Below are 57,671 nucleotides of genomic sequence, written 5' to 3'. Positions count from 1 at the left end.
ACACGGTTATTTGGATCCGCCGCCAACGCGATAGCAATTAACGACACTAGCAATACCATGCAGCGACCCACCCAGACCAATTCTTTCTGGCTGGCAGTTTTACGGAAAAACGCTTTATACAAATCTTCTGTTATTGCACTGGAACACACCAACAACTGGCAACTCAGTGAACTCATTACTGCAGCCAAAATCGCGGATAAAACCACACCAGCCACCCATGGGTTAAACAATAATTTAGCCAGTTCAATAAATATCCGTTCCCCATTGTGCGATACATTACCTGCTAGCTCGGGGTGATCTTCAAAATAGGCGATACCAAAAAAACCGATAGCAACAGTCCCTGCCAGACACAGGATCATCCAAGTCATACTAATGCGCCTCGCGCTACGAATAGTATGATGTGTATCTGCCGCCATAAAACGTGCCAAAATATGAGGTTGACCAAAGTAGCCCAATCCCCAGCCCAGTAAAGAGATAATCGCGACCAGATTCAGACCGTTAAACATATCAATATTAGCTGGATTTTTAGCTTCTATCACCATGACTGATGCGTCAATACCACCGACAGACAGGATCACAATAACGGGTGTCAGGAGTAGAGCAAAAATAATCAAAGTGGCCTGTACAGTATCTGTCCAGCTTACCGCTAAAAAACCACCAATAAGCGTATAGGCGATGGTAGCTGCTGCCCCGACCCACAGCGCACTTTGATAACTCATGTCGAAGATGCTTTCAAACAACCGAGCGCCAGCAACAATCCCAGACGCACAATAGATAGTAAAAAAGATCAATATCACTACCGCTGATATTATCCGTAATACCTTACTTTTATCGGCAAATCGACTGGTGAAATAATCAGGCAATGTTAACGCATTATTGTTTGCTTCAGTATGGACACGTAAACGCCCTGCTACCAGCCTCCAGTTGAGATAGGCACCGATAATCAATCCAATAGCGATCCAACTTTCCGAAATACCGTGCATAAAAATGGCACCGGGTAAACCCATGAGTAACCAACCACTCATATCCGAAGCGCCAGCAGACAAGGCAGTGACGACACTACCCAAGCTGCGGCCACCTAAAATGTAGTCATCAAAATTATTCGTCGCCCTGTAAGCCATTAATCCAATGAGAATCATCCCAAAAATATAAATCGAAAAAGTCACCAGCATCGGTGTATTTGTTGTCATGCAACGTCTCCATAAGTGCGTCTTATCTATTACATCTCGCTTATCAGGCCTCTTGCGAAAGCTGAAAGCTGCCCGCGGCGTGGCGCTTGTCACCTTCATGCATGTACATTCGAGGAGTCAAGCACCGAGCGCCTTGACGTCATATCGTTTCACAAGAGGTCTATTGTGGCGTTATGTTGATTTTTCTTTGTGCTTAGCCGTATAACGGCGTTTGGCGGCACATGAAATTATTATGAAACTAATTTGTATCCTTTTATTAACATAGTGTTAATAAAGGGCCGTTTTAATTAGACTACTTGCAAAACCGTCGTTCTCACACCACGCAACAGGTTATACAGGAGGTTTATTAAAGAATTGCATAAAACTTGGTCTAGATGACATATATCCCTCCGTGAGAGCTCTAACCTTCCATCGTAAGATGAATAACACAAGAGAGAAATCAGCTATAAACCTTATAGTTAAAAATTATGACGAGTGTGATTATAGTAGCAAAATGATATGAATATTGGCTTGATATGTCAAAAATCTGACTGATCTCACAGTTCACCATTTTCTTATGTTGCCAGTTGCATAAAGTGGCAACATGCTGGATATTCGCGCCATAACAAACTATTATCCCCCCGATTTAAAGAATAACACAGAGGAGCTGAATGGCATGGGTAGTACAACAATGGGCGTGAGATTGGATGAAATCACTCATGACCGGATAAAAACAGCAGCACAAGACATTGATCGAACACCACACTGGTTAATCAAGCAGGCCATTTTAAACTATCTAGCTTGCTTGGAAGAAAACACAGTAGTGCCCGAAATAGAAACACCAGATGATCACCATGCTGCCGAAGTGCATGATGTTATGCCACAAGAACCAATATCTGCCCATCAACCCTTTTTAAATTTCGCCGAGCATGTGCTGCCACAGTCAGCGATACGTGCTGCTATCACCGCCGCCTATCGTCGCCCAGAAAGCGAAGTCATTCCAACGTTACTGAAACAAGCACGCTTGCCCGCCGATCTCGCGCAAGCGACTCATAAGCTGGCTTACGCTATCACCGAAAAATTGCGTAATAAAAAAGGGGTAAACGGTCGTTCAGGAATAGTACAAAGCTTATTGCAAGAATTTTCGTTATCTTCCCAAGAAGGCGTCGCTTTGATGTGTTTAGCCGAAGCACTATTACGCATTCCTGATAAACAGACCCGTGATGTCTTGATCCGCGATAAAATCGGCCAGGGAAATTGGCGTTCTCATCTTGGTCATAGTCCTTCCTTGTTTGTTAATGCGGCAACCTGGGGTCTATTACTTACCGGTCGCCTGGTTTCCATTGATAATGAAACCAAGCTTGCCAGCTCACTGAGCCGTATAATCAGTAAAAGTGGTGAACCACTGATCCGCAAAGCAGTAGACATGGCAATGCGTCTCATGGGCGAACAATTTGTTACCGGAGAAACCATCACCGAGGCGCTCGCTAATGCGAGAAAACGGGAAGATAAAGGTTTCCGTTATTCTTACGATATGTTGGGTGAAGCCGCATTGACAGAAGAAGATGCCCAGGCGTATCTCGTTTCTTATCAACAGGCGATTCATGCCATAGGTAAGGCCTCTCATGGTCGTGGTATTTACGAAGGACCAGGGATATCGATTAAGCTTTCTGCACTACACCCACGTTACTGCCGTGCTCAATATGAACGTGTGATAGATGAACTTTATCCCCGGTTGCTGTCATTAACATTGCAAGCCATGCAGTACGATATTGGTATTAATATTGACGCGGAAGAAGCCGAACGTTTAGAAATTTCCCTCGATTTGCTGGAAAAGCTGTGTTTCGAACCGCAATTAGTGGGTTGGAATGGTATTGGCTTTGTGATCCAGGCTTATCAAAAGCGCTGTCCATTTGCCATTGATGCGATTATTGATATGGCACAACGGAGCAATCGCCGTTTAATGATCCGTCTCGTTAAAGGTGCATATTGGGATAGCGAAATTAAACGCGCCCAGATTGACGGTCAGGAAGGTTATCCGGTCTATACCCGTAAGGTCTACACCGATGTTGCTTATCTGGCCTGTGCCCGTAAGTTACTGTCTGTACCGAATCTGATTTATCCACAATTTGCTACCCATAACGCTCACACGCTAGCGGCTGTTTATCACCTGGCTGGGCAAAATTACTATCCTGGTCAATATGAGTTCCAGTGTTTGCACGGTATGGGCGAACCACTGTATGAACAAGTGGTTGGCCAAGTTGCCGAAGGTAAACTCAACCGCCCTGTCGAGTCTATGCCCCAGTGGGAACTCATGAAACCTTGCTAGCCTACCTGGTACGCCGCTTGTTGGAAAATGGTGCTAACACTTCTTTCGTCAATCGAATCGCTGATACCACATTAGCGTTGGACGATCTGGTTGCTGATCCTGTTAAAGCGGTGGAAGCAATGGCAGCATCAGAAGGACGATTGGGTTTACCACATCCACAAATTCCTCTACCACAAGATCTGTATGGTCAGGAGCGTCTCAATTCCAGGGGACTGGATCTGTCAAATGAACAACGCTTGGCTTCTCTGTCTACGGCCTTGAGTGCTAAGTTAGACAGTGATGACCCGCTGTGGCATTCACAGCCGATGATTGCTGCTGAATTTGATCAAGATCTTACTCAGCATCCTAAAAAACCCATTATCAATCCAGCAGAACCAAGCGACGTGGTTGGCTATGTACGTGAAGCGACTCAAGGGGAAGTTAGTCGAGCGTTAGATGCCGCCGCCGCCGCTGATTCGATCTGGTTTACAACACCTGCCTCCGAACGTGCTGTTATTCTGTCGCGAGCCGCAGAATTGATGGAAGACCAAATACAGAGTTTGATCGGTATTTTGGTACGTGAAGCCGGTAAAACCTTTGATAATGCTATCGCCGAAGTACGCGAAGCCGTCGATTTTCTGCGTTATTATGCTGCAATGGTACGTGATGATTTTTCCAATGAGAGCCATTGTCCTCTCGGATCTGTGGTCTGTATCAGCCCGTGGAATTTCCCGCTTGCCATTTTCACTGGACAGGTTGCTGCAGCCCTCGCTGCGGGTAATGCGGTGTTGGCAAAGCCTGCGGAACCGACCCCGCTAGTCGCGGCACAAGCCGTGGCGATTTTACTACAGGCCGGTATTCCTCAAAATGCCTTGCAGTTATTACCGGGTAAAGGTGAAAAGGTTGGCACGTGGCTGGTGAATGATCCACGCGTGCGCGGTGTGATGTTCACGGGTTCAACAAAAATTGCGAGTTTGCTGCAGCGTAATATTGCTGGCCGTTTGGATCCACAGGGTCGACCCACTCCGTTAATTGCCGAAACCGGTGGTCTGAATGCCATGATCGTCGATTCTTCGGCGCTAACAGAACAGGTGATCACCGATGTCGTTTCTTCTGCGTTCGACAGTGCCGGCCAGCGTTGCTCTGCTTTGCGTATTCTGTGCATTCAAGAAGATGTTGCCGAACATACCTTGCGGATGTTGCGTGGGGCAATGGCTGAATGCCGTATGGGCAATCCGGAACGTTTATCCACGGACATCGGCCCCGTCATTACTCGTGTCGCCAAAGAAGACATTGAAAGCCATATTCAGGCGATGCGTATCAAAGGGCGCAAAGTGTATCAGGCTGCACGACCCAATGCCTGTGATGAAAGAGAATGGCAGCGTGGTACCTTTATCAGGCCCACTTTAATAGAACTGGAAAATTTTGAAGAGTTGCAAAAAGAAGTTTTCGGTCCTGTATTGCATGTTGTCCGCTTCCAACGACAGGATCTTGATGCACTGGTCGATAAAATCAATGCTACAGGTTATGGTTTAACTTTAGGTATTCATACCAGAATAGATGAAACAGTTTCACGAGTCACTGAGCGTGCCAAAGTAGGTAATATCTATGTTAATCGCAATATTGTAGGTGCGGTAGTTGGGGTGCAACCTTTTGGTGGTGAAGGGTTATCTGGCACTGGGCCGAAAGCAGGTGGGCCGCTTTACTTATATCGCTTATTATCGCAGCGTCCGAAAGAGGCTTTAGTGACAACATTAGCACGCCAGGACGATCAGCAAGTACAAGACGTCAGCGGTCGTGAACCCTTGTTAGCGGCTCACCGTGCTTTAATGCAGTTCTTATCAACTCGGCAGAAAAAAGAGCAACAACAGCCAGAGTGGCTCCCGTTAGCGCAAGGTTATGCTGAATTGGCGCAGGGAGGTACTGTACGTCTATTACCTGGGCCAACCGGTGAACGTAACACCTATGCCCTGTTGCCTCGAGAGAGAGTTCTTTGTCTCGCTGATAATCAGGATGATATGCTAATTCAGCTCGCGGCTGTATTGGCGGTGGGTAGTCAGGTACTTTGGGTAGACAGTGGATTACAAAAAGAACTGTTTCGCCAGTTACCGGCAGCCGTACAATCTCACATTCGTTTTAGTCACGATTGGAAGACGAGCAATATTCTTTTTGATGCAGTTATATTCCATGGTGATACTGAGCAACTACGTACACTGTGTGAACAAATATCACAACGAGATGGGCCTATTATTTCGGTACAAGGATTCACTCGGGGAGAAACCAATATTTTGCTAGAACGTTTGTTGATTGAACATACTCTCAGTGTTAATACGGCTGCAGCAGGCGGTAACGCGAGCTTGATGACTATCAATTAATGACTTTCGCCGACCCCGGTAGTTAGTGGAATTCTATAATAGAGGCTCTTCGGGGCCTTTATATCATTATGACAGTATAGACTGAATGTAAAATTTTACACTAATATATTGATATTAAAAATATTTATTAATAAAGGCAGCTCTGCCACAGTGTTCATTGTTATATAAGACCGCTATTAGTAAAAAGAGAAAATGATATATTGTATCGCTCGTTTTTCCTCATTATTCCGATAGCGATAAACTCCCCTTTTGTATTATTCATCCTCCTTCGGTATACCTCTTTCTGACTGATTTTCTATTGATAAGCAAATTTAATCATTGCTATTTAAGTTTTATTGATCTTAAACTAAATTGGATTTGGTCATTAATAAAATGGGGTAACCGTTCGATTAACCTTGTATCTTATGTAACATATAACAGTTTTTTAGGATAGATATCGGGGAGAAAATCAAATAACACATTGAAAAAATTATTAATTTAACAATTTAAAAAGAATATCATCTGCTATCTTTTTGAACTGGAGATGTCATGATAAATGCTGATTGTTTTTTACGTGTATTGGCACAGCACAATGTGAATTTTTATAGCGGTGTTCCTAATCCGTTACTAAGTGAGTTTTGTTTTGCTGTTTCCAATTATTCTAGTGAAATAATTCATCAGATTGCCTGTAATGATAAAGCTGCGATAGGCATGGCAATTGGTAGCTATCTAGCGACAGGCGATATCCCGGCCGTTTATCTGAAAAATTCAGGGCTGAGCAATATTATTAATCCGGTTTGTTCTCATGCCACCCCAGAAGTTTATGGTATACCGTTATTAATCATTATGGCTTGGCAGAGTGGATCCAATGATGTTGAGAAAAATGATACCACTGATGCTTCTCAAGATAAGGAGCTTACATTGGAGAGCCTCTCATTGTTAAAAAAATTACATATCCCCTATCAAATACTGGATGAATATGGCGATGACTGTGAAAAAAAAGTGGCATCATTATTAAGCATTGCTCATAATGAATGTAGACCTGTAGCTCTGTTGATTAAAAAAATATTTTCTCGGTAGATCACAATAAACAACAACATATTACATCGGCTAGTGTAATTAATTAGCTGATAATTAGCGCGATGACAAAAAACAGTGCTTGCACGATAATAATACAAGGGCCGGTTGCACCATCGATATAAAAACTGATCAACGTCCCCAACACACAGGAGGTTACTGAAACCAATATCGCGATCATCAACATTTTATCGAAACTGTGGCAAAGCATAAAAGCAATAATACCGGGTGCAATTAACATGGCTATCACCAATATCACGCCGACGGCTTGCAATGAAGCAACAATCGTTAACGCTAACAAACACAATAGACCATAATGAAGCAGTTTAACGGGTAATCCTATTACCTTTGCATAGTTGGGATCAAAGCAATACACCATAAAGTCTTTACGCTTCAACAACACGAGTAAAAAAGTAAAACAAGCGATCCACAGTGTTTGCTTGAATTCAGTGAGAGTAATCCCTAATATGTTGCCAAATAAAATATGGCTGAGGTGTTGATCGGTATCGATTTGTGAAAACAGTACAATACCCAAAGCAAACATGCCAGAGAACACAATCCCCATCACGGTATCTTCCTTGACTCGGCTATTGTCCTTTAAATAACCTGTTGCCACAGCACAGAAAATACCAGAGAAAAAAGCACCGATAGCCAGTGGAATACCGAGTAGAAACGCCAACACGATACCAGGTAATACCGCATGAGAAATAGCATCGCCCATTAATGACCAGCCTTTGAGCACTAAATAGCAAGAAAGTACCGCACAAACCACGCCAGTAACGATAGCTGTCAGCATTGCCCGTTGCATAAAAGGGTAGGAAAGCGGCTCACTAATAAAACCAAGCAGGGTATGCATTAGCTATCTCCTTGAGTAATAAAAGGTTGCTTTGTGCAATAACGCTTTGACAATAACCCATGTTTAGGGGCAAAGAAAAAAGCCAGTAAGAATAGCAATGTTTGCAATGTCACTATGACACCACCTGTTGCACCATCAAGATAAAAACTTAGATAGGCACCGAATGCACTGGTAAACGCCCCAATGATGATGGCAATGATCAGCAAGCGACTAAAACGATCAGTCAGCAAATAAGCTGTCGCACCCGGAGTCACCACCATTGCAATAACGAGTATCGCACCAACCGTTTGCAAAGCAGCCACTGTACAGGCGCTTAGCAATGTAAAAAATAACAGTTTCAAACGTAATGGGGATAAACCCAGTGACAACGCATGATTTTCATCAAAAAATACGACTAACAGATCTTTCCATTTTAGGCATAGGATAATAAAAGAAACCAAAGTAATGATTTCAACTTGTAGCACGTCTGCATCAGCAATGCCCAAAATGTTGCCCAAAATAATGGATTGAACATTGACTGAAGTGGGATTAAGAGAAACGATCAACAACCCGACGGCAAAAAATGTGGAAAAAATAAAACCAATAATCGCATCCTCACGTAGCCGTGTGATATGGCGGACCAACGTCATCGCCAATGCTGCTAACATTCCAGTAAAAAATGCGCCCGCAGCATAGGGCAGCCCTAGAACATAAGCACCCGCTACGCCAGGTACCACCGAGTGGGAAAGCGCGTCACCCATCAACGACCAGCCTTTGAGCATCAAGTAAGCAGAGAGAAAGGCACACACGCCCCCCACAATCATGCTGACCCAGATGGCTTTAACCATGTAATTGTAATTAAAAGGTTGTAATAAGAGTTCCAACATTAGGTGTGATCCCTCTTTTTCTGGCTCTGGGTTGGCGGATCATTTTTGCTATGACCATAAAACACAGCGGGACGTTCATCATCAGTGATCACGGTGATAGAACGCGCGTCATTATCATCATGTAGTGCAGAACCAGAAAGATTGATATGACGCAGCACACCCCCAAAGGTCATCTCCAGATTTTTTTGTGTGAAAGTGGTTCCCGTAGATCCGGCGGCCAATACTCTCTGATTAATTAAAATCACATGATCACAAAATTCTGGGACGCTGCCTAAATTATGAGTGGAAACCAAAATTAGATGTCCTTCATCACGTAAAGTGCGCAGTAAATCAATAATGGCATTTTCTGTTTTGACATCGACTCCGGTAAAAGGCTCGTCGAGTAATAATACGGATCCCTGCTGTGCCAAGGCGCGCGCCAGAAATACCCTTTTTTTCTGTCCTCCGGAAAGCTCACCAATTTGGCGACAACGCAACGCCGATAAATCGACTCGTTCAATCGCCTGAGCGACAATGGCATGATCACGAGAATTAGGAATACGCAAAAAATTCATTTTACCGTAGCGTCCCATCATCACGACATCTTCGATCAGTACAGGAAAGTTCCAGTCAACTTCTTCAGTTTGCGGGACGTAAGCAATGGTATTGTGTTTCAGTGCTTCCCTTATCGGCCTATTATTAAGCGTCACCATACCGGTAGTTGGCCTGACGAGCCCCATAATACTTTTAAATAGTGTCGATTTACCACTACCGTTTACCCCCACCAAAGCACAAATGGTGCCGCCATTTAAGGTAAAACTAGCATTATGGATAGCGGTATGTCCGTTGTTATAAGTAACAGAAACATCGTCAACCACTAACTTAGGACGGATAAATGCTTCATTACTCATTGACCAAATCCTTTTGCAATAGTCTCAACAGTGGTATTAAGCAAATCAATATAAGTGGGTACTACGCCTTTCTCATTTGAGAGTGAATCAACATATAACACACCACCATACTGCGCCCCAGTTTCTTTACTGACCTGTTTTGCCGGTTTATCAGAAATAGTGCTTTCGCTAAATACCACTGGAATGTTATGAGCACGAACAGCATCGATAACCTTACGCACTTGTTGCGGCGTACCTTGCTCTTCAGCGTTAATTGGCCATAAATAAATTTCTTCAAACTTGTAATCTTTTGCCAAATAACTAAAAGCACCTTCACTGGTGACTAACCAGCGTTGTTCCTCGGGGATACGTGATAAACGCGCACGTAATGGAGCATCTAATGCAGCAATCTTAGTGGCATAAATTTTAGCATTACGATTATAGGTCTCAGCATGAGTGGGATCATGTTCCACCAGCGCTTTACGGATATTTTCAATATAAATCAGTGCATTGAATGCTGACATCCAGGCGTGAGGATTAGGGTTCTCTCGATAAGAACCTTCACGGATCGGCAAAGGATCAATACCTGCGGTAACAACAGCGGAAGGAACCTGTTTAATATTCTCGAAAAAGGGTTCAAACCAACGCTCCAGTTTCATGCCATTCCATAAAATTAAATCGGCGGATTGAGCTTTAACGATATCACGAGGTGTCGGCTGATAACCGTGAATTTCAGCCCCGGGCTTGGTAATAGATTCTACGACAGCTGCATCACCAGCAACATTCTGTGCCATATCTTGAATAATAGTGAAGGTAGTGATGACTTTAAATTTATTTTCGGCATTGGCGACACGAGTCGTGAGCAAGAAGAACAACAATAAAATTAATGAAGTAAAACCATAAAAAAAAGTCTGTCGGATAATAGGCAGATAGGGTTTTCTGTAATGAATTAACATGGTAATACTGCCTTGTTTCAAATAAAAATAATTTAGCACCACGCGCAGTAGGCTATGCAAGAAGTCTGATTTATAAATGAGTCAGCTTAACTAATTAGATAACTGATGTTAAATAATAGGCATGACATAACCCTTAGATTTTGTAGTTTTATGTAAATTTATCTTGACATACAATACTTTTTCTCACTTTACTTGGGCGCTAGAACATGAATTGTTTTCTATGCAAAGCATCCTTCACTATCAGTATATTATTGCTGCTTGTTAGCTGCCAATATCCGATAAAAACAAAGATACATTCTCTCAATCCTCAAATACAAATTAACCAGCTTTCGGCATTAATCGCTAGCGGGATCTACATAAAAAAGAATTGTAATCGCCTGGATATTCCTGACGATACAATATTGATACAAACAGCATTACATCTAGCACAGCGACGCCATTGGGATACGCAAGTAGTCGAGTATCAGAAACTTACTGACACGAGTCAAGCGCGTTATCAACGCATTGCTCCAAGACAATACAACACACGCAAAAAAATGCGCACAGCTTAACCCACTGACTGAAAAATTTATTGCTGAAACCAAACGCCATAATAGACTTTTTGCAAAACCATAGTACTCGCCGTGTTTTGGTCAAATCATTCATCAAAAACGCGCTCAAAATGCTCATTAACTTCCTTTTGTTGTATGCAAAGGGTAAACCGCGCTTTTTCGCCCATTTTTTCCTCTTTTGAGCACAGTGAAAAAGATTTAGAGCAGGCGCTAAAAGTTATCTTCTTGTTCTTTGATATCTTGTGCGGGCAAGCTGTAACTGGCCAGGATAGCGGTGAGGACAACAAATAAGTGACCTTCAGAAAAATCAAGTAAAAATGAATTGAAAAAGTGGCCTACCACGTAACTACTGAATAATGCGATAAAAAGATTTCTGACCATAGTAGCTTGCTGCCAAGCGGCACAAAAAAAACATAGCATCCAGCCAAGAAAAAGAGCTAACCCTACTAACCCTGACTGAACGGTTTGTATTAAGTATTCATTATGTGGGTTATTAACACTGTAGCCTTCTGCAGGGATAGAATAAAAAAAACTTCCCGCACCATGACCAAATAGGGGAGCTTGCTTTATTAGCTGCAAAGATCTTAATGCAAATACGGTACGCAGCCCCATGGAACTATAACAAGAAGTACTCGAATTTTTATCCGTTGCTGTCATACATCTCTGGATCTCTTCTATACCTATTTTCACTCGATCACTGGCGTTATTAGGCACCATCACGAGAATACAACCTAAAACGAGTGCACCCATTGCTGTCCCCAACTTCTGACGGGGGATAACGACAAAAACATCCAGATAATAAAAGCAACTATCAAGGCGGCATAACCCGTTCGACCCTCGACCATAAAGAACACATTATAGATTGCTATACATACCAGAAGAGCATAACCACAACGTTTTATACCCTGATGGGTAAAAGCTTGTGCTAACCAGATAACTGCAGCTAAGGCCATAAAAAAATTTTGCGTAATGTGTAGCTTAAAAACGGTGGCATTGCTTGGAGAGCCACTACCTAAAGGAAGGTGAAAAATAGCTATCAGTAAACTAGCAACCAGTATGACAACATTAGCCAGTAAAAAACCTTTAATAAAATAGGTGATTAAAGAACGGGAAAGCAAGAAAAACAGTGCCAACGGCATGACATATAATAATTTTTTATACTTATTAACCATTTCTGAGCCATATGGATTTTGCTGGCTTAGCAGAGAAAATGCTAGCAGTAAAAACATGATGGCAGGCAGCCAAATCAGCGGATGTTGCGCTAACACTTTCATGTGGTGGCTATTAGATTTTAACAACACGCAGATCAATGCTAGAACAAGGGCAAAATTCACTAAAAAAGTGGAGGTAGGCAATGCAAGCCCTAATAAAAATGCTGCCATACAAGGCAGCATACCGAGATACCGAGTAGCAGCAGAATGGCAGTTGGTAAAGAAAGTGAAAGAGGTCATTCTTGTAACTCCAGCGACAGGACTACATGCCAAGCAAGCGGGTAAGGTGTTCCTTGAACATCGAACATCAATGTAAGCGCTGCGGCAACGATGAACATTGTACGCGATCGAATTCCGATTCAAGCTTATCAAAACGTTTTGTCGTTTCTTGTTTGAAATCAGTCAGTGATTCTTCTGCCTGCTCAAAGCGTTTATCGACTTGCTCGAAACGTACATCCATATCTCTGCGCACGCTGATTATTTGAGCATCAGTTTTTTCTGAGAACCTGTTCGAAATCTTTTGTGCTCGCCGTGTTTTAGTCAAGTAATTCGTCAAAAACGCACTCAACATGCTCATTTACTCTCTGTAAACTGCGCTTTTTCGCGCGTTTTTTCCTCGTCTGAGCGTCGCTCAAGAAGATTTGGAACAAGTTCTGAAACCTGCCTCCATATCTTTACGGACTGCGGCTATCTGTAAGTCAATTTTTTCGAGCCGAAAGCCAATATCATTATGTAAATCATTCAGATCACGCTTGGTCGTAACGTCTACCACTTCGTGAGATTGACACACAACGGAAAAAATTGCCCTAGCCTACTTTACAGACAAACCGGCTGTTTCAAGTATTTCGACAAATTCTTGCGTATAAAACGCCACCAATGCTATCTATACCGAATGAATTTCGAGTTACGGCAAGGCGGCAATCAATCGAATCCCAGGAGTGTACAGGTGGTACATGACTGGGATGAGTACGAGCCGCCAACGCCGCCGCAACTTGAAAGGCGAAGGGTATATACGTTATTTTAAGAATATCTTTAACTAGCATAAAGGTACTGAATCTTTACGTTATATGCAACTCCCGTCCGATAAACAAAGAAAATTCATCTGCTTTGGATTTCCTTCTACGTTGCCTTTTTTTACATCGATAATAATAACCACTTCGCTTAACGCCAAAATGTCACACAACTCCATTCGTGGATAATTCTCACCTCATTCATCAATCATATCTTACCGATTGCAGGAGTCAGACATATCGATCACCGAGACCTTAGAACCTGTTCCAAATCTTCTTGAACGACGCTCAGACGAGGAAAAAACGCGCGAAAAAGCGCAGTTTACAGAGAGTAAATGAGCATGTTGAGTGCGTTTTTGACGAATTACTTGACCAAAACACGGCGAGCACAAAAGATTTCGAACAAGTTCCTAAACCTAATGTAAACGAGTAGTCTGTCAAATCAAATTCTTATGTAATTGTAAGAGCAGACGATCCATACAACGATAGCTCAGCGCCTCTGCAAGATGATTTTTTTGAATATCATCTTGCTGTGCTAGATCAGCCAGCGTTCGCGCCACTTTTAAAATACGATGCCAAGCACGTACCGAAAGACCAAGGGTAAGTAGTGCGTGCTCGAGGAACTTGGCATCTTGTGGTGTCACACGACAAAACAGCGCAACTTCTCGACTCGTAAGCTGTGCATTTATTTTACCCGCTCGATCTAATTGACACTGTCTAGCCTGTAGTACACGCTGCTTGACTGTAATACTACTTTCCCCTTGATTTTTCTGCATTTGTAATAGACCGGCAGGCAATAGAGGAACTTCTATCGACAGATCAAATCTGTCTAAAAAAGGGCCAGAAATTTTTGATAAATAACGCAAAATCTGTTGTGGTTGTGCACGATGATGAACACCCTGATAATGACCGCTTGGGCTCGGATTCATAGCGGCGATGAGCTGTACTTTAGCAGGGAAACAGACCTTAGCCGTTGCCCGGGAGATGATAATCTCACCCGCTTCGAGTGGCTCACGCAATGCATCTAGCACTCGGCGTTCAAATTCAGGTAATTCATCAAGAAACAACACCCCGTTATGTGCCAGTGAAATTTCTCCTGGACGAGGCAAAGAGCCTCCTCCAACCAGTGCAGCTAAAGATGCACTATGATGTGGTGCTCGAAAAGGGCGCTTGTGCCACCGTGTTAAGTGATCATGAATGTGTAACAAACCAGTAATAGAGGCCGTCTCTAGTGCTTCTTCGTTGGTTAACGGTGGTAAAAGACTAGTAAGCCGGCTAGCCAACATTGTTTTTCCAGTGCCTGGGGGACCTAAAAGTAACAGGTTATGTCCGCCGGCAGCAGCAATTTCAAGTGCGCGTTTGGCCTGATACTGACCAATGACGTCTTGTAAATCAGCATGAGTATCCTGTCGATCTTCCAGTTCACTAATATTGCTTACCATCGGTCGCAGGTTTTTCTTCCCCTGTAAAAATCCACAGACCTCTAATAAATGTTCCAAGGCGAAGATATTTCCTTCGGGGATCAACGCCATTTCAGCACCATTGGCGACGGGTAGTATCAGCTGTCGCCCATTTTTCACACACGCAAGGGCTGTCGGTATGGTGCCATTAACGCAACGTAATGCTCCAGAAAGTGCTAACTCTCCAATAAATTCATAGTGGCATAATGTGTCGTTTGGGATCTGTTCTGAAGCCGCCAGTATTGCTATAGCGATAGGCAGATCATAACGCCCCCCTCTTTGGGTAGATCCGCCGGTGCCAGGCTGACAGTAATACGTTTACAGGGAAAGGAAAAACCGCTGTTAATAAGAGCACTACGCACCCGATCACGTGCTTCCTTTACTGTGGTCTCAGCCAACCCAACTAAAGCGAAGCTGGGTAACCCGTTACTAATATGTACTTCGACGGTAACCAGAGGAGCCTGTATCCCGAGGGTCGCACGGGTGTAAATAATCGCCAATGACATAATGCTCTCCCTTGTATAGCTGCGCAATTTAATTTTGATTGCCTAACGGATACATGGAGGAATAAATATACGGAGTGACTCATATTTGTGTGCTAATCAAAATTAAATCGTACAGCCATATACGCTCTATTCTGCCTCATCGCTACTTTTTGCGGACAAAAAGATAATGAGATTACGTGATGAATCGAAAAGTATTAATGTAACATCAGAAAACAGCTAAAAAAATGCGAGATACCACACAAAATATGATGATTTTTCGTAGGTACCCAAGAACCTGTCTCTTCACAGTCGTTGTGAACATACAGACCAACGGCGACTCTAACCGGATACTACAGCTAGCGACTCACAACACGATCGGTTAACATCCAACATCCTTTAATTACCTCATGGTTAAGTAATCCTTTTATGGTTCAAGTCGCGAAAAAAATACTGGTGACGTGCGCACTACCCTACGCTAACGGTTCTATTCATCTCGGTCATATGCTCGAGCACATCCAAGCAGATATCTGGGTTCGTTACCAGCGAATGCGTGGTCACCACGTTTATTTTATCTGTGCTGATGATGCCCACGGCACACCTATCATGTTGAAAGCACAGCAGTTGGGTGTAACGCCGGAACAAATGATTGCTGAAATCAACCAAGAACACCAACAGGATTTTGCCGGATTTGCCATCAGTTATGACAATTATCACTCCACGCATAGCGAGGAAAGTCGGGAGTTATCAAGCCTGATTTATCGCCGTCTGAAAGATAACGGTTATATCAAGAATCGTACTATCTCACAGTTATACGATGCGCAAGAAGGCATGTTCCTGCCTGATCGCTTTGTAAAAGGGACCTGCCCAAAATGTAAATCGCCAAATCAATATGGTGATAATTGCGAGAGTTGTGGCGCCACTTACAACCCGACTGAGCTGATCGATCCAAAATCCGTTGTTTCCGATACAGTACCAATCATGCGTGAATCTGAACATTTTTTCTTCGATTTGCCTGCTTTCAGTGACATGCTACAAGCTTGGATTCGTTCTGGTACGTTACAGGAACAAGTCGCCAATAAAATGCAAGAGTGGTTTGAATCTGGTCTGCAGCAGTGGGATATAACTCGTGACGCACCCTATTTTGGTTTTGAAGTGCCAGATACACCGGGTAAATATTTCTACGTTTGGTTAGATGCACCCATCGGTTATATGAGCGCATTTAAAAACCTCTGTGATAAGCGCCATGATCTGGATTTTGATGAGTTCTGGCATGAAGACTCAACCACTGATTTATATCACTTTATCGGCAAAGACATTGTTTATTTCCATAGTTTATTTTGGCCGGCAATGTTACAAGGCAGTCGTTTCCGTAAGCCGACTAACCTGTTTGTGCATGGTTATGTCACGGTTAATGGCGAAAAAATGTCCAAATCCCGAGGTACTTTTATTAAAGCCAGTACCTATCTAGCTTATTTAGATGCTGATTGTCTACGTTATTACTATGCGGCGAAGTTATCTTCCTCTATTGAGGATATTGATCTAAATCTAGAAGATTTCGTGCAACGAGTTAATACAGATGTCGTCAATAAAGTAGTCAATTTAGCTGCACGTAATGCCAGTTTTATCAATAAAACATTTGCTGGCAAATTAGCCGATCATCTGGCTGAGCCTAATCTATATAAAACTTTTATAAATTCATCTTTAATTATTGCAGAAGCATATAATAGCCGAGAAAATGGTAAAGCTATACGTAAGATTATGGAACTGGCTGATTCGGCTAATCGTTACGTAGACAAGCAGGCTCCTTGGGTGATTGCAAAAGAGGCCGATCGTGCTAGCGAGCTACAAGCCGTCTGTTCAATGGGGATCAACCTGTTTCGCATATTGATGACTTATCTTAAACCGGTCATGCCAGCCTTAATAACACGCAGTGAAGCCTTTTTAAATATTGAATTGACTTGGAATAATATAGAAAAGCCACTATTAAACCATAAAATTAATGGTTTCCACGCACTGTTTAACCGTATCGATTTAGATAAAATTGACCAACTGGTTAGTGCATCGAAAGAAAACCTCAAAAAATGAGATGATCGGGAGGTTTCACAATAGACTTCTTGCAAAACCGTCATTTGTTATGTGAAGTCAAGGCATCAGAGCACAGCAACCCTCGTTAACATGCGATACATGAGGATTGCGAGCACCGCGTAACGCCGAATTCACGCCACGTAGTAGGTTATGCAAGAAGTCTAATAAATCTATTCTTTCATTTACTTGATCGCTGTGGAACGCAGCGATCCAATAACCTCTGAGAGTCAAGCTGATGGTACATGAATACGACAGTAAACGCCCGCTATACATTCCCTACGCCGGCTCGATCCTACTGGAATTTCCGTTGTTGAATAAAGGCAGTGCCTTTACCGAAGATGAGCGCAATCATTTTAATCTTCATGGTTTGCTTCCCGAAAAAGTAGAAACGATCGAAGAACAAGTTGCACGTGCTTATCAGCAATATCAAGAATTTAAAAACGACGATGATAAGCATATCTATTTACGGAATATTCAGGACACTAACGAAACACTCTTTTATCGCCTATTGAATGCTCACCTCAGTGAGATGATGCCGATTATCTATACTCCGACTGTTGGTAAAGCCTGCCAAAATTTTTCGGCTATCTATAGACGCGCACGTGGGTTGTTTATCTCTTATCCAAATCGTGATCGTATTGATGATATGTTACAAAATGCGACGAAACAAAAGGTTAAGGTGATAGTCGTCACTGACGGCGAGCGTATTCTTGGCTTGGGTGACCAAGGAATCGGTGGCATGGGGATCCCTATCGGCAAACTTTCGCTCTATACTGCCTGCGCAGGTATAAGCCCTGCTTACACTTTGCCGGTAGTGCTCGATGTTGGCACTAACAATCAAGATTGTTTACAAGATCCACTGTATATGGGCTGGAAACATCCGCGTATTCGTGGTGATGAATATAATGCTTTTGTTGATGCGTTTATTCAGGCAGTAAAACGCCGCTGGCCTAAAGTATTGTTACAGTTTGAAGATTTTGCCCAAGAGAACGCTACCCCTCTATTAAATAGCTATCGTGATAAACTATGCTGCTTTAACGATGATATTCAGGGCACAGCTGCAGTCACTCTTGGTAGCCTGATTGCTGCGAGTCAGGCAGTGGGTATCAGATTGTGCGATCAAACTGTCACTTTCCTCGGTGCGGGCTCCGCAGGTTGTGGTATTGCTGAACAGATTGTCGCACAGATGGTATTAGAAGGCTTAAGTGAAATGAAAGCGCGTGCACGTGTCTTCATGGTAGACCACGCAGGCTTATTGACGGACAAGCTGTCTGATGTGCGGGATTTTCAACGTAAACTGGTACAAAAAAGCGATAATTTACACGGCTGGGGCCCGCAAACCGAAACTATTTCTTTATTAGATGTGGTACGCCACGCCAAACCTACCGTATTGATTGGTGTCTCCGGTCAGCCGGGGTTATTTAACGAAGAACTTATCCGCGAGATGTACCGTCATTGTCAACACCCTATCATTATGCCGCTATCCAACCCAACCTCTCGTATCGAAGCTCGACCTGAAGATATTATTACCTGGACAGAGGGTAACGCACTCGTTGCCACCGGTAGCCCATTCCCTCCAGTCTACTATAAAGGACAGATTTATCCTGTTGCTCAATGTAATAATGCTTATATTTTTCCAGGAATTGGGCTTGGTGTACTGGCATCAAAAGCGAGCAAAATTACTGATGGCATGTTAATGGCTGCCAGCCGTGCTTTAGCTCAGTGTTCACCATTGGCGAGCACAGGAGAAGGGGCACTACTACCAAACATTGATAATATTCAGGAAGTATCAAAACATATTGCACTAGAAGTAGCTAAAGTAGCACAATCAGAAGGCGTTGCGACAATAAACGCACCAGAAGCTTTGACCGAATCTATCGAAGGCAACTGCTGGCAAGCACAATACCGTACATACAAACGGACATCATTTTGATAACATCAGGATCATACACATCACTCGCTACGGTTTTGAAAGAGGTCTAATACACGAAGGCTTATAATGTGGAAACGCTTAATAATTAGTCTGCTAGTCATGATTGGGTTTTTAACGGTATTGGCGATTGTGTTTGACCGTTGGATAAGCTGGAAAACAGCGCCTTATATCTACGAAGAAGTACAACTACTACCACATCGAGAGGTGGGTGTAGTATTGGGCACCGCAAAATATTACCGCATCGGAGTGATTAACCAATTTTACCGGTATCGTATGCAAGGGGCGTTAAATGCTTACAACAGTGGGAAAGTAAGCTACTTACTGCTCAGCGGTGATAACGCACAAAAAAACTACAACGAACCACGAACCATGCGTCGTGATCTCATCAAAGCTGGGGTTGCCCCAGCCGATATCGTACTGGATTATGCCGGATTTCGGACATTAGATTCTATTGTGCGAACACACAAAGTATTTGATACTAATGATTTTATTATTATTACACAGCGTTTTCATTGCGAACGAGCGCTATTTATTGCGCTTCATATGGGTATTCAAGCGCAATGTTATGCTACCCCTTCCCCTAAAAACCTGCTTTCAGTCAGGGTGCGTGAAACGTTTGCCCGTCTGGCTACCTTTACTGATCTCTATATTTTCAAGCGAGAGCCACGTTTTCTCGGCCCAACCATCCCAATACCGACAGTACATATTATTCCCAGTGACGCTCAAGGATATCCAGCAGTATCTCCTGAGCAATTAGTCGAATTAGAGAATGAATTGGCAGCAGAAAAGCAAAAAAATCATTAGATTTCTTGCAAAACCGTAGTTCGTTATACGAAACAAAAGCACCTGGAACACAGCAAGCAAAATGTAGATGCAGTGCAAAAATGATTTCAATCAGCGGAGGGGGTGAACTACATCACCAATCACTGACTGTCGATTTTCCTACATCCTTTAGAAGGCGCACCAACGCTATTAACTAATAATCGCAGTAAACAGCCAGCCACTTTAACAAGTAGGTGAATCCAGAAGGGGGGTATTTGGAAAGACCTTTATTTTGTATTTTTTTCTCTCAACCCATACTGCAACATCGAATTTTAATTTGGCAACATCAACACCCACTTATAGCAGGCGCCGTATAAGTTGATTATAAAAATTAGCAATAACATATTGATATTAAATAATATTTATTAACAAAAGTGATCACGTTACATGGCGCCTGCTATATGATTTATTGGGATCGACAGAAGGTGTTGACAGTAATTTAAACCTGTTAATTTCACCTCTACTCCCTGTCGATCGTTCAATAAAATTTTAGCTCAGTTTAGTTGGGTATTTCTTTTTGCGTAGGTCGCTAATAACGATTAAGGCTGCATTTTTTCGTCATATAACCACTGTGCCGCTTGTTTTGCGAAATAGGTTAGCACGCCATCCGCACCGGCGCGTTTAAAACATAGCAATGATTCCATGATAGTTGGTTTCTCCTGCAACCAATGGTTTGCAATTGCTGCCTTATGCATGGCATATTCCCCGGAAACTTGGTAGGCAAACGTTGGCACTTTAAAGGTATCTTTAACGCGTCGCACTACATCCAGATAAGGCATACCCGGTTTAACCATCACCATATCGGCACCTTCTTGCAGATCCTGAGCGATTTCATGCAATGCTTCGTCGCTGTTAGCAGGATCCATCTGATAGGTTCTTTTATCCCCAGCTTGTAGATTCTTACTTGAACCAATAGCATCGCGAAAAGGACCATAATAACAGGAAGCATATTTCGCTGAATACGCCATAATCTGCATATTAACCCAATTTTGAGCTTCTAATTGGTTACGAATAGCAGCAATACGCCCATCCATCATATCACTGGGCGCCACAATATCGGCTCCGGCCTCAGCATGAGAAAGTACCTGAAGTACCAGTATTTTTTTACTTTCGTCATTTACTACATAGTCATGCTTATCAATCACGCCATCTTGACCATGAGTTGTATAGGGATCCAGCGCCACATCAGTTAAAATTCCTAACTCCGGGAACGCTTTTTTAAGTTCACGAATAGTGCGTTGTATTAATCCTCTTGGATTATAAGCTTCTTTCGCTTCTAGAGATTTCAGATTCGTTTCAATCATTGGAAAGAGAGCAATAATAGGAACATCCAATCTGGCAATAGTTTCCGCTTCTTTTAACAGTCGATCGATGGTCATGCGCGATACATCCGGCATAGAAGAAACGGCTTGTTGGCGATTAACACCTTCCATGACAAAGACTGGATAAATAAGGTCATTTACCGTCAGTTGATTTTCAGCCATCAAACGACGGCTAAAATCATAACGCCGTATACGTCGCATACGGCGGCCAGGAAAAAGGCCAGGGAATACATCACTCATTTTTCTCTCCCCACTTATTAAACTCGGCAAGTAGCGTTATCAGTCAGAATTTACGCAAGCTTTAACCTGCTGTAGTAGCTCAAACTCGACCTGAAAATTACTGGTTATATATACAGTTTCCTGTCAGATTAGATCTGGATCAAGTTCTTTTCTACCCAGACCTGTTTTCCATCATGAAGTGTGTCCATCGGCGTACATAATGACTTCCAAAACATGTTGGCAAAATTTCAATGGATAAACCATGCTTGCATGGTACATCAATTTATGTAATTAAGAGACTTAATTTTGATTAGCACACAAATATTAGCCACTCCGTAGATTTGCTCCTCAATGTATCCGTTAGGCGATCAAAATTAAATTGCGCATCTATAGCGAAGAAAGAAAAGAAAGTGATATAGCTATGCGTTTTAATTTTAATTACAACGTAAAAAAATAATCCAAACGAGCTAAAGATGAGTTATAGCAGGGGCCGTATAATTTGATTATGAAAATTAGAAATAACATATTGATATTAATTAATATTTATTAACAAAAGTGATCACGTTACATGGCACCTGCTATATTCAGTTGATTTTCGGCGTAAAGTCCTCAGTGTTCGAGAGCAGGAAAAATCGTTGGTTTATCTTGACGAAAGCGGTTTTGCAAAAAATATGCCACGAACTCACGGGTATGCGACACGAGGTCAACGCTGTTTTGGCGTTCAAGTATGACGGCGAGTTGCTTCAATGACTGCACTCACATTTACATCTATCAAATAGACTATAAAATCATCAGGATGAATCGCTTTTAAGCTGTATCTTAGAATTCTTTATTTGGAAAATCTCTAAGATTAAAAGTCACGATAGCATCTGCATCAGTTTGGACGGCTGCGGAGACAACATGACGATCATCTTTGCCTGGTAAATGTATTCGTCAAAAAATGAATCGTTCATTAATTAATGCCTATTATCCATTTCCCAATAATTATCGGAAAATGTCAGTAATATTTGAGACAATATTTTATGCGTGAAAGAGAAGAGGTTTATAGAAATTAACGTAAACGCCTGATGATAACGTTATGTTTTTATTATTTCATGTTCTTACTGTTTAATTCGCAGGTTTTTAGATAGTGTCGTCATGAAATATTGAGCCATAGAGCAATGCATAGTATTTGTACAGCAGCCAAAAACGAGGTGTTATTCTTTGCATAACGCGTGGCAATACCCTGCCGGTGCCTGAGATGTAGAAAAGCATTCTCCACAAGATGTCGATGTTTGTAGAGGTCCTTGCCATATTCACGTCGCATCTTCCGATTCTTTTTGGGCGGGATAACCACTTCCATACCGACTTATTTTGCTTGTTTAATCACGTTATTACTGTCAGAGCCCTTGTCAGCCAACAGATATTCCGCTGTCATGCCCTCAATTAAATCCATAGCCTTCGTGCAATCTGCTTCGATACCTGTAACCGCTCTGACCGGCATACCATGCGCATCCATGGCCAAGTGTATCTTACTGTTGAGCCCCCTTTTGTGAGCCCCTATCTTGATTGCCTCCTTTTGCGCCTGCTGCGTGAGGGTGAACTTGACTATGAGTGACATCGAGCATCAGCCATTCAAACACGAGTTTCGCACTGTACTAAATGATGGTAAAAGGAGAGTAGGAAAAAAGATAAGAATGGTAATGAGATGTCAGACTATCCCTGTACGAAAGACCTTTATAAAGCATTTTTACAAGCGAGTAGTGTCAGATATTCTGGTCTAGCGTTGTCAGAAGTGAGCCCGTCGAGGGTATCGCATGATAGCGTAAGCCGGTGGTTAAAGAGCCGGTGTTTTCGTCCGAAAGAGTTGTGGCAACTTGTCGCCCCTCGATAGACCGGGAAGCACCTTGTTTTCTGATTGCGGATGATAGAGTGCTAGCCAAAAAACGGAGTAAGAAGATAGAGCGAGTTCATTATCACTATTCTGGTAATGAACATGATGTGATAGCCGGTATTGGTTTGGTTAATCTGTTGTGGCAGGGTCTTGAAAAGGGAGAGTCAGTGCCTATTGACTACCGAATTGACGACAAAGAGACCGACGGAAAAACAAAAAACTCGCATTTTTGCGACATGCTCAAACTGGCAAAAGCGAGGGGTATAGCCCCTGAAGCGGTGGTAATGGATGCGTGGTATTCGGTATTCAAGTTTAGATAATCTCAACGCCATTCGTTCTCCTGGCTGGATTGGGGTCACCACCTTGAGAAAGAACCGGATAGTTAATCGCAACGTCACATTAGCCTCACTTGATATTCCAGAAGAAGGGCTTTCAGTACACCTGCGGGGCGATGGTTGGGTGACAGTCTTCAAGTTTGTGACCAAACACGGTCGCATTGATTATGTTGCAACGAACAAAGAGAACCCCACCCGGGAACAGATGAAGGCTGTCACCGAGGCCCGTTGGTCTGTTGAAGTTTATCATCGGGAAATCAAACAAACTTGTGGTATAGAACGCTGTCAGGCCCGCACGGGCCGGGCGCAAAGAAATCATATTTTTCTAGCCATGGCTGCCTGGTTTGAACAACATAAACGCCGTCTGTCCGAAAAAATAACCCTTTACCAACAAAATTGGGCTGTCATTAAAAACGCTATTACTACACACATCAGAGCACTATTGGCTGCACCAGGTTAGATTCGTGCGAAACTCGTGTCAAACTTGGCATTGCCTAAGAAAAAGACAAAGAAAAATCCCTTAACAAAAGAAGATAAACGCAACAATCGTGAGTTATCAAGCCTGCGTGTATTAAACGAAAATGTCATTGGTATGATTAAACGATTTAAAATCGTATCAGATCGTTATCGAAACAGGCGAAAACGTTTTGGATTACGATTTAATCTGATTGCTGCAATTTATAATATGGAAATTAGATAAATGATAGTTCCCGAAGAGGTCTAGTGTATCCGCTCCAACTGCAGGCAGCCAGCAAAATGCATTTAATGATGTACCCCCCCCCCCCCCCCCAATAATTAGTACCAGCAATACGATGTTACAACCCACAGAAAATACGCAACCACAGAACAACCCAGAGAGCTTGGCGAGGTTGTCATTTCAATCGTTTCTAGGGAGAGAAACAACAGATGCCGCTAGTCTTAGCATTAAATTAAACGAGGTGCTAAATAAAATTCCAAAAAATGGGTTTTTGAGCGCGGGTGTCAATGGAGAAGTATTCGAGCTTTGCAAAGAAAAAATACAAGAATCACCACTTAATCTAAAAAGTAGTGGGGAATTAATTACATATCTCATGACGAATGGAATAGATGTTAATGATACATTCACTACCGCCGTTTTTCTTATCGCAAATAACCTTGATTTCGTCTTACAAAATACTAAAGATGAAATAAGTAAAAATATTGCAACATACCTAGATAACATTGGATTAAATCTCCCAGAGGAGAGTGTCTCTTTAGTGAACCATATAATGATTGCCTTCTTTTATAAAGAGAATATGCTAAAACAGGTCACGCCGGAAAAATATCTTTCAGCATATGAAGAAGCTCGTGATCGAGGAAATATAACGCAGGAAACATATGCCATTGAGACCGAGGGCCTATCTCTCTTGAAGCAAGGTATTCCCTTCAAAGAAGTTGCTACCAGGCTTGAGATAAAAGAGTCTGACATGGCAGAATACTTCCGTAAGAAGATGCTATTGATATAGAAGAGGCTCACTCTCTTTATGCTTAATACTTACTTAGCGTGATGGCAAGATTCGTTATAGCAGAACGATTCTATTTTGATTACACCATAAAGATGAGCAGTGCCGTATATGGATACCGAATGGTATCCATTATGTAATCAAAATTACACCGTACCGCTATATCATCTTTCTGGGTTTATTTTGTACATCGATGAATAAAGTCGCTGTAATCAATTGAATTGATTACAATAATTTTTGTAGAAAGGTGAGGGATTTGTGACTAAGAGACAGACACCCTACAACGCCTTGATGTGATGATGTAAAGAAAAAAGGACGTAAGATCAGCTCATGGTTGAAGTCACATGATACGCAGTCCTTGAAACAAGGAGTAAGCAATTAGTTTAAATGATTAACCATCAAGAAAAATTAACGAGGAAAATGATTGTTGTTTTGATTACCCTTAATGAGCGATAACAAACTCGTCTATATCCAATAACATCAATCTAAACTATAAGGTAATCAAATGAAACATATAAATATTTTCTTAAAAATATTACCCATTCTATTACTGCCAACACTTGTTTGGGCTTCTGGAAAATATCCTTCATCCCCTGAGGATTGTAATCGTTGGTGGGAGCCTCAAACTCCTTTCATGCCCAGTCCACCTAAAATATGCACTGAGAAAAAACCTGCCGTACAGCAAACTACACCTTCTGAGCCAAAAAAAGATGAAATCAACAACTAGAGACCCACTCCTCCCTTATGGTGGAGAACGGGGTTAGTGTTACTGGCTACAAAGGAACCCGGTTAACCTCCTTTCGGTTGATCCATCCTACTCATCATTGACTGTTCTACAAGGTTTACACGTAAAAAACCACGTCTAGCGTGATGTGTGCCTTTGTAGATATTCGGAGTTCCAATCCCTGCTGCCAATTTTACGGCTATGGGCGGGATAATCCCAAATATCTTTTTCGTCAAATGCAAAAACAAAAACCCCGACAGCGAAGGTCAGGGTTTTACGGTTGTTCGTTATCAATACATAGACACGGCAGGGTACCCTGCAATCATTGCTCATTTGCTCTTTTCAGTCAATAGCATTACGCCACTTTTTAAATTTTACCGACACGTTTGCGACATTTAAATGCCTGTTCGAGGGAAGGATGGAGTAGATATAGACTTTCCTCTAGTATCTGGTCGACTTCTCTACGACAGGTAGCCAGTGAGGGGGTTTTAAAGCGGTTGCCTCCTCGTGTGCTGATATTACGAGGGATGGCGACTTTCTGACTATAAGCCGCTATCGAATAGCGGGAAAGGCGTTGTACGTAGTAACTGAGCAGGATGCCAAAAGCCTGGTTATCCACCGGTATCACCGTATCCACGACCCGAGAAATCAACAACCCGTCATCATCATTACACATTGGCCTGGTAGGACTTGCTTGCGGCTTTTTTGTCGCCATACAGTGGGCGATGAGGCTACTCTGTGGCTTCTCCAATCGACCGCTGTATACCCAGGCTCCCCAGCGTTCCAGCCAGCTGTTAACCCAGTGATACTGCTCATTATTGAGCCTAAGTTGTGTGACGTTCATGCTGCCTCCTGTTCCGTTATGATTATCTCCCTCCTGCCGCCTTGCACCTGTTCACCCCGAATGATGTGCAGGTCATCAATCACACTGTCATCGGCAATCATGCCCGCGTGTACCAAGGCATCCAACGGTGCCTTTAGCAGATTATCTAAATCGCGTTTCCTGCGGTCTGGGACATGAACTCGTACCTTGACACGAAGTTTGCTTTTTAGGCACAGGGTAAGCCCCTTACGTGCAATTAACGCAATAACCTCGGTACGGTACTGCCTGCCCTGTTTGCTGATGTAATGTCGGCCTCTGGCATGTCGCCAATAGGTATTCACTGTCGGCGGGTAAGGCAGCACTATTCGATATTCATTCATGTTTCATCTGTCTCTACTGGCGCCGGTTGATTTTTGTTACACGGCTCTGGCTCGATAACTCTCCCAGGTAAACGCCAAGGTACAACCGCCACCTTCGTTCATTCTGTCCAGTACTCGCTCACCGAGGTAAGTCGTTAAGTCTTCTTTCGGCAAATTGCTCAGCAGCAGCGTCGGTTTCATGTTTTCATAGCGGGTGTTGATGATTTCAAATAAAATCAGCTTTTCCGCCTCACTGCCAAACTGCACACCGATTTCATCGATAATCAACATGTCGACACCGGTGTAGTGCTTAATCACCTCGGATTCGGTTTGGGTGGCGTCTTTCGCCCAGGTGCTCTTGACCTCTCGAGTAATACGTAGCGCGGATGTCAGAACAACCGAGGCGTGGTGTGTCGTAATGATGTGTTTAGCAATCGCAACCGCCAGATGATTTTTTCCTGTCCCGGGTTTGCCGCACATCACCAACCCACCGCCTTGCGCTAAACGCTCATGCCATTTTTGTGCATAGGCCTGGCATACCTTCTGGCAACGTAAGGATTCAGCATTAATCGGCTGATAAGACTCAAAACTGGCAGTGGTAAAGCGCGCAGGGATACCCGTCTGGCTCAGCAAATTTTTAATCAATTGGGCCTGATTTCGCTGCTGGTCTGAGGCGATATTCTTTTTCAATACGGTGATTTTTTCGTGTAAACACGCCGGACAGTCCGTTTTCTGTTGCACGTTGGCAAAGCCCTGCAGGGTTCGACAGCGTTGTTCAAAAGCCCCGTGTTGTGGGCAGAGGACCTCTGCTACATCAACCCGAACCCCTGCTATTTCCTTCAGCGGGGCACGGGCACTTTTCAACCGGTCTTCAAGAAAAGTGAGGTCTTGCTGCTGACGCGAATTTTCTATTTTTTCAATGACATTCATCACATTACCCTTCCATCCACGCCGGAAATACCGTGGTGCCGTAGTCTTTTTTGGCGAAGCGGTCGCCAGAAACCCGTTTGAAGGTGGTGCCATCCACTGCCCGTTTGTTCTGGTAATTCAGTTTCTGACTGGCGGTGCAAAACCAGCTTTTAGGCGTGTCGTGACGAAACTCTAAATCCAATCGTGTCAGCTCGTAGACCAAGTCCAAATGCGGGAATAGCGTTTGCCAGCTGTCGAAATCTTGCGGGGTCAGGCGGATTATCTTCCCTTCGAAGGCGTAACGGCTCGCTAGGCTGGTCTGAGTGTCAACGTGAGGGGAATTACGCTGAGCAGGAAAACAGTCAGGGTGGGGGATGGGGTCTTCTCGCTTGGCAGGACACTCATCGACTTTGATTGCACAAATTTTGCTCGCAGTTGGGGTGTTAGGTTCTATGACAGGTTCTATGACTGGTTCAAAAGAATGACTAATTCTGGGTGTTCCTGATTCACCCCTTCCTGGTGTTCCAGATGCGCTACCCCGTGTGCCAGATACTCCACCCAGCGTTCTTGATTCACCAGGAGGTGAACCTGTATCCTCCCCGGGTGACTTATTTTCACCCTTCACTTTTGGGGCATTGTTTAACGTCAAATGATAAACATTCGATTTATTCACGCCCTGCTCATTTTTACGATATTCAATCCACAGCAAGCCGTCTACTGCCAACTGGTGAAGATGTTTTTGTACCGAGCGATCTGTCATTTCACACTGATGAGCGATATAGGGCACTGACGGCCAGCATTCGCCTTGGTCGTTGGCATTATCAGCCAATTTGAGTAAAATCAGTTTTCTCAGCGGATTCCCCACTTTGATACTCATGGCGTGTGTCATTAATTTCATACTCATTGTCTATTCCCTATGCCGCGTTTGTGATCGTTTTCAGTAAGCCTGCTTCACGCAGCTTTTTTGTTAGCCACGCTTGACCCTTGCCGGTCAGTAGCGGGGTGAAGGTGATTTTCATCCCGTGCTCCGTCTCGATGGGCGTTTCTCTGAAGGTGAAATAGTCCCGCTCCAGGTACTCCTGTCGAGGCACATTTCTGCGAGAAGGAATACCCATTAGCACGTGATTTTTGCGTAACCAAACAAACAATTTGTTGGGACGAAGGCCCATCAGCTTGGCAAAATTGCCCACCAGAATGCCACTGGCTTCGCTCACACGGTCGGCGAAATCTATCTTAGGGGCAGCCCGTGCTAACGGGTTTTCTAGCCGTTGGCGTCGCTCAACCTCTTGCGTTAATGTTTTCAAGGCTGATAAATAATCGACCGGTAAAAACGAGTAGGCCGCTTTCTCTTCCAGTTGCTGCCAACGATCGACTACGCGGGCGGTAAATTCAGGGGAGAGTTGGGCGACCACCACATAGCTATCACGTTTACCTACCCTGTATTCAAAAACGTATTGGTCTGATTGATTTTTAACCTCCTCCATTGGAGGAAGTCTGATAATCCCCTTTTCAACCAAGCGCTCAATGGCTCTTTTCACATTGTCGTGACGAGACTCCACTAAATCGGCTATCTCTCGACTCCCCATGCTGGGGTTGACTGCGTTTGATAATGGGTTCATCATCACTCCGTGTGTTTGTGTAGGGCGACTGCCTGGTCCGCAGTCGCGGTGTTTTTACTTACTGTAAACCTGCAGCGTGGCGCGAACTTCACCGTCTCGTGTTGCGATGTGTTTACGGTGAGCATCCAGAATTTTCTGTTGGGCTTGTTCATTAATCCCCCGTGCTCCCTAATCGCATCAAGAATTAACTGGTCGACAGCACTGCGTTTCACCGTGGTATGTAATCCCATATGGTGTAGTTCTACCGCGTCGACATCACCGGCGGAGGGAATAGGAACAACCAAGGCATCTGACCGCTCGGCAAAATACTCTGCAACTAACGTTGACTGACTCAATGTTTGCAAGGCCAATAGCTCATCAATGCTAAAGAATCGACAGCCTTTGCTTTCGTATAACCGATTGTTAAACTTGGATTCCGGCATACCAAGATAAGCCGCCGCTACACTTCTCCCGCCTTCAATACGCTCACACATTTGATTAATTAGTTCGCGTTTTTCCATAATATCAGTGCTGCCTCTGTAGTTATGTTTATGCTCAAATTGTGTGATAGTTGCTTGTGCTAGGCCTTTCTTCGTTTCCCATCCAGTACTCTTTTCTGGTGTGTTAATGAGTTTGCTTGATGGAATAAATTAAAGTTTCCTATGTGTATTGCTTTTTTATTGGTAATTCTTCAGCTTGTAACTTAATAGTAAAATTTTCGTAGATATCTGGACGGAGTTGATTTTTGGTAACTCCACCCTGAGTGACTCCTTCTAGCCTTTTAGCAAGAGAAAAGCCTGCTTTCTTGTAGCCGTTGAAGACGAGCCTCAAATACTCTGTACTGCTGCCAACATGTCTAGCAAGAGCAAGCTGTTCTGATTTAGTCAGGTTGTTCCAATACTCTTTCATTTGTACCTACAGGATACATTATGCACTATTTAAATGAATCTTCAAGACCCTTGTACCTTATCAGTACATATAGTTGAATGGTAAGCATGAAAACTAATGATAAAATCAGGCAAGATAACGCTAGAAAGCTACGTGATAGCACGGGCGGAAATAAATCCTTTTCGATGCTGCTTGACCGTGAAGCGACACAAATAAGTCGTATTATCGGCAAAAATCCCACTAAAAAGATTGGGGATGATTTGGCGCGCCATATTGAAAAATGTTTTTCTTTACCTGTAGGTTGGCTAGATAAAGAACACCTGGCTACTGATACTGCTACCTTCCAAGACATATCGACCATAAATTTTGAGATAAGGATGATCCCGATTATCTCTTGGGTACAAGCAGGAGCATGGACTGAAATCAATCATACGGAGGTGGATTTGAGCTTGACAGAAAAGTATTCATGCCCAATTCCTTGTGGAAAAATGACGTACATTCTACGAGTTATAGGTGATTCAATGATTGATGAATACAAACCCGGGGATATGATTTTTGTGGATCCCGAAGTGGCACCGGTTCATGGTGACGATGTTGTTGCTTTATGTATTGATTCATCCGAAGCCACGTTTAAACGACTTGTAGAAGACAGTGGGAAAAAATACCTCAAAGCCTTAAACAAAAATTGGCCAGAGCAATACATCAAAATAAACGGTAATTGTTCAATAATTGGGACTGTAATTTTTTCTGGTAAACCAAGACGTTATAAGCGCTAACTAAATTTTTATGAAATTAACCCGCTTTATGCGGGTTTTTTTGTGCTTGACAATGTACTTTATTGGTACATAATGTATCAAAAAGAAACATTATGTACCAACGCGAAGCAGGCAAGGAAAGCCCATGAAGTAGCCGTCCGAGGCGTATGAAAATCGGAATGATTCGCGAAATAGAATACCCGCTTTACCCCGCTCAGGCGGATGCTCTTTAACAATTTGGAGTTTGGTAGCACTGACAAAGTGCACCCTTGCGTTCACCCGTTGGTTTCTGAATAGGTTGTGTCACCAGCTTATCCAGAAATCAATCGGAGGTAAGTTATGGCAACGATTATTTACAAGCCATCGAGACGCAAGGCAACGTATGGCGGTAATGCCAAATACCGCAGACATCAACGCCGTAAAGCACAGGCTATCTCTCGCGAAGCGATCGAAAACAGCCTTGGTCGGAGAGTGGGCCATCACGAAAAAATAGCGCGTGCTCAACCTCGCTCAGAGGTAGATCGGGCGATTGCTCTAGCGACGACCTTTCCTTTACGTAAAAAGCCACAGGACAGCCTGTACAACCGGCTGATGCCAAGAGCCTGGTTATTTTCGGTTCGAGGAACCCGCAGGACAAACAAAGTTATCACCGCTTCTGCTTAGCAGGGGCGTTATTGAATTAACCCACAAAGGTGAACAATGAACGATTTTTTAAGCGAACACCGTATCACCCTATGGCCTTACAGCACGCCTGCGGAAAAACCCAAACGCAATCAATTCATTGACCTTTTTATCTGGCTAAAAAAAACACTCAACCAACGAGGTGAACCATGATTTTTACTATCCAAGATAACGCATTAATCATCATGATCAACGGTGTGAAGCGAGTTTTCCTTAACAGCGAGCGGGGCTATGCCCGCATGTCTCAAGCGTATTGTAAAAGCAGAGGGCGACTGGCATGACACCCGAGACGCTTATTGAAGCACGAAAAATAATGAACACCTTCAGTGATCAAGATTGGCACAACATTAATCAACAGGCGGAAGAGTGGGACAAATACTTCACCTTTGACCACATCGCCCAGCTCTTTAAAAAATTGCCCCATTTTGATAGTGAGGCTTTGTCCCTCGCCTTGGCTGACACTGAACCCGATGACCTCGATGAGGCATTTTTCAGCATTTTTATCTCAAAAGCAAAGTGGATGTTAGCCAAAGAACGGCTCTACCACCGTGATGAATACAATGAGGTCTATTATGGAGAATAAAGCATTTTATCTTAAGCTAGCGACTATTCAACGTGAACTCAATGCACCGAAAAATCAATATAATACCTTTGGCAAATACCACTACCGCAGCTGTGAAGACATTTTGGAAGGCGTTAAACCGCTGCTGGGCGACCTGTTTTTATCAATAAGTGATGAAATCGTACAAATGGGCGATCGCTATTACGTCAAAGCGACTGCAACCTTGACGGACGGTGAAAATTCGTTTCAGGCCTCCGCAATTGCACGGGAAGAATTGAACAAAAAAGGCATGGATGCGGCACAGCTGACCGGGGCAACCAGCTCCTACGCGCGCAAGTACTGCCTGAACGGCCTGTTTGCGATTGATGATGCCAAAGATGCCGACACCGAAGCTTACAAGCAGCAAGAAAACAAGGGGACCCCACAAACGAAGCCCACCGCTGCACGCACCCCAGAACAATACCTCACCGATTTCACCCACTGGGCGCATCAATGCAAGGATAAAGTGGCCTTACAGGGGGCTTATAACCGACTAAGCCAGTTGCTTATCCAGTAGCCTGATTTAGCACAAAAAGCCAACGACATTTATCTCACCCACTCAGCAACCTTAGAAAAGGCAGCCTAATGGCACATACCATCACCCTCAAACTCCAACAGGCCGCCAGAGAATTTGCGGCCACTGACGCCATCGGCTTCGCCTTACGGGGTGGCGTTAAATACTACGATCGCAAATTAAAAACCCATGCTTTCACTAACTACCAGGCGGTACTGTTCGCCAAAGCCGGCAATCAAGCGGATTTTTACCGCGAAAGACTCAACCCAGGCGCCATCGTTGAGCTCTTCGGTGAAAGCATCAAAATCGACACCTACGAAGGAAAAAACGGGCAAGCGATCGTCCTGGAACTGAACAATGCCCGATTAGGTTTTATCGAAGCGGGTGGAACACAACCACAAGGACAGCAGCGGCAACAAAATCAGCAGTTGTGGGGACAGGCGTCTATGAAGGCGGTGTCACAGCAGCAATGTAACCCCACGCCACCGATTGCGTTTGATGAACCCATTCCCTTTTAAATCAAACTCAGTCTTTACGGATAACACAGCTATCGAGGTAAAAAATGGAACAACGAACAGACGAGTGGTTTGCTGCCCGCTGTGGCAAGGTCACAGCTAGCAAATTGGCAGATGTGATGGCAAAAGTCAAAACAGGCGACGCGGCAACGCGAAAAAAATACAGGGCCGAGCTGATTTGCCAGCGTCTGACGGGGAAACGAGAAGACACCTTTGTCACGCTCGACATGAAGCACGGAACGGCACTGGAACCCGTCGCACGTGAGGCTTACCTATTGCGTGAATTTGCGGTAGAGGTCACAGAGGTGGGTCTTGTCGACCACCCTACCATCAAGGGATTTGCTGCCAGTCCCGACGGATTGGTTAATGAGGATGGCCTGATCGAGATTAAATGCCCAAAAACCTGGACACATCTGAAGACATTAAAAACCGGCGAACTCAAAAGAGAATACCTCCTGCAAATGCATGCACAAATGCTGTGTACCGAGCGAAGATGGTGTGACTTTGTCAGCTATGATAATCGACTACCCCCGGAATTGGCTTACTTCAAAAAACGCATTCACTTTGATGAAGCACTGGGTAAGGAAATTGAAACCGAAGTGTGCAAATTTCTGCAAGAACTTGAAGATGAAATCGAACAGATTAAAACGTATGGAAAAGTGGCATGAAGATAACGCCACTGAAAAAAGTGATCGTCTACCGGATGAAATGCGCGTAGAGTCACCTGTCGATAATATCGACGCCACATTGTAGAGAGAACCCCAGGGAGAGCATGCCGTGCCTGACATATCGAAACCTCATGATAAACTATTTAAAGGCACCCTACAGCATCGACAGATTACGTTGGATTGGTTGAAGGCACATCTTCCAAAGAGGATCCTGAAATTAATTGATATCTCCACGTTAAAGATGGTACCCAACGAGTTATCCCCTAAATGGCCTGATACGCTGTATAGCGATGTGGTTTTCAGTTGTAAGATTAAAGGCCAACTGAGCTACATCTATATTTTGGCGGAACATCAAAGCAGTGATGATGAAATGATGGCATTTCGTATCCTCTGTTACGTTGTCGAGTTGATGAACTACCACTTAAAGCAGGGTCATAAAAAATTGCCGATTGTGTTGCCCTTAGTGCTCTATCACGGAGAAAAATCGCCTTATCCCCACTCACGAGCAATCTGGGAATGTTTTGAGGAGCCAAAATTAGCAAAAAAATTGGCACTGAAACCCTTTCAACTGATTGATTTAACGGTCATGTCAGATGAAGAAATAAATACACATGGTTTAGCGTCAGTGATGGAAATCTTATTCAAACACTACCGTGAAAAGCAATCTCCCCTCACCTGGTTAGAGGCGTTGTTATCTGAAGAGAAAATGACTACAATTTACACACAAGTGAGCCGTGACTATTTCAAAGACGTACTGAGGTACTTTATTGAAATATGTGGTAGAGCCAGTGATTTGGCAGAATCAGATGAGCTGGACAAGTCATTAGCACTGTCGCTTAATTCCGTTCCACAAGCAAAGGAAGACATTATGACATTTGCACAACAACTCGAAAAACGGGGCGAAAAACGGGGCATAGAACAGGGCATGCAACAGGGCATGCAACAGGGTGAAAGACAAGCTTCTCTAAAAATGGCTAAACAGCTTCTTGCCAGTAATGTGAGCCGTGACATCATTAAAAAGATAACGGGCTTTTCTGAAGAAGAGCTGGATAGCATGATGTTGCATTAAGCTGACAGCACCCCTCTAGGCTTAGCAAGTTGAGTCACCTGCTTCATAAACCGCAGACCCCGGTTATGCGGTTTTCTTACACCCATACTTTACTACGGTTAGCTAGCTGTCGCCAAACAACGTTAGAAAAGATCGTGTGCAACAAGCACTAGTGTAGACCTATTGAAACCTTCCCTTCTACAAATTTCTGCCTGTTAGCCAATGAATACTTTTTCAACTCATGTCGTTTTAATACGGAGAATTTGCTATGCCCACAGATAGCCAAACGCAACTCATGATCTTTAAAACCGCAGATTCAAATATTGAACTTAAGGGCATGTTGTATAATGATAAACCTGTATTTTTTGCGGTGGAACTCGCAAAAGTACTAGGGTACACAGACCCGCATCAAGCATTAAAAAATCATTGTAAATCATTGATTAAAATTAATTCCGTTGAATTAACGGAATTAGGATTGGGGTCACGACCAAAGGGGATTATTTTTGCCACCGAAGCCGATGCCTACCGTCTGATACTGAAAAGCAACCTTCCCTCCGCTGAGCGTATTCAGGACTGGTTATGTGAAGAAGTCTTGCCCGCACTGCGCCAGCAAGGTAGTTATCATATAAAAAGGACCCACCGTGACGAAGGCAGTGGATTACCGGAATTTCGGAAGGCAAGAGCGATGCAGATAGCGATGCAGATAGCGATGGAGGTGGCAGAAAAAACATTTGCATGGGCCACAGATCTCTCCTCTCTATCACGACAAGTTGTTATTGCCGGGCTGATTAATCCGTTGGCCGGTTGTGAGGTTGTCCCCCTTCCTTTACTTATCGAAAAGCTTTATACAGCAGGTGAAATCGGTAAACTGTTTGATATGTCGGCAAACAAAATTGGGCGTATCGCCAACGACAATGACATGAAAACCGAGCAATACGGTGAATTTTATCTGGATAAATCTCGTCACAGTGATAAGCAAGTGCAAGCGTTTCGCTATAACAACCACGCACTCAACAAATTCAGACAAATTCTTATCGCCGAACAGGAGACGAAAGAAAATGCACGGGTTTAACAGGTCAATGAAAGGAACAACTGTGGGCTATATTTTACATGTATCTGTAGAATGAGATGCGGGATTTTAATCCTAGCCGATATTATATTTTGGTGTTTATTCCTGCCTGACGGAGAATTGCATTTGCTGTATTTTTAGAAAAAATAGTAACAGGAACACTGAAATTTTTATTGTTTAACGGACTTTTCCAGATCTCGTGACTGCCTTTTCCTTGTCGGATAAAACGACAATGGTGATCAAGCAAAACATCCCGCAACTGTGAATAAATACCTTGTCCCATGAGCTACAATGCGACCCGAAAAATTGACTCTTGTTCTTGCAGAAAAGTGATCCTGATTTGATCGGATATGTCTCCAAATCCATTTTCAACGTAAAGTTCAGGCGCAATTTTCCATATTCTTGAGGTTAATTCTTCGTAACTGTTAGCTTCGGTTACAAGGCCGAGGTCATCACAAACGCCGATCCATATACGGTCTTCATGAGTCACTGTAACATTAAACTTAGATTTAAATGCGACTTGTGCCATAGAAAATTCCTCCTTTAGCTATGCTGCAAGTCTAACTTAATTATCGTATTGACGAAAGGAACAACTGTGGGCTATATTCGCTACAGGTGCTGAACACACCCAGTAAGCGGAATCCCGCGCCCGAAAGCTTTGCGGTTTTTTTTCGTCCATAGATTGTTATGGTCGGGTAGCGAGCAGCTATACAATACCTCTGCCGAGGAGGGAAAAATGCTGGCCGTCTTACTGCGGTGTTCAAGTACCCGACCACCCATCTGAACAATGGGTAATTTGAACAAACAGTAAGGATGTAATCATGACTACTCAACTTTTAGCACTAACTCCAGAAGTTATTATCAATAACGGCAAAGCTGTCACTACCTCCCAAGCTGTAGCTGGCTATTTCTCTAAGCTACACAAAGATGTGCTCAAAAAAGTAGATACTTTGAATTGTTCATTTGAATTTAACGAGCGTAATTTTACGCCCGTTGAATATACAGATGCCAAAGGTGAAAAACGCCCCATGTACGAAATGACCAAGGACGGCTTTATGTTTTTGGTTATGGGATTCACTGGAAAGAAAGCGGCAATATTCAAAGAAGCCTACATTGCGGAATTTAATCGCATGGAAGCTGAGTTATACGATACTTCAAGAATATCCAAGAACAATAGCAAACCCACCCAGATTGAAATAGATTGCTATCATATTCAAGCATTTATGGAACATTTTACCGCCATTTCTGATGCGTGGCGGCATGAAATATATCCAGCATTAGTAAAACTAAATTCACCCTTAGCCTATCGTCTTTGTGATCGTTTCAAAGATGGGATGGTATTCGCCAATTTTGTTAATAGAAGCCTAAAAGCCCAGCTCCCCACTGGCGCAACACCAAGACGTAATTAATCTCTCATCCCGGTAACGTACCGGGATTCTATGAATCGCAATTCATTTGTGAGGAATTTTGCATGCCAAATATCATTGATATTCATCAACAAGCCCCATTAAATCCCGAAAACTTACCGGTGATCATCTACCACAAGCAGCGCGTCATCAGCACCGAACTGTTGGCACAAGGTTACGGCACTGATGGTAATAACATTCAGCAAAATTTTAAACGGAATAAGGAGAGATTCATTGAGGGCAAGCATTATTACAAGGTAGAAGGTGAAGAGCTTAAAGCGTTCAGGAACCAATTGACAGTCAGTCGGTTAATAAACATACAACACGCTGGAATCATCCCAAGATGGGTACCTTTTCGGTTATCGGGTGGGAAGTGCCCGCAAATCACACTTCACTGATGAGTTAATCACCACATAAATTCAAGATAAGGAATTTCTCTATGTCAAATGTCATCACTATCTATCAACAGGTAAAAATGTCTAGCCGTGAAATTGCTCAACTAACGGATAAACAGCATAAACATGTTCTCGATGATTGTCGAAAAATGTTCGAATCGATTAACATTCAATCGGCCGAGTTTTCGGCCGATTACAAAGACGCCAGTGGTCGCACTTATCAGGAATATTTACTTGACCAAGATTTAACCATGACATTGGTCATGGGCTACAGCATTTCGCTACGCTATAAAGTCGCCACTCGCTGGCGTGAGCTGGAACAGAAAGCAACACGGCCTATCTGCGTATTGCCTAATTTCGAAGATCCCCCTGTTGCGGCTATGGCATGGGCAGAGCAGTTTCGTGAAAAAACCAGGCTAGCCTTAGTAAACAAAGAACAGGAAGCAGAATTACAAGAGTTGAAGAACCTGTTTAAGGAAGGAATAACGACGACTCAGTTTTGCAAAATGCTCAACGGTATTAATATACAACAGATTAATCACTGTTTGGCAGAAAGAAATTGGCTTTATAACGAAAGTAAATCCCATATCCGCTGGCGTGCAACCTCTTATGCGCGTGACCGATATTTGACGGAACATCAACATAAAATCAGCATTCATAGCGGTGATGACTTTATCAAGTACCAACCCGTTTTACTGCGCAAAGGGGCAATCCGATTGTTTGACCTCTACCGCAAAAATAAGTTGCCAATGAAAACCCATTGGAATGGGCACTTCACCCACGAAAAAGAACTTAGCATCGCATCATAAACCAACGGAGTCACATACCATGAAAACATAAACATTTACAACAAGATTATAAAACAGAAACGGTGACGTCATCACCGTTTATATCACTTAACCCTAGCGCTAACAGCGGTGGCGACAACCACCCCTGTCAGCTAACCACCACAACCTATCCTAGAGGCTGTAATGGCTAACATCGATATTACCCAATTTCCTGAATTACGGGAAGTTTTTCCTGAATTAACACCGGTGCAATTTGAAACGGCGATGCTGTTTTCTTTGGGCGTGTCACAAAAAGAAATTTCAGAATTGCGATCAATCTCGTACAAAGTCGTGAAACAGACACTGGAGGCGGCAAAAATCAAATTTGAGCCTCGTTCACTTCATGGCCTGCTAACCATATTCCATGTGCATCTTGTGCTGTTTGCTTTGCAGCAATGTGTAAAATGAACGGACTTTCATTCCGTTAAATAGCAACGGCAAGCCCGTACTACAAAATAAAAAAGGAGCATAGGTGCCTTAAAGGCACCTACAGCATCCCGTTTGTTCCCTTTAGCATTATCTGGCTTAAGTAATAAGTACTTTTCAATCTGCATTGGAAAAAAGGCGCATTTTTAACGCAAAAGCCGATGTTACTTCAAAGGAAAAACTGTGATGAATAATCCCGTGATTGAAAACGTTGTATTTTGGATGGCGATGCCTTTTCTCGTTATATTGACACCCTTTTTTCTCATATTGATTATCTCTCTTATTCGCGACTTACCTATACGGAAACAGACTAAACAAAATTCATGGAATAATTTATGAGAAAGATTGACCTGCCGTCCCGCTCATTTCCTCTAACATCTATAATGGAAAACAGTCAAGATGTTTGGGGAATAAAAGACCGTGACTCACGCTTTATTTATGCAAATCGAGCTTTTTTTGACTTTTTGAATTTGCCACAAGGATTTGATGTTATAGGACGGCGTGATGATGAACTTCCCACTTGTATTACAGAATTTGCTTTAATAATTCAAAAACTGGGAAAAGAGGTTATAAAAAGCGGACAAAAAATTACCCTAATTAAAACGCATTTCTTTGGTCGTGAGCAAAAACTGCAACCTTATTTATACGAAACCTTTCCGCTGCATAATAAAAGAAATAAATGCATCGGCACCGTTTTTTATGGCAGAAAATTGGCTATTGTTTCACTGCCACACTACATAGACAAGCTGACTGCCACGCTATTATTTGAACCGCCATCGAATCTATTTACTCAATCTGAACTGAGGATAATATTTTATTTATTACGTACGATGAGTGCCAAGGAAATAGGTAAAACATTGGCACGTTCCCATCGTACGATAGAAAATAGAATTCGTATTATCTATCAAAAAGCGAAAGTACATTCATTTCGAGACTTTAAACACTTTTGTCATAAAACCGGATTTGATCGCACTATTCCCCACGCGTTTATACGCCCCGGGATACAGTTTATTGAATAGGAGATTTGATTATGAGCAACAGACAGAGCAGAGCGAGAAAACGAGCGTTAATTAATAAGGCGTTGGAAGCTAAGAAAAATGAAAAGAAAAATTGGTTTACCCGATTAAGAAGTTGGTTCAAGAAGAAAAAAAAGCCTACACATCGATTGCCATAAATATACACCTTATTGATGTTTCATAAAATAATGCGTTTAACGTAGGTCGTTGGATTGCTACCACGATTTTAATGTTTATTAATTATTTCTAATAAAAAATAGCCTTCCTCGTCAAGGCTATTTTTATTGGATAAATTTTATATGATTGCCTCATTATTAGGACTATGAAGAGAGAACCTTATTTTAATACTACCCCTTATAACAATGCACGACTCTATTATTTATTGATATTGATTATTCCTCTCATTCTTTTTTATTCTTGAAATAAAGTTATTCACATGCCCCTCTATGATCCTTCCGTCTAAAACACGGACGAGGTCATGACATTTTTAGTTTGATAAGGAAAGTGCTGCTATGGAAATCAGCCTCAAACAATGGAATCAAAATCAGCCTCGCCCGCGTTGCATGGAACAAGTACGTCGATGGGTCCGCTCTGGCGTCATCCAACCGCCGCCACGGCGCGATGGCCGAGAATACCTGGTCGAGGCGCATGCCGAGAAAATTGACCCAACCAACCCCGCCAGTTACGCCGGAAAGCGCTTAATGGAGAGACTGTATCATGGCACGCAAAAGAAAGCCGGCTAACCGAGACCTACCGCCCAATCTGTATGTCCGCAATAACGGCTACTATTGCTATCGAGACCCACGAACGGGTAAGGAATATGGCGTAGGGAGCGTGAAACGTATCGCGATTAACGAAGCGATTGCCATGAACAGGCAGATTTTTGACCAACACTACAGTTTAGTAGACAGGATCAACGAGGTGAATACCCTGTCGGTAACGGAATGGGTCGCCAAATTTAAGGAAAAATTGCATCAACGTGGCCTTCGGTCTAACACTATCAGAGACTACCAATCAAGATTAACAGCCATTACCCGTGCTTTTTCTGATAAGGCACTGAGTACCCTCACAACCAAAGAGATTGCTGAATTTCTCAATAGTTACAGTGACCAAGGCAAAACCACTAGTGCAAAATTACTCCGCAGCTTGTTGATCGATATGTTTAATGAAGCCATTGCAGAGGGGCATCTGGAAACCAATCCGGTCACCGCCACGAGAAGCCCTCGTGTACAGGTCAATCGGGAGCGTTTATCCCTGGAAGAATTTATTGTTATCAGAGAGGCAGCAAACCAACGGCAGCCGTGGATAGGTTTAAGCATGGACTTGGCCTTACTGACGGGCCAGCGGGTAGGGGATATCCAACGGATGAAATGGCAAGATATTTATGATGGGAAATGGTGGGTAGAGCAACAGAAGACCGGGATGAAACTGGCGATCCCCTTAACCTTGAGTTTGGCGATAATTGATAAAAACGTTGAAGGCATTCTCAATGATTGTCGGCAACGAATAAGGGATGAAAAATACGTATTTATCGGGAAGAAAAAAACTCAGCTCAGTGCTAAAAGCTTGTCGCAAGGATTTACACACTCACGAGAACAATCCGGCTTGAAATGGCAGGGTAAACCGCCTTCATTTCACGAAATCAGAAGTTTATCCGCGAGGCTGCACAGTGACGCCAGAGGTAAAGATTTTGCACAGAAATTACTGGGACACAAATCTTCTGCCATGACGGATAAATACCGTGATAGCCGAGGAAGTGAGTGGGACGAAATTTGATACATTTTTATGATTTTTGGGTTATCGAGTAAGACGTTAAGAGATGAGATAATCCACTTGGCATTTTGACCTAATTTCGATCGATTGTGACTTTTTGTTTTTAATTTATTGATTTTTATAGCAAATAAAATACTTCCACTAACGCCTATATATATATTACCCCTGTGATGAAAACTAAAATAAAGGGAAGAGAGGATAACAAAATGAATGTGCCGCTGATCTTTGGCGTGGCTTACGGTGTTTTACTGCATCATTTACCATCCCGAGCGCAGCAAACTCAACACTGGCAGTATAAATGTCTCGACCTTGGCGGGATCCAGTTGATAGCAAAGGGGACAATACACAATAGATTTGATAATCTTCAGGTTCCCAATAGTAAGCAAAAAGTGGTTTCCGTACAGAATGTCTATCCTGGTACACCTATCACCCTGCCAAATATCAAACGATTGACAGGACAAGTTGAAAGGGAAGCCTTTGCTATTAGCTGCTCATAAATGATCGACTCACCAGTAGATAAAATTTCTACGGTTTCTCTATGTTATTATGGCTGTCATTTAAATGGAGCCAAAAAATTGAAAAAAATTTTCGTCGATAAAGTGGTAAACGAATTACATACCGTTGTGGATATGCTGCGCTGGGCGGTTAGCTGCTTTAATGCTGCCGATCTTTATTATGGTCACGGTACTGACAATCCTTGGGACGAAGCATTGAAATTGGTTCTCCCCAGTCTGTATTTGCCGGTAGATATGCCGATAGATATTTTGTGCCATGCCCGTTTAATCTCAGATGAACGGCAGCTCATCGTTGAACGGGTGAAGTGCCGTGTTGAAAAGCGTATCCCGGTAGCCTATCTCACTAATAAGGTCTGGTTCTGTGGACAAGAATATTATGTCGATCAGCGTGTTTTGGTGCCCCGCTCTCCCATTGGTGAGCTGATTGATAAGCGTTTTGATGATTTGTTGGTCGGTATTCCCAAATACATTTTAGATATTTGTACTGGCAGTGGTTGTATTGCCATTGCTTGTGCACATGCCTTTGAACAAGCGGAGATTGATGCCGTTGATATTTCAGAGGAAGTGTTGGCAGTGACTGAATACAATATTCAACAGCACGCGGTTGAACAGCGAGTCACGCCAATTCGCTCTGATTTGTTCCGCGATTTACCACCGATGCAATATGACTTGATCGTGACTAATCCGCCGTACGTCGATGCCGAAGATATGGCGGATTTACCCCCTGAATTTCGTTGTGAACCTGAATTGGGATTGGTCGCAGGGAGTGACGGTCTAAAATTGATAAATCGTGTCTTGGCTTGTGCGCCAGATTTTTTGCAAGATGACGGTGTGTTGATTTGCGAAGTAGGTAACAGCATGGTCAGGCTCATAGAACACTATCCTAATATTCCCTTTAATTGGCTGAAATTCGATAGAGGGGGAGATGGGGTTTTTATGCTGACTCAGCAACAATTGAAGGAATACCACCATCATTTTTGTTTTTATCGTAATTAATAAATATCATTAGACTTCTTACAAAACCGTAGCGAGGGATGTTGAAGTCAAAGCTCTCGGAGCACAGCAACTGCGGCGGTACACGCAATACGTGAGGATTGCTAGCACACGTAACGCAGAATTCGCAGCACATAGTAGTTTTTGCAAGAAGTCTATTGATAAGGAGTCTTGATGGCTGGTAATAGTATTGGACAATTTTTCCGTGTCACCACCTTTGGTGAATCTCATGGCATCGCTTTGGGCTGTATTATTGACGGTGTTCCGCCTGGTATTCCTCTTTCTCCAGAGGATTTACAAAAAGATCTTGACAGACGGCGTCCGGGAGCTTCTCGTTATACTTCACCGCGTCTTGAGTTGGATCGGGTACATATCCTCTCAGGCGTCTTCGGCGGTGTGACGAGTGGCACCAGTGTTGGCTTGATGATTGAAAATACGGATCCGCGCCCACAGGACTACAGTGAGATTAAAGACACTTTCCGCCCCGGTCATGCTGATTATACCTATGAAAAGAAATTTGGTGTGCGCGATTACCGTGGCGGCGGGCGTGCTTCCGCCCGTGAAACAGTAATGCGTGTTGCAGCTGGGGCAATCGCTAAAAAATATTTGTTGCAACACAGTGGAATACAAATACGTGGCTATTTGTCTCAGATCGGCGATATTTGTTGTGAGCTGAAAGACTGGAATTTAGTTGAAGAAAATCCATTTTTCTGTCCAGATGCGAGTAAACTGGAGCAACTTGATGCTTTGATACGCGATTTAAAAAAAGTGGGCGACTCTATTGGTGCGAAAATAACGGTAGTGGCTGAGAATGTGCCCGTGGGTTTGGGGGAACCGGTATTTGATCGTTTGGATGCGGATTTAGCTCATGCGTTAATGAGTGTTAATGCCGTAAAAGGTGTGGAAATAGGTGCCGGTTTTTCCGTGGTTAATAAACGTGGTAGTGAAAATCGTGACGAAATCACCATGCAGGGTTTTCAAAGTAACCATGCTGGGGGTATTTTGGGAGGTATCAGCAGTGGACAACCACTGATCGCACATCTGGCATTGAAACCGACCTCAAGCATTAGGGTGCCTGGAAAAACAATCAATCGCCAAGGTGAAACGGTGGCAATAGTCACTTCTGGACGCCATGATCCCTGTGTCGGACTGCGTGCGGTGCCAATCGCAGAGGCCATGATGGCAATTATATTAATGGATCATCTACTACGCCAGAGAGCACAGTGTGGCGAGCCACAACCTGTTTGAACAAAACGATGTGTAATATACTCATCACCATTCAAAACACGGGGGAAATTAGATCATTTAACAGTGCACAACGTTATGATTTTTATTAAAAATTGATAATATTCGTCTAAACACAAAAACCCGTATCTTCATGTCAAACAGGTATATCAATTAAAAAAGACATTATCATGAGACATCATTATCAGCAGTTGATCACTATTTTTAACCAATGCTTCACTAACCATTACAATACACGCTTGCTAAAAGGTGATGACGAACCTATTTATCTGCCAGCCAATGAACAAACAAGTTACCATCGGATTATTTTTGCTCACGGTTTTTATGCCAGTGCCTTGCATGAAATTGCCCATTGGTGTATAGCTGGGGAAGAAAGACGAAAATTAGTCGATTTTGGCTATTGGTACTGCCCTGATGGTCGTGATGCCCTGAAGCAAAGTCAGTTTGAGAAGTTAGAGATTAAACCGCAAGCGCTGGAATGGCTGTTTTGTACAGCGGCTGGTTTCCCTTTTAACGTCAGCTGTGACAATTTACAGGGCAATAGTGAGCCAGATCGAGAAGCATTTCTCTGCAAAGTGCATGAGCAGGTGTTGTGCTATTTAACGCAAGGGATCTCAGCACGCACTGTGTGTTTTATCCAGGCATTACACTCTTTTTACAAAACGCCACCGCTGACAGCAGCACATTTCTCCGCGGTGAGAATATAAAATTGTGGACTCTTCATCTATCTTGATGGATAACATCGGTAAATTTAAGGAGAAAAAAATGAAAAAATTAACACTAAAAGAGATGACGGCATCTGAACAACTTGAAGTCAAAACCCAGTTGGGTAGAGCTAGAGTCAACCTGGGGCGCACCTTGACTAACTCAGAACAAAATAAAATTAAAGATGCTGCCGTTAGTGACATCATGCAAAAACGTGCCAAGCTTGCCACAGCAAATCGTTCAAAAAGAAAAGGGGCGAAAACAACATCCAGTACGACAACCTTTAATTGGTCAGATTCAATTAGCACCAGGCCGTCACGCTAACTCACAGTGATCAGTCCGGTTTATGGGCGATAAGAATGGCACGTAAGGGTGCGGGATAACCTTATACTGTTTTGCTACTATCTTGTGGATCGAGAAAGTTAGCCAAAGATTCGTTGGTCATCCAATCGGTTCGGCGCTGTTCATCGGGTGTCGTTACTGTGGTATCGATGATACTGACGTCAATAAAGCCACATTTTTCCAACCAGGATTTAAGTGCTTCGGTAGAGGGGATAAAATAAACATTACGCATCTGGGCATAACGATCACCCGGAACTGGCACCTGGTGGCGATCTCCTGTCACAACCAGTGTCTCGAGAACCAATTGCCCTCCAGGCAGGAGTTGATTCTTAAGTTGATAAAGATGCTCCAGTGGGGAACGGCGATGATAGAGCACTCCCATCGAAAATACGGTATCAAAGGCCGCTAAAACGGGCAGCTGTTCGATGCCTAGCGGTAACAAGTGGGCACGCTGATCACCGGCTAATAATTTGCGTACGGCTTCAAATTGACAAAGGAATAATGGCATAGGATCGATACCGACAGCGAGTTTTGCTCCAGCACCCACCATACGCCAAAGGTGATAGCCGTTGCCACAACCGACATCAAGGACGATACGTCCCACCAGTGGGTTAATATGAGGTAATACCCGCTGCCATTTCCAATCCGAGCGCCACTCTGTATTGATATCTATACCGTATAGGAAAAAAGGGCCTTTACGCCAAGGTATTAAGGCCCTCAACCTCTTTTCAATCCCTTCACGTTGACCCGTAGACAGTGCTGGACTGATATCAGCATGTACAGGACACAATAGATCCAGCCTATTGGGTATAAGCGGGGGTAATTTGCTACCGTATTAAGCCAGCTTTTAAATTTACCCTGTTGGGCCTCACACCGGTAACGACTGAGTTGGCTAGGCAGTTTATCCAACCAATGACTGAGAGAACCTTTGGCAATAAGTTGATAAAAATCACCAAATTCAATCATGTGGTTTTTTCTGTTTTTAACGCAATCAGAGAACCAAAGTTAAGGCACTGAAACCAAAGCTCTGTGTGTTCAAATCCTGCCTGACGTAAACGTTTTTTATGAGTTTCTACCGAATCGGTCAGCATGATATTTTCTAGCATGCTGCGCTTTTGACTGATTTCTAATTCGCTATAGCCGTTGGCACGTTTAAAATCATGATGCATATCGAACAGGAGTTCGCCAACCTGGGCGTCTTCAAAAGTGAATTTTTCGGATAAAACCAAGACACAACCGGGCCTCAAGCTTTGATAAATTCGGTTTAATAAATGCTGGCGATCGCTTGGGTTAATGAACTGTAAAGTAAAATTAAGCACTACCATCGAGGCATTTTCCAGTGGAATAGCCAAAATATCCGCTTCCATCACTTCCACTGGTGTATCTGCGGGTAAAGCTTCGATATGGTAACGACAACGATTAACCATCGCGGGTGAATTATCGATAGCAATAATTTTACAACCTGGAACATCAATATTAAGGCGCACAGAGAGCGCAGCAGCCCCTAAAGCACAGCCGAGATCATAAATTTGGCTATGAGGCTGCACAAAACGCTTGGCCAACATGCCGATCATGGTAATGATATTGGCATAACCTGGTACTGAGCGCTGGATCATATCGGGAAACACGTCTGCTACCTGTTCATCGAATGTCCAATCACCCAGTTTCGCGATTGGCGTAGCAAATAAATTATCACGCTGTGCCTGAAGTCTCCGTTCAGGCAGACTATCTTCAGGAAAAGGAAAATGAGTGTCTAGCATCGTAGCGATAACTAAGAAATTGAAAGCCAGCATTCTAACAGATAATGCATGGAATTTGTGTTAAACCTTCTCCCCTGATTGTAATCCATAACTACCCGAAGATATCTTTAATCCAATTAGTAACACCATCTTCTTCCGATTTATGTTCTTCAAACAGCTGTTCTTCGAATTGCCGTGGTGCTTCTTGAGTCATTTTACAAAGCCCGGACGGATTTTCCGTCCAAACAGGAATAGTGCGCCAATGACTGTCAGTACCACAGATGAAGTTACCGGCAGCATCAATGTTCATTTCAACAATCCCCTCCGGTGGCTGTAACGTCAGCGGCAATGGCGTTTGGTTTTCCAAATAACGACGATACAGAGTTAAAGCACCATTAGCCCCGGTCAATTGTGCCGGACCATTGTTATCACGACCGACCCAAACGATAGCAACCTCTTTACCATCCACTCCGGCAAACCAGCTATCACGGAGATCATTGGTCGTTCCGGTTTTCGCTGCCAGATTGTAATGCGAAAATTTTGCCTCCAGTGCGCGTGAAGTACCACGTACTACAACTTGTTGCATCCCATACAGGGTCAGATAAGCGGCTTGAGCAGGGATCATACGTTCAGCCTGTGGAAAGCTACGATACAGTACCGTTCCATCTTCGGCAATCACTGCACGTAGCGCAGATAAGGTTGCACGATTACCACCACTGGCGATAGTTTGATATTCTTGCGCCACTTCCAGCGGTGTCAGGCTGGTCGATCCTAATAACATAGCGGGCACCAAATTGATGACTGAAGATGAAATTCCCAAACGTTGTAAAGTCGCGCTAATCTGATCTAATCCAACCGACAGACCCAAATTGACCGTCGGGACATTTAGCGAATTCACTAATGCATCCAGTAGCATCGTACGACCACTAAACTGACGATTATAATTTTTCGGTTGCCATACAGAACCATTGGGCTGTTTGAGCGCTAGAGGCTGATCTGCTAGCCAAGTATTTAAACGGTATTTATCCGGTTGACTCAGCGCCGTTAAATAAGTCGATGGTTTCGCTAGCGAGCCGATTGGACGACGAGCCTGCATCGCGCGGTTAAATCCAGCAAATTGTGGCTGAGCACCGCCTACCATCGCGTGGATTTCACCACTTAAGCGATCGACCACTACCATAGCTGTTTCCAAATCATCAATATGACGTGCCGCCTTCAACACCGGCATACCATTTTCAACCGATTTTTCCGCCGCGTCCTGTGAAACAGGGTCTAGCGTGGTGAAAATTTTTACTCCAGATAAATCGTTAACTTTATCGCCCAGTTTTTGTTGTAATTCCTGACGTACCATTTGCATAAAAGCCGGTTGTGGAGAAATCACTCCACCTCTGGGCTGTACTCCCAATGGTCGCACACTGAGCATATTATACAATTCAGCATCAATAACTCCTTGGTTTTGCAACAATTTCAACACCAGATTGCGCCGTTCTAGTGCCAGTTTAGGGTTACGCCATGGATTATACAAAGAAGCACCTTTTACCATGCCAACGAGCATCGCTTGTTGATCCAAACTCAGTTCGTTCACTGGGCGACCAAAATAATACAAACTTGCCAGAGGAAAACCACGGATTTGATCGCTGCCATTCTGGCCGAGATATACTTCATTAAGGTACAATTCCAAGATACGATCTTTACTGTAGCGATAATCGACCAATAACGCCATATAGGCTTCATTAGCCTTACGTAACAGAGAACGCTCATTAGTCAAAAACATATTTTTGACTAATTGTTGAGTTAGAGTGCTACCACCCTGTACCGTTTTTCCTGCCGTTAGATTAGCCAATATTGCACGAGCAATTGAATAAAAACTAATGCCATCATGTTGATAAAAATGACGGTCTTCGGTTGTCAACAACGTATCCACCAACAATTCAGGAAATCCAGAACGGGAGACAAATAAGCGTTGTTCTCCGTTGGGAGATTGCAACATGGTGATTAATTTAGGATCCAGCCGAAAAAAACCAAAGCGGCGCTGATTGTCCAAATTTTCGATTTGTGTGAGATGATCATTGCTAAACAGCAGACGAGCATGGATCTGTCCTTCTTTACCGTCAGGGAAATCGAATGGACGGCGTAACATTTCAATACTGCTACCTTGCACGGTAAATTCACCGGGGCGAGTCATGCGACTAACCTGACGATATTGCATCGCCTCCAATAAATTAATCATTTCTTTTTTACTATAGGCCATACCCGGTTCAAGGTTTAGCACACGACCATATACCGCTGCTGGCAGATCCCAGACTTGACCATCAATACGTTTACGAATTTCTCCGTTAAGATAAACACCATAGCCCACCAACAGAAGTACAATGACTAAAAATAATTTGATCGATAATCCCAACCAACGACGTTTTTTCCGTACTGGAGACGATTTTTTCTTGCTTCGCATTGATTCTTGCTCCTCGTCACCCTCTTCCAGAAAATTTTCTTCATCATCGTCACGCCGCCTGGCTGATGGTTTTTTCTGTTTAGGATTACTGATTGATTTTCTTTTTTTCCGCCCGATGGGATCACGGTCGAGAGGATTACGGTCATTCCGCGACATACTTTATTCTCCAAATCGTCACCGCTTACTCTGTATTACATATGAGACTGAAACCCACTGTCTACCTAGATTACCTCTGTATTGGGCAGCTTGTCAGTATTGCTGGCTATTACAGTACTTTTTTGTAAATTTATGATATCACAAGTCTAGACAATGGACCGCTAATGACCAAAATCTGTAGCAGCCGGTACCCATATTATTTTAGAAGTATCAGATAGATTTTTTTATATCCTATTTGATATAGAAAAAAATAAAGTAATAATGGTTGTTAGTGAGAATAAGTTAGGATTTATATTTAATTGACCCAATTTTATTTCAGCAGATAAAGCCAAGCTAGCTATAAAAAAACCAGCATCTTCAAGTAAAATAAGTATACAACCGACAAAAGAAGCTCTTTACTAATATATGAAAAGCAATTTTCCTTAGTCACATCAATATGTCTAGAAAATTGCTATCCAATTAAGAAGAGAGGAACATAACTGTTAGTGCCCTTGATAGTCATAAGAAATCTAATCAGTGGCTGGCCATCATAATCCAGCCAACAGATGATTAGCCTAAAAGGCTATAAAGAATCGCCGAAATAGATATCAATCCCATAATAATCACAAAGATATTACTAATATCACCACGATACTTATGCATAGCCGGCACTTTGTTGATAGCATACATGGGCATCAAAAATAGTAGCATGGCAATGATCGGACCTCCCAAATTTTCAATCATACCCAAAATACTGGGATTTAGCGTCGCCACAATCCAGGTGCTCACCAGCATAAAAAATGCCGTTATACGGTTTAATTTGTCAGGGTGAACAGTTTTACCTTTTCTGTACAATGATTTGATAACCATGCGGTTAAAACCTTCACGAGCACCCATATAGTGACCAAAAAAAGAGGTACTGATCGCAACAAAGGCAATAATCGGTGCTACATAGGCAATGATGGGTGTGTTAAGACGATTAGCCAGATAAGAAAGAATGGAAATGTTTTGAGCCTTGGCTGCCATCAGATCTGCCGGAGACAGGCTCAATACACAACTAAATACGAAAAACATTACCGTTAATACCATCAGGATATGGCTATACACCAGAATGCGTGAACATTTCTCCTCAGCAGCATTACCATATTCTTCACGTTTTGCCACGGCAAAAGCCGAGATAATAGGAGAGTGGTTAAACGCAAAGACCATTACTGGGATAACCAGCCACAGCGTCATTAACATCCCCTGCCCGACACCGTTACCCTCTACGGATAAACTTTCAAAAATCGCTCCAGACCAATGGGGGATCAGGTATAAAGCAAGTAGCGTGAGTACGGCAACAAAGGGAAAAACCAATACACTTACCGCTTTAACCATGAAGTTCTCACCAAAACGAACGATAATCATCAAGCCCGCGATCAAAATAAGTGACAAAATAGCCCGTGGGGGTGATGGCAGATGTATTTGATTGACTATGAAGCTGTCGACAGTGTTAGTAATAGCCACACCATAAACCAACAAGATCGGATAGATAGCAAAAAAATAAAGCAAGGTAATCAGTTTTCCGGTACCAATGCCGAAGTGTTCTTCAACCACTTCTGTAATATCCTCACCCGGATTTTTTCCGGAAAGAACGAAACGACATAGACCACGGTGAGCAAAAAAAGTCATTGGAAAAGCGATGATAGCCATAATTATTAATGGCAATAAGCCCCCCACACCCGCATTAATTGGCAAAAAAAGAACACCAGCGCCAATAGCAGTGCCATACAAACCTAACATCCATGTGGTATCACTTTTTCGCCATGTACCCACTAGTGTTCTTTTCTGAGATACACTGGCGGCTGATTGAGTAGTGTCCATAGAAATCTCCGATTTAAACACCGTAAGTTGGAATTAATAACTGACGCTTATCTACCTGTTAATGTGTTACTGATTCTCATAATTACATCAGGTAAAAACTCCATCAAAATAATCTTATCTAAATTTGCACCTTAACTATTACATACTACGCTATTCAATATAGATTTAGCCGTAACAGTAAAAAAGGTGAGCATTACTCCATTATAATTTATTTCTTCGTTCCACTTTATACTCTATCATGTTGACTCGCTAGCGAGAAGATAACCATTATAAGTAATCACTACCGTGATCATCATCCCAAATACAGAATAAATTTTCATATGATTATTATATTTATTTCAATATGTTGCATAAGAATTTAGGATTATATTAAAAGAATATCGCCTTTTTATACTGCCTCATTTAGCTCATTATGAATAATTTATCTCAAAAACAAAATATTATTAGTTACTTTATTCTCATAAAAAATAATAAACTCTCTAGATAGTTTTAGTAAATTACTCTCAGTTATTTATAAATAATATTAATTGACAGTGATTTCAATATGTACACCCTGTTTATATATCATTAAAGATAAATAACATACCGATATAAAGAGAATTATTATTTTACAACAATTCGTTATGTATTATTTATTTTACTCATTAATTTTTTAACAGAATTTATTTTATATCTGTTCCCATTATATACGTAATTTTTTGTAATTTATAAAATTAATATCTAAAATTTCGATGTCAGTCCAGTAACTATTGGACAGAATTCAGGAATATCATTCATTATAAAAACCCTCCGTTCCATTTATAGATATAAGATTTAGCTTACGTTACCTTAAAAATTGCTTCAGAGTTAACCAATAATCCTAAAGTAAAAAACCAATATCAATGCACTAGTGAGTCGCATTGGTATTACAAAAAACTGAAGCCCTGCGTTTTCACACAGGGCTTCAGTTATCTTAGTATCTGTCCAATATAACCCTTTCGGATACCAACTACTACCTTAAAAATGGATGCCTGGCAGTGTCCTACTCTCGCATGGGGAAACCCCACACTACCATCGGCGCTACAATGTTTCACTTCTGAGTTCGGAATGGGATCAGGTGGGACCATCGCGCTAGGGCCGCCAGGCAAATTCTTTCTCTCAACATGTCTCTCTCAACATGTCTGCTTCTAGAAGCAAGCTGAATCAACATAAAACAACTTCGGTGTTGTAAGGTTAAGACTCCTGGGTCATTAGTACTGGTTAGCTCAATGCATCACTGCAATTACACACCCAGCCTATCTACGTCTTCGTCTTAAACGTCCCTTCGGAGATTACTATCTCTGGGAAGAATCATCTCGGGGCAAGTTTCCCGCTTAGATGCTTTCAGCGGTTATCTCTTCCGCATTTAGCTACCGGGCTATGCCATTGGCATGACAACCCGTACACCAGCGATGCGTCCACTCCGGTCCTCTCGTACTAGCAGCAGACCCCCTCAATCTTCCTACGCCCACGGCAGATAGGGACCGAACTGTCTCACGACGTTCTAAACCCAGCTCGCGTACCACTTTAAATGGCGAACAGCCATACCCTTGGGACCTACTTCAGCCCCAGGATGTGATGAGCCGACATCGAGGTGCCAAACACCGCCGTCGATATGAACTCTTGGGCGGTATCAGCCTGTTATCCCCGGAGTACCTTTTATCCGTTGAGCGATGGCCCTTCCATTCAGAACCACCGGATCACTAAGACCTACTTTCGTACCTGCTCGAGCCGTCACTCTCGCAGTCAAGCTAGCTTATGCCTTTGCACTATCCTCACGATGTCCGACCGTGATTAGCTAACCTTCGTGCTCCTCCGTTACGCTTTAGGAGGAGACCGCCCCAGTCAAACTACCCACCAGACACTGTCCTTGCGCCGGGTCACGGCGCTAAGTTAGAAAATCAAAAAATAAAGAGTGGTATTTCAACAACGGCTCCATGCAAACTGGCGTCCACATCTCGTCGCCTCCCACCTATCCTACACATTAGTTCTCAAGTCCCAGTGTCAAGCTATAGTAAAGGTTCACGGGGTCTTTCCGTCTTGCCGCGGGTACACTGCATCTTCACAGCGAGTTCAATTTCACTGAGTCTCGGGTGGAGACAGCCTGGCCATCATTACGCCATTCGTGCAGGTCGGAACTTACCCGACAAGGAATTTCGCTACCTTAGGACCGTTATAGTTACGGCCGCCGTTTACCGGGGCTTCGATCAAGCGCTTCTCCTCGCAGATTACACCATCAATTAACCTTCCGGCACCGGGCAGGCGTCACACCGTATACGTCCACTTGCGTGTTGGCACAGTGCTGTGTTTTTAATAAACAGTTGCAGCCAGCTGGTCTCTGCGACTCACATACGCTCAGCACGTTCTCAGTGCCTCACCTACATCAGCGTGCCTTCTCCCGAAGTTACGGCACCATTTTGCCTAGTTCCTTCACCCGAGTTCTCTCAAGCGCCTTAGTATGCTCTACCTGACCACCTGTGTCGGTTTCGGGTACGATCGTCTGTTACATCTCACTTAGTGGCTTTTCCTGGAAGCCGGGCATCTGTTACTTACGTACCTTACGTACCTCCTCATCTCGCCTCAAGATTGTGTGCCGCCGGATTTGCCTAACTGCACTCCCTACACGATTGAACCGGGTAAACCGTCTCCCGGATAACATAGCCTTCTCCGTCACCACTTCGTCATAACAAACTGTACAGGAATATTAACCTGTTGCCCATCGACTACGCTTTTCAGCCTCGCCTTAGGGGTCGACTCACCCTGCCTCGATTAACGTTGGACAGGAACCCTTGGTCTTTCGGCGAGCGGGTTTTTCACCCGCTTTATCGTTACTTATGTCAGCATTCGCACTTCTGATACCTCCAGTGAACATCTCTATTCACCTTCTGCGGCTTACAGAACGCTCCCCTACCCAACAGTCATTACATCTGTAATCACCACTGCCGCAGCTTCGGTGCATGGTTTAGCCCCGTTACATCTTCCGCGCAGGCCGACTCGACCAGTGAGCTATTACGCTTTCTTTTAATGATGGCTGCTTCTAAGCCAACATCCTGGCTGTCTTCGCCTTCCCACTTCGTTTCCCACTTAACCATGACTTCGGGACCTTAGCTGGCGGTCTGGGTTGTTGCCCTCTTCACGACGGACGTTAGCACCCGCCGTGTGTCTCCCGTGATATATTCTTCGGTATTCGCAGTTTGCATCGGGGTGGTAAGCCGGGATGGCCCCCTAGCCGAAACAGTGCTCTACCCCGAAGATAATCTCACGAGGCGCTACCTAAATAGCTTTCGGGGAGAACCAGCTATCTCCCGGTTTGATTGGCCTTTCACCCCCAGCCACAAGTCATCCGCTCATTTTTCAACATAAGTCGGTTCGGTCCTCCAACGGGCGTTAACCTATCTTCAACCTGCTCATGGCTAGATCACCGGGTTTCGGGTCTATACCTTGCAACTCGTCGCCCTATTCAGACTCGGTTTCCCTACGGCTCCCCTAAACGGTTAACCTTGCTACAAAATATAAGTCGCTGACCCATTATACAAAAGGTACGCAGTCACCCTATTCAAGGCTCCCACTGCTTGTACGTACAGGGTTTCAGGGTCTCTTTCACTCCCCTCGCCGGGGTTCTTTTCGCCTTTCCCTCACGGTACTGGTTCACTATCGGTCAGTCAGGAGTATTTAGCCTTGGAGGATGGGCCCCCCGTCTTCAAACAGGATTTCTCGTGTCCCGCTCTACTCTTTGAGTGCAATGTCAGCGCATTTTTAGGTACGGGGCTATCACCCTTTATCGCCGACCTTTCCAGGTCATTCCCCTAACCACTCTTAACAATACACACTCTGGGCTGCTCCCCTCTCGCTCGCCGCTACTAGGGGAATCTCGGTTGATTTCTTTTCCTCGGGGTACTTAGATGTTTCAGTTCCCCCGGTTCGCCTCGTTAAACTATTTATTCATCTAACGATAGTGCAACTTATTGCACTGGGTTGCCCCATTCGGGGATCGTCGGCTCTCTCGCTTCATATCAGCTTACCGACGCTTTTCGCAGATTTGCACGCCCTTCTTCGCCTCTGACTGCCTAGGCATCCGCCCTGTACGCTTCATTACTTAACCTTACAACCCGAAATTGTCTTCGGGTACTGAGTTCTCACAACGACACACGCCTAATTTTCATCACGCATGACTTCATCGCCTCAGCTTCAGCTTGTTCCAGATTATTAAAGAGCAATATCTTAAAACACATTCCATCACACGCTTTAAGATATTTTGTCTCGCTTATACTGCCTCTTTCATACCAATAAATGGCGTCCCCTAGGGGATTCGAACCCCTGTTACCGCCGTGAAAGGGCGGTGTCCTAGGCCTCTAGACGAAGGGGACGGAAAAATATTCAGTGCACAAAAACGAAACGACTTCTATCAGACAATCTGTGTGGACACCACGCAATACCTATCTTCAGGTAAGGAGGTGATCCAACCGCAGGTTCCCCTACGGTTACCTTGTTACGACTTCACCCCAGTCATGGTTCACAAAGTGGTAAGCGCCATCCCAAAGGTTAAGCTACCTACTTCTTTTGCAAAACACTCCCATGGTGTGACGGGCGGTGTGTACAAGGCCCGGGAACGTATTCACCGTAGCATTCTGATCCACGATTACTAGCGATTCCGACTTCATGGAGTCGAGTTGCAGACTCCAATCCGGACTACGACGTACTTTATGAGGTCCGCTCACCCTCGCAGGCTCGCTTCTCTTTGTATACGCCATTGTAGCACGTGTGTAGCCCTACTCGTAAGGGCCATGATGACTTGACGTCATCCCCACCTTCCTCCGGTTTATCACCGGCAGTCTCTCTTGAGTTCCCACCTCTACGTGCTGGTAACAAAAGATAAGGGTTGCGCTCGTTGCGGGACTTAACCCAACATTTCACAACACGAGCTGACGACAGCCATGCAGCACCTGTCTCAAAGCTCCCCGAAGGGCACGTCAACATCTCTGTCGACTCCTCTGGATGTCAAGAGTAGGTAAGGTTCTTCGCGTTGCATCGAATTAAACCACATGCTCCACCGCTTGTGCGGGCCCCCGTCAATTCATTTGAGTTTTAACCTTGCGGCCGTACTCCCCAGGCGGTCGATTTAACGCGTTTGCTCCGCAAGCCACAGTTTATAACCACAACCTACAAATCGACATCGTTTACAGCGTGGACTACCAGGGTATCTAATCCTGTTTGCTACCCACGCTTTCGCACCTCAGCGTCAGTCTCTGTCCAGGGGGCCGCCTTCGCCACCGGTATTCCTCCAGATATCTACGCATTTCACCGCTACACCTGGAATTCTACCCCCTCTACAAAACTCTAGACTCTCAGTTTCAAATGCCGTTCCCAAGTGAAGCTCGGGGATTTCACATCTGACTTAAGAAACCGCCTACGTGCCCTTTACGCCCA

The 57,671-nt window shown here is 43.5% G+C and carries 48 protein-coding genes, 1 tRNA gene, 3 rRNA genes and 8 pseudogenes (2 of these 60 cut by a window edge); 32 read left to right on the top strand and 28 right to left on the bottom strand.

Annotated elements, in window-relative coordinates:
* Positions 1-1,190: the 5' portion of a sodium/proline symporter PutP gene (gene putP, locus CCS41_RS00540; RefSeq protein WP_072549876.1), read on the bottom strand. It extends 295 nt beyond the left edge of the window; the window shows 1,190 of its 1,485 coding nt (coding positions 1-1,190); the start codon lies at positions 1,188-1,190; the stop codon falls past the left edge of the window.
* Positions 1,191-1,845: 655 nt separating this feature from the next.
* Between putP and putA the strand changes: the two are divergent.
* Both putA and CCS41_RS00530 read left to right on the top strand, forming a co-directional pair.
* Positions 1,846-5,307: pseudogene (gene putA, locus CCS41_RS00535) on the top strand (trifunctional transcriptional regulator/proline dehydrogenase/L-glutamate gamma-semialdehyde dehydrogenase); the annotation flags it as partial.
* A gap of 1,073 nt (positions 5,308-6,380) precedes the next feature.
* Entirely contained in the window at positions 6,381-6,911 is a 531-nt protein-coding gene (locus CCS41_RS00530) for a thiamine pyrophosphate-binding protein (protein ID WP_072549874.1), read from the top strand.
* Positions 6,912-6,954: 43 nt separating this feature from the next.
* On the opposite strand, the gene CCS41_RS00525 is transcribed toward CCS41_RS00530, so the two are convergent.
* The 4 genes from CCS41_RS00525 to CCS41_RS00510 are packed head-to-tail and all read right to left on the bottom strand — an operon-like array spanning position 6,955 to position 10,455.
* Positions 6,955-7,764 carry a metal ABC transporter permease gene (locus tag CCS41_RS00525; RefSeq protein WP_072549873.1) on the bottom strand — a complete coding sequence of 270 codons (810 nt, stop codon included), beginning with the start codon at positions 7,762-7,764 and terminating at the stop codon, positions 6,955-6,957.
* Positions 7,764-8,630 (bottom strand): iron/manganese ABC transporter permease subunit YfeC, encoded by an 867-nt coding sequence (yfeC, locus tag CCS41_RS00520; protein ID WP_072549872.1) that lies wholly within the window; start codon positions 8,628-8,630, stop codon positions 7,764-7,766. The genes CCS41_RS00525 and yfeC overlap by 1 nt, the downstream gene beginning before the upstream one ends.
* A complete protein-coding gene (locus CCS41_RS00515) occupies positions 8,630-9,520 on the bottom strand; it encodes a manganese/iron ABC transporter ATP-binding protein (protein WP_072549871.1) in 891 nt (296 codons plus the stop codon). The genes yfeC and CCS41_RS00515 overlap by 1 nt, the downstream gene beginning before the upstream one ends.
* A complete protein-coding gene (locus tag CCS41_RS00510) occupies positions 9,517-10,455 on the bottom strand; it encodes a metal ABC transporter substrate-binding protein (RefSeq protein ID WP_072549870.1) in 939 nt (312 codons plus the stop codon). Before CCS41_RS00510 ends, CCS41_RS00515 begins: the two co-directional genes overlap by 4 nt.
* Before the next feature lie 206 nt (positions 10,456-10,661).
* On the opposite strand from CCS41_RS00510, the gene gspS reads away from it, so the two are divergent.
* Positions 10,662-11,006 (top strand): type II secretion system pilot lipoprotein GspS, encoded by a 345-nt coding sequence (gene gspS, locus CCS41_RS00505; protein WP_083429574.1) that lies wholly within the window; start codon positions 10,662-10,664, stop codon positions 11,004-11,006.
* A gap of 210 nt (positions 11,007-11,216) precedes the next feature.
* Here the strand turns inward: gspS and CCS41_RS00500 are convergent.
* The 3 genes and pseudogenes from CCS41_RS00500 to CCS41_RS00485 form a co-directional block, all read right to left on the bottom strand.
* A pseudogene (locus CCS41_RS00500) lies at positions 11,217-12,457 on the bottom strand (O-antigen ligase family protein).
* 67 nt (positions 12,458-12,524) lie between these two features.
* On the bottom strand, positions 12,525-12,794 hold the full coding sequence (locus CCS41_RS00495) for a hypothetical protein (RefSeq protein ID WP_072549868.1): 270 nt from the start codon (positions 12,792-12,794) through the stop codon (positions 12,525-12,527).
* 870 nt (positions 12,795-13,664) lie between these two features.
* A pseudogene (locus CCS41_RS00485) lies at positions 13,665-15,193 on the bottom strand (YifB family Mg chelatase-like AAA ATPase).
* 405 nt (positions 15,194-15,598) lie between these two features.
* Here CCS41_RS00485 and metG point away from each other — a divergent pair.
* The 3 genes and pseudogenes from metG to sanA form a co-directional block, all read left to right on the top strand.
* Positions 15,599-17,248: pseudogene (gene metG, locus CCS41_RS00480) on the top strand (methionine--tRNA ligase); the annotation flags it as partial.
* 244 nt (positions 17,249-17,492) lie between these two features.
* Positions 17,493-19,190 carry an NAD-dependent malic enzyme gene (locus tag CCS41_RS00475; protein ID WP_072549864.1) on the top strand — a complete coding sequence of 566 codons (1,698 nt, stop codon included), beginning with the start codon at positions 17,493-17,495 and terminating at the stop codon, positions 19,188-19,190.
* A 66-nt stretch (positions 19,191-19,256) separates the two neighbouring features.
* A complete protein-coding gene (gene sanA, locus CCS41_RS00470) occupies positions 19,257-19,994 on the top strand; it encodes an outer membrane permeability protein SanA (protein WP_072549863.1) in 738 nt (245 codons plus the stop codon).
* A gap of 557 nt (positions 19,995-20,551) precedes the next feature.
* On the opposite strand, the gene hemB is transcribed toward sanA, so the two are convergent.
* Positions 20,552-21,574 carry a porphobilinogen synthase gene (hemB, locus tag CCS41_RS00465; RefSeq protein WP_072549862.1) on the bottom strand — a complete coding sequence of 341 codons (1,023 nt, stop codon included), beginning with the start codon at positions 21,572-21,574 and terminating at the stop codon, positions 20,552-20,554.
* Between the two features lie 1,114 nt (positions 21,575-22,688).
* Positions 22,689-23,172 (bottom strand): annotated as a pseudogene (locus CCS41_RS16210) (IS5 family transposase); the annotation flags it as partial.
* A gap of 68 nt (positions 23,173-23,240) precedes the next feature.
* On the opposite strand from CCS41_RS16210, the pseudogene CCS41_RS17485 reads away from it, so the two are divergent.
* From CCS41_RS17485 to CCS41_RS00435, 4 genes and pseudogenes are all read left to right on the top strand, one after another.
* Positions 23,241-24,221, top strand: a pseudogene (locus CCS41_RS17485) (IS701 family transposase).
* 9 nt (positions 24,222-24,230) lie between these two features.
* Positions 24,231-24,461, top strand: a pseudogene (locus CCS41_RS00445) (transposase family protein); the annotation flags it as partial.
* A gap of 112 nt (positions 24,462-24,573) precedes the next feature.
* The gene (locus CCS41_RS00440) at positions 24,574-25,245 is read left to right on the top strand and encodes a hypothetical protein (protein ID WP_119797016.1); all 672 of its coding nucleotides are present in this window, start codon (positions 24,574-24,576) and stop codon (positions 25,243-25,245) included.
* 502 nt (positions 25,246-25,747) lie between these two features.
* The gene (locus CCS41_RS00435; RefSeq protein WP_119797015.1) at positions 25,748-25,969 is read left to right on the top strand and encodes a hypothetical protein; all 222 of its coding nucleotides are present in this window, start codon (positions 25,748-25,750) and stop codon (positions 25,967-25,969) included.
* A gap of 135 nt (positions 25,970-26,104) precedes the next feature.
* Here the strand turns inward: CCS41_RS00435 and CCS41_RS15860 are convergent, their stop codons facing one another.
* The 8 genes from CCS41_RS15860 to CCS41_RS00395 all read right to left on the bottom strand — a co-directional run bounded on the left by CCS41_RS15860 (position 26,105) and on the right by CCS41_RS00395 (position 30,564).
* Positions 26,105-26,299 (bottom strand): hypothetical protein, encoded by a 195-nt coding sequence (locus CCS41_RS15860; RefSeq protein ID WP_119797014.1) that lies wholly within the window; start codon positions 26,297-26,299, stop codon positions 26,105-26,107.
* Between the two features lie 34 nt (positions 26,300-26,333).
* Entirely contained in the window at positions 26,334-26,810 is a 477-nt protein-coding gene (locus CCS41_RS00425; RefSeq protein ID WP_119797013.1) for an antiterminator Q family protein, read from the bottom strand.
* Positions 26,807-27,169: a RusA family crossover junction endodeoxyribonuclease gene (locus tag CCS41_RS00420; protein ID WP_119797012.1), complete on the bottom strand. Its 363-nt coding sequence runs from the start codon at positions 27,167-27,169 to the stop codon at positions 26,807-26,809. The genes CCS41_RS00425 and CCS41_RS00420 overlap by 4 nt, the downstream gene beginning before the upstream one ends.
* Before the next feature lie 36 nt (positions 27,170-27,205).
* Entirely contained in the window at positions 27,206-28,171 is a 966-nt protein-coding gene (locus CCS41_RS00415) for an ATP-binding protein (RefSeq protein ID WP_240313782.1), read from the bottom strand.
* A complete protein-coding gene (locus CCS41_RS00410) occupies positions 28,083-28,961 on the bottom strand; it encodes a helix-turn-helix domain-containing protein (RefSeq protein ID WP_119797011.1) in 879 nt (292 codons plus the stop codon). Before CCS41_RS00410 ends, CCS41_RS00415 begins: the two co-directional genes overlap by 89 nt.
* 10 nt (positions 28,962-28,971) lie before the next feature.
* A complete protein-coding gene (locus CCS41_RS00405) occupies positions 28,972-29,676 on the bottom strand; it encodes a phage antirepressor KilAC domain-containing protein (RefSeq protein ID WP_119797010.1) in 705 nt (234 codons plus the stop codon).
* Between the two features lie 2 nt (positions 29,677-29,678).
* A complete protein-coding gene (locus CCS41_RS00400; protein ID WP_240313781.1) occupies positions 29,679-30,176 on the bottom strand; it encodes a YmfL family putative regulatory protein in 498 nt (165 codons plus the stop codon).
* A 139-nt stretch (positions 30,177-30,315) separates the two neighbouring features.
* Positions 30,316-30,564, bottom strand: coding sequence for a helix-turn-helix domain-containing protein (locus CCS41_RS00395; RefSeq protein WP_119797009.1), 249 nt, complete (start codon positions 30,562-30,564; stop codon positions 30,316-30,318).
* An 86-nt stretch (positions 30,565-30,650) separates the two neighbouring features.
* Between CCS41_RS00395 and CCS41_RS00390 the strand changes: the two genes are divergently transcribed.
* The 9 genes from CCS41_RS00390 to CCS41_RS00355 all read left to right on the top strand — a co-directional run bounded on the left by CCS41_RS00390 (position 30,651) and on the right by CCS41_RS00355 (position 36,397).
* Positions 30,651-31,319, top strand: coding sequence for a LexA family protein (locus CCS41_RS00390; RefSeq protein ID WP_119797008.1), 669 nt, complete (start codon positions 30,651-30,653; stop codon positions 31,317-31,319).
* 318 nt (positions 31,320-31,637) lie between these two features.
* Entirely contained in the window at positions 31,638-31,961 is a 324-nt protein-coding gene (locus CCS41_RS00385) for a transcriptional antitermination N peptide (RefSeq protein ID WP_119797007.1), read from the top strand.
* A gap of 36 nt (positions 31,962-31,997) precedes the next feature.
* On the top strand, positions 31,998-32,132 hold the full coding sequence (locus CCS41_RS16985) for a hypothetical protein (protein WP_275887663.1): 135 nt from the start codon (positions 31,998-32,000) through the stop codon (positions 32,130-32,132).
* 124 nt (positions 32,133-32,256) lie between these two features.
* Positions 32,257-32,562 carry a hypothetical protein gene (locus CCS41_RS00380; protein ID WP_119797006.1) on the top strand — a complete coding sequence of 102 codons (306 nt, stop codon included), beginning with the start codon at positions 32,257-32,259 and terminating at the stop codon, positions 32,560-32,562.
* Positions 32,552-33,097 carry an ERF family protein gene (locus CCS41_RS00375; RefSeq protein WP_240313780.1) on the top strand — a complete coding sequence of 182 codons (546 nt, stop codon included), beginning with the start codon at positions 32,552-32,554 and terminating at the stop codon, positions 33,095-33,097. The genes CCS41_RS00380 and CCS41_RS00375 overlap by 11 nt, the downstream gene beginning before the upstream one ends.
* A gap of 68 nt (positions 33,098-33,165) precedes the next feature.
* A complete protein-coding gene (locus CCS41_RS00370) occupies positions 33,166-33,612 on the top strand; it encodes a hypothetical protein (RefSeq protein WP_119797004.1) in 447 nt (148 codons plus the stop codon).
* A 44-nt stretch (positions 33,613-33,656) separates the two neighbouring features.
* Positions 33,657-34,277, top strand: a complete 621-nt coding sequence (locus tag CCS41_RS00365; protein ID WP_119797003.1) for a lambda exonuclease family protein — start codon at positions 33,657-33,659, stop codon at positions 34,275-34,277.
* A gap of 109 nt (positions 34,278-34,386) precedes the next feature.
* On the top strand, positions 34,387-35,346 hold the full coding sequence (locus tag CCS41_RS00360; protein ID WP_119797002.1) for an Rpn family recombination-promoting nuclease/putative transposase: 960 nt from the start codon (positions 34,387-34,389) through the stop codon (positions 35,344-35,346).
* Between the two features lie 247 nt (positions 35,347-35,593).
* Positions 35,594-36,397, top strand: coding sequence for a BRO-N domain-containing protein (locus tag CCS41_RS00355; protein WP_072550973.1), 804 nt, complete (start codon positions 35,594-35,596; stop codon positions 36,395-36,397).
* An 82-nt stretch (positions 36,398-36,479) separates the two neighbouring features.
* On the opposite strand, the gene CCS41_RS00350 is transcribed toward CCS41_RS00355, so the two are convergent.
* Together CCS41_RS00350 and CCS41_RS00345 are read right to left on the bottom strand one after the other, a co-directional pair.
* The gene (locus tag CCS41_RS00350) at positions 36,480-36,677 is read right to left on the bottom strand and encodes a type II toxin-antitoxin system HicA family toxin (protein WP_072550974.1); all 198 of its coding nucleotides are present in this window, start codon (positions 36,675-36,677) and stop codon (positions 36,480-36,482) included.
* Positions 36,678-36,680: 3 nt separating this feature from the next.
* The gene (locus CCS41_RS00345) at positions 36,681-36,923 is read right to left on the bottom strand and encodes a DUF1902 domain-containing protein (protein WP_072550975.1); all 243 of its coding nucleotides are present in this window, start codon (positions 36,921-36,923) and stop codon (positions 36,681-36,683) included.
* 292 nt (positions 36,924-37,215) lie between these two features.
* On the opposite strand from CCS41_RS00345, the gene CCS41_RS00340 reads away from it, so the two are divergent.
* The 13 genes from CCS41_RS00340 (at position 37,216) to CCS41_RS00285 (ending at position 46,019) form a co-directional block, all read left to right on the top strand.
* Positions 37,216-37,803 (top strand): Rha family transcriptional regulator, encoded by a 588-nt coding sequence (locus CCS41_RS00340; RefSeq protein ID WP_083429657.1) that lies wholly within the window; start codon positions 37,216-37,218, stop codon positions 37,801-37,803.
* Positions 37,804-37,865: 62 nt separating this feature from the next.
* Entirely contained in the window at positions 37,866-38,198 is a 333-nt protein-coding gene (locus CCS41_RS00335; RefSeq protein ID WP_072550976.1) for an ORF6N domain-containing protein, read from the top strand.
* Between the two features lie 41 nt (positions 38,199-38,239).
* Positions 38,240-39,004 carry a Rha family transcriptional regulator gene (locus CCS41_RS00330; protein WP_072550977.1) on the top strand — a complete coding sequence of 255 codons (765 nt, stop codon included), beginning with the start codon at positions 38,240-38,242 and terminating at the stop codon, positions 39,002-39,004.
* A gap of 162 nt (positions 39,005-39,166) precedes the next feature.
* Positions 39,167-39,430 (top strand): helix-turn-helix transcriptional regulator, encoded by a 264-nt coding sequence (locus CCS41_RS00325; protein WP_072550978.1) that lies wholly within the window; start codon positions 39,167-39,169, stop codon positions 39,428-39,430.
* Positions 39,431-39,783: 353 nt separating this feature from the next.
* On the top strand, positions 39,784-40,467 hold the full coding sequence (locus CCS41_RS00320; protein ID WP_072550979.1) for a PAS domain-containing protein: 684 nt from the start codon (positions 39,784-39,786) through the stop codon (positions 40,465-40,467).
* A gap of 11 nt (positions 40,468-40,478) precedes the next feature.
* Entirely contained in the window at positions 40,479-40,622 is a 144-nt protein-coding gene (locus CCS41_RS15460; protein WP_162859937.1) for a hypothetical protein, read from the top strand.
* 354 nt (positions 40,623-40,976) lie between these two features.
* Positions 40,977-41,207: an excisionase gene (locus CCS41_RS00315; RefSeq protein WP_072550980.1), complete on the top strand. Its 231-nt coding sequence runs from the start codon at positions 40,977-40,979 to the stop codon at positions 41,205-41,207.
* Positions 41,182-42,240, top strand: coding sequence for a tyrosine-type recombinase/integrase (locus CCS41_RS00310; protein WP_072550981.1), 1,059 nt, complete (start codon positions 41,182-41,184; stop codon positions 42,238-42,240). The genes CCS41_RS00315 and CCS41_RS00310 overlap by 26 nt, the downstream gene beginning before the upstream one ends.
* Positions 42,241-42,407: 167 nt before the next feature.
* Positions 42,408-42,734 carry a hypothetical protein gene (locus tag CCS41_RS00305; protein ID WP_205411442.1) on the top strand — a complete coding sequence of 109 codons (327 nt, stop codon included), beginning with the start codon at positions 42,408-42,410 and terminating at the stop codon, positions 42,732-42,734.
* 78 nt (positions 42,735-42,812) lie between these two features.
* The gene (prmB, locus tag CCS41_RS00300; protein WP_072550989.1) at positions 42,813-43,748 is read left to right on the top strand and encodes a 50S ribosomal protein L3 N(5)-glutamine methyltransferase; all 936 of its coding nucleotides are present in this window, start codon (positions 42,813-42,815) and stop codon (positions 43,746-43,748) included.
* Positions 43,749-43,919: 171 nt separating this feature from the next.
* The gene (gene aroC, locus CCS41_RS00295; protein WP_072550983.1) at positions 43,920-44,993 is read left to right on the top strand and encodes a chorismate synthase; all 1,074 of its coding nucleotides are present in this window, start codon (positions 43,920-43,922) and stop codon (positions 44,991-44,993) included.
* 167 nt (positions 44,994-45,160) lie between these two features.
* Positions 45,161-45,697 carry an elongation factor P hydroxylase gene (locus CCS41_RS00290; protein ID WP_072550984.1) on the top strand — a complete coding sequence of 179 codons (537 nt, stop codon included), beginning with the start codon at positions 45,161-45,163 and terminating at the stop codon, positions 45,695-45,697.
* Between the two features lie 58 nt (positions 45,698-45,755).
* On the top strand, positions 45,756-46,019 hold the full coding sequence (locus tag CCS41_RS00285) for a YjbD family protein (RefSeq protein WP_072550985.1): 264 nt from the start codon (positions 45,756-45,758) through the stop codon (positions 46,017-46,019).
* A gap of 61 nt (positions 46,020-46,080) precedes the next feature.
* On the opposite strand, the pseudogene cmoB reads toward CCS41_RS00285, so the two are convergent.
* The 8 genes and pseudogenes from cmoB to CCS41_RS00245 all read right to left on the bottom strand — a co-directional run.
* Positions 46,081-47,003: pseudogene (cmoB, locus tag CCS41_RS00280) on the bottom strand (tRNA 5-methoxyuridine(34)/uridine 5-oxyacetic acid(34) synthase CmoB).
* Positions 47,000-47,797 (bottom strand): carboxy-S-adenosyl-L-methionine synthase CmoA, encoded by a 798-nt coding sequence (gene cmoA, locus CCS41_RS00275; RefSeq protein ID WP_072550990.1) that lies wholly within the window; start codon positions 47,795-47,797, stop codon positions 47,000-47,002. The pseudogene cmoB and the gene cmoA overlap by 4 nt, the downstream one beginning before the upstream one ends.
* A 91-nt stretch (positions 47,798-47,888) precedes the next feature.
* On the bottom strand, positions 47,889-50,384 hold the full coding sequence (gene mrcB / locus CCS41_RS00270) for a bifunctional glycosyl transferase/transpeptidase (RefSeq protein ID WP_072550987.1): 2,496 nt from the start codon (positions 50,382-50,384) through the stop codon (positions 47,889-47,891).
* 549 nt (positions 50,385-50,933) lie between these two features.
* Positions 50,934-52,226 carry an HAAAP family serine/threonine permease gene (locus CCS41_RS00265; RefSeq protein ID WP_072550988.1) on the bottom strand — a complete coding sequence of 431 codons (1,293 nt, stop codon included), beginning with the start codon at positions 52,224-52,226 and terminating at the stop codon, positions 50,934-50,936.
* A gap of 1,008 nt (positions 52,227-53,234) precedes the next feature.
* Positions 53,235-53,350, bottom strand: a 5S ribosomal RNA gene (gene rrf, locus CCS41_RS00260).
* Positions 53,351-53,434: 84 nt separating this feature from the next.
* Positions 53,435-56,346: ribosomal RNA gene (locus CCS41_RS00255) — 23S ribosomal RNA — on the bottom strand.
* Between the two features lie 189 nt (positions 56,347-56,535).
* Positions 56,536-56,611: transfer RNA gene (locus CCS41_RS00250), tRNA-Glu, on the bottom strand.
* An 80-nt stretch (positions 56,612-56,691) separates the two neighbouring features.
* Positions 56,692-57,671, bottom strand: a 16S ribosomal RNA gene (locus tag CCS41_RS00245) (it continues 566 nt past the right edge of the window).
* Together the 16S, 23S and 5S rRNA genes with 1 tRNA gene alongside form the textbook arrangement of a ribosomal RNA operon.

The sequence above is a fragment of the Candidatus Fukatsuia symbiotica genome (assembly GCF_003122425.1).
GTDB classification, from domain to species: domain Bacteria; phylum Pseudomonadota; class Gammaproteobacteria; order Enterobacterales; family Enterobacteriaceae; genus Fukatsuia; species Fukatsuia symbiotica.
The sequence above is the reverse complement of the archived record's forward strand: the minus strand, read 5'-3'. Positions and strand labels throughout refer to the sequence as shown.

Excerpts from the sequence above, each read along its gene's own strand:
- CCS41_RS00530 (WP_072549874.1), top strand. The coding sequence starts at position 6,381 with ATGATAAATGCTGATTGTTTTTTACGTGTATTGGCACAGCACAATGTG.
- CCS41_RS00525 (WP_072549873.1), bottom strand. The coding sequence starts at position 7,764 with ATGCATACCCTGCTTGGTTTTATTAGTGAGCCGCTTTCCTACCCTTTT.
- yfeC (WP_072549872.1), bottom strand. The coding sequence starts at position 8,630 with ATGTTGGAACTCTTATTACAACCTTTTAATTACAATTACATGGTTAAA.
- CCS41_RS00515 (WP_072549871.1), bottom strand. The coding sequence starts at position 9,520 with ATGAGTAATGAAGCATTTATCCGTCCTAAGTTAGTGGTTGACGATGTT.
- CCS41_RS00510 (WP_072549870.1), bottom strand. The coding sequence starts at position 10,455 with ATGTTAATTCATTACAGAAAACCCTATCTGCCTATTATCCGACAGACT.
- gspS (WP_083429574.1), top strand. The coding sequence starts at position 10,662 with ATGAATTGTTTTCTATGCAAAGCATCCTTCACTATCAGTATATTATTG.
- CCS41_RS00495 (WP_072549868.1), bottom strand. The coding sequence starts at position 12,794 with ATGAGCATGTTGAGTGCGTTTTTGACGAATTACTTGACTAAAACACGG.
- CCS41_RS00475 (WP_072549864.1), top strand. The coding sequence starts at position 17,493 with ATGGTACATGAATACGACAGTAAACGCCCGCTATACATTCCCTACGCC.
- sanA (WP_072549863.1), top strand. The coding sequence starts at position 19,257 with ATGTGGAAACGCTTAATAATTAGTCTGCTAGTCATGATTGGGTTTTTA.
- hemB (WP_072549862.1), bottom strand. The coding sequence starts at position 21,574 with ATGAGTGATGTATTCCCTGGCCTTTTTCCTGGCCGCCGTATGCGACGT.
- CCS41_RS00440 (WP_119797016.1), top strand. The coding sequence starts at position 24,574 with ATGTTACAACCCACAGAAAATACGCAACCACAGAACAACCCAGAGAGC.
- CCS41_RS00435 (WP_119797015.1), top strand. The coding sequence starts at position 25,748 with ATGAAACATATAAATATTTTCTTAAAAATATTACCCATTCTATTACTG.
- CCS41_RS15860 (WP_119797014.1), bottom strand. The coding sequence starts at position 26,299 with ATGAGCAATGATTGCAGGGTACCCTGCCGTGTCTATGTATTGATAACG.
- CCS41_RS00425 (WP_119797013.1), bottom strand. The coding sequence starts at position 26,810 with ATGAACGTCACACAACTTAGGCTCAATAATGAGCAGTATCACTGGGTT.
- CCS41_RS00420 (WP_119797012.1), bottom strand. The coding sequence starts at position 27,169 with ATGAATGAATATCGAATAGTGCTGCCTTACCCGCCGACAGTGAATACC.
- CCS41_RS00415 (WP_240313782.1), bottom strand. The coding sequence starts at position 28,171 with ATGGCACCACCTTCAAACGGGTTTCTGGCGACCGCTTCGCCAAAAAAG.
- CCS41_RS00410 (WP_119797011.1), bottom strand. The coding sequence starts at position 28,961 with ATGAGTATGAAATTAATGACACACGCCATGAGTATCAAAGTGGGGAAT.
- CCS41_RS00405 (WP_119797010.1), bottom strand. The coding sequence starts at position 29,676 with ATGAACCCATTATCAAACGCAGTCAACCCCAGCATGGGGAGTCGAGAG.
- CCS41_RS00400 (WP_240313781.1), bottom strand. The coding sequence starts at position 30,176 with ATGGAAAAACGCGAACTAATTAATCAAATGTGTGAGCGTATTGAAGGC.
- CCS41_RS00395 (WP_119797009.1), bottom strand. The coding sequence starts at position 30,564 with ATGAAAGAGTATTGGAACAACCTGACTAAATCAGAACAGCTTGCTCTT.
- CCS41_RS00390 (WP_119797008.1), top strand. The coding sequence starts at position 30,651 with ATGAAAACTAATGATAAAATCAGGCAAGATAACGCTAGAAAGCTACGT.
- CCS41_RS00385 (WP_119797007.1), top strand. The coding sequence starts at position 31,638 with ATGGCAACGATTATTTACAAGCCATCGAGACGCAAGGCAACGTATGGC.
- CCS41_RS16985 (WP_275887663.1), top strand. The coding sequence starts at position 31,998 with ATGAACGATTTTTTAAGCGAACACCGTATCACCCTATGGCCTTACAGC.
- CCS41_RS00380 (WP_119797006.1), top strand. The coding sequence starts at position 32,257 with ATGACACCCGAGACGCTTATTGAAGCACGAAAAATAATGAACACCTTC.
- CCS41_RS00375 (WP_240313780.1), top strand. The coding sequence starts at position 32,552 with ATGGAGAATAAAGCATTTTATCTTAAGCTAGCGACTATTCAACGTGAA.
- CCS41_RS00370 (WP_119797004.1), top strand. The coding sequence starts at position 33,166 with ATGGCACATACCATCACCCTCAAACTCCAACAGGCCGCCAGAGAATTT.
- CCS41_RS00365 (WP_119797003.1), top strand. The coding sequence starts at position 33,657 with ATGGAACAACGAACAGACGAGTGGTTTGCTGCCCGCTGTGGCAAGGTC.
- CCS41_RS00355 (WP_072550973.1), top strand. The coding sequence starts at position 35,594 with ATGCCCACAGATAGCCAAACGCAACTCATGATCTTTAAAACCGCAGAT.
- CCS41_RS00350 (WP_072550974.1), bottom strand. The coding sequence starts at position 36,677 with ATGGGACAAGGTATTTATTCACAGTTGCGGGATGTTTTGCTTGATCAC.
- CCS41_RS00345 (WP_072550975.1), bottom strand. The coding sequence starts at position 36,923 with ATGGCACAAGTCGCATTTAAATCTAAGTTTAATGTTACAGTGACTCAT.
- CCS41_RS00340 (WP_083429657.1), top strand. The coding sequence starts at position 37,216 with ATGACTACTCAACTTTTAGCACTAACTCCAGAAGTTATTATCAATAAC.
- CCS41_RS00335 (WP_072550976.1), top strand. The coding sequence starts at position 37,866 with ATGCCAAATATCATTGATATTCATCAACAAGCCCCATTAAATCCCGAA.
- CCS41_RS00330 (WP_072550977.1), top strand. The coding sequence starts at position 38,240 with ATGTCAAATGTCATCACTATCTATCAACAGGTAAAAATGTCTAGCCGT.
- CCS41_RS00325 (WP_072550978.1), top strand. The coding sequence starts at position 39,167 with ATGGCTAACATCGATATTACCCAATTTCCTGAATTACGGGAAGTTTTT.
- CCS41_RS00320 (WP_072550979.1), top strand. The coding sequence starts at position 39,784 with ATGAGAAAGATTGACCTGCCGTCCCGCTCATTTCCTCTAACATCTATA.
- CCS41_RS15460 (WP_162859937.1), top strand. The coding sequence starts at position 40,479 with ATGAGCAACAGACAGAGCAGAGCGAGAAAACGAGCGTTAATTAATAAG.
- CCS41_RS00315 (WP_072550980.1), top strand. The coding sequence starts at position 40,977 with ATGGAAATCAGCCTCAAACAATGGAATCAAAATCAGCCTCGCCCGCGT.
- CCS41_RS00310 (WP_072550981.1), top strand. The coding sequence starts at position 41,182 with ATGGCACGCAAAAGAAAGCCGGCTAACCGAGACCTACCGCCCAATCTG.
- CCS41_RS00305 (WP_205411442.1), top strand. The coding sequence starts at position 42,408 with ATGAAAACTAAAATAAAGGGAAGAGAGGATAACAAAATGAATGTGCCG.
- aroC (WP_072550983.1), top strand. The coding sequence starts at position 43,920 with ATGGCTGGTAATAGTATTGGACAATTTTTCCGTGTCACCACCTTTGGT.
- CCS41_RS00290 (WP_072550984.1), top strand. The coding sequence starts at position 45,161 with ATGAGACATCATTATCAGCAGTTGATCACTATTTTTAACCAATGCTTC.
- CCS41_RS00285 (WP_072550985.1), top strand. The coding sequence starts at position 45,756 with ATGAAAAAATTAACACTAAAAGAGATGACGGCATCTGAACAACTTGAA.
- cmoA (WP_072550990.1), bottom strand. The coding sequence starts at position 47,797 with ATGCTAGACACTCATTTTCCTTTTCCTGAAGATAGTCTGCCTGAACGG.
- mrcB (WP_072550987.1), bottom strand. The coding sequence starts at position 50,384 with ATGTCGCGGAATGACCGTAATCCTCTCGACCGTGATCCCATCGGGCGG.
- CCS41_RS00265 (WP_072550988.1), bottom strand. The coding sequence starts at position 52,226 with ATGGACACTACTCAATCAGCCGCCAGTGTATCTCAGAAAAGAACACTA.